General features: G+C 46.0%; 50 protein-coding genes and 1 riboswitch (1 of these 51 only partly in view). Of the genes, 26 read left to right on the top strand and 24 right to left on the bottom strand.

The features are described 5' to 3' along the window. A protein-coding gene (locus tag F0265_RS13595) for a porin (protein ID WP_171749289.1) crosses the window boundary here: on the bottom strand, window positions 1–474 show its beginning. Its footprint begins 498 nt before the window's first position; only the first 474 of its 972 coding nucleotides appear in the window; the start codon lies at window positions 472–474; its stop codon lies off the left edge, out of view. Window positions 475–826: 352 nt separating this feature from the next. On the opposite strand from F0265_RS13595, the gene F0265_RS13590 reads away from it, so the two are divergent. Beyond that, the gene (locus F0265_RS13590) at window positions 827–1,567 is read left to right on the top strand and encodes a transporter substrate-binding domain-containing protein (protein ID WP_171749288.1); all 741 of its coding nucleotides are present in this window, start codon (window positions 827–829) and stop codon (window positions 1,565–1,567) included. A 28-nt stretch (window positions 1,568–1,595) separates the two neighbouring features. On the opposite strand, the gene F0265_RS13585 is transcribed toward F0265_RS13590, so the two are convergent. Then, the gene (locus F0265_RS13585) at window positions 1,596–2,261 is read right to left on the bottom strand and encodes an SDR family NAD(P)-dependent oxidoreductase (RefSeq protein WP_171749287.1); all 666 of its coding nucleotides are present in this window, start codon (window positions 2,259–2,261) and stop codon (window positions 1,596–1,598) included. A 164-nt stretch (window positions 2,262–2,425) separates the two neighbouring features. Between F0265_RS13585 and F0265_RS13580 the strand changes: the two genes are divergently transcribed. Next, window positions 2,426–4,129, top strand: a complete 1,704-nt coding sequence (locus F0265_RS13580; protein WP_171749286.1) for a protein adenylyltransferase SelO family protein — start codon at window positions 2,426–2,428, stop codon at window positions 4,127–4,129. 106 nt (window positions 4,130–4,235) lie between these two features. Here the strand turns inward: F0265_RS13580 and torA are convergent, their stop codons facing one another. The 3 genes from torA to torE are packed head-to-tail and all read right to left on the bottom strand — an operon-like array spanning window position 4,236 to window position 8,137. Continuing rightward, window positions 4,236–6,698 carry a trimethylamine-N-oxide reductase TorA gene (torA, locus tag F0265_RS13575; protein WP_171749285.1) on the bottom strand — a complete coding sequence of 821 codons (2,463 nt, stop codon included), beginning with the start codon at window positions 6,696–6,698 and terminating at the stop codon, window positions 4,236–4,238. Window positions 6,699–6,722: 24 nt separating this feature from the next. Further along, a complete protein-coding gene (gene torC / locus F0265_RS13570; RefSeq protein ID WP_171749284.1) occupies window positions 6,723–7,907 on the bottom strand; it encodes a pentaheme c-type cytochrome TorC in 1,185 nt (394 codons plus the stop codon). 50 nt (window positions 7,908–7,957) lie between these two features. Continuing rightward, window positions 7,958–8,137 carry a trimethylamine N-oxide reductase system protein TorE gene (gene torE / locus F0265_RS13565; protein WP_006962866.1) on the bottom strand — a complete coding sequence of 60 codons (180 nt, stop codon included), beginning with the start codon at window positions 8,135–8,137 and terminating at the stop codon, window positions 7,958–7,960. A 484-nt stretch (window positions 8,138–8,621) separates the two neighbouring features. Here torE and F0265_RS13560 point away from each other — a divergent pair, with 484 nt between their 5' ends. After that, complete coding sequence (locus F0265_RS13560; protein ID WP_171749283.1) at window positions 8,622–9,419, top strand: ABC transporter permease; 798 nt, start codon at window positions 8,622–8,624, stop codon at window positions 9,417–9,419. A 215-nt stretch (window positions 9,420–9,634) separates the two neighbouring features. Further along, window positions 9,635–9,775, top strand: coding sequence for a hypothetical protein (locus F0265_RS13555; RefSeq protein WP_171749282.1), 141 nt, complete (start codon window positions 9,635–9,637; stop codon window positions 9,773–9,775). Window positions 9,776–9,833: 58 nt separating this feature from the next. Here the strand turns inward: F0265_RS13555 and focA are convergent, their stop codons facing one another. Next, the gene (gene focA / locus F0265_RS13550) at window positions 9,834–10,676 is read right to left on the bottom strand and encodes a formate transporter FocA (protein ID WP_171749482.1); all 843 of its coding nucleotides are present in this window, start codon (window positions 10,674–10,676) and stop codon (window positions 9,834–9,836) included. 457 nt (window positions 10,677–11,133) lie between these two features. Here focA and F0265_RS13545 point away from each other — a divergent pair, with 457 nt between their 5' ends. Further along, window positions 11,134–11,367 (top strand): TIGR02647 family protein, encoded by a 234-nt coding sequence (locus F0265_RS13545; protein WP_171749281.1) that lies wholly within the window; start codon window positions 11,134–11,136, stop codon window positions 11,365–11,367. Here F0265_RS13545 and F0265_RS13540 read toward each other — a convergent pair. Further along, window positions 11,360–12,136, bottom strand: coding sequence for a transporter substrate-binding domain-containing protein (locus F0265_RS13540; RefSeq protein ID WP_171749280.1), 777 nt, complete (start codon window positions 12,134–12,136; stop codon window positions 11,360–11,362). The two genes, F0265_RS13545 and F0265_RS13540, sit on opposite strands and share 8 nt — an antisense overlap. A gap of 182 nt (window positions 12,137–12,318) precedes the next feature. Here F0265_RS13540 and F0265_RS13535 point away from each other — a divergent pair, with 182 nt between their 5' ends. Both F0265_RS13535 and F0265_RS13530 read left to right on the top strand, forming a co-directional pair. Continuing rightward, window positions 12,319–13,140, top strand: coding sequence for an NAD-dependent epimerase/dehydratase family protein (locus F0265_RS13535; RefSeq protein ID WP_171749279.1), 822 nt, complete (start codon window positions 12,319–12,321; stop codon window positions 13,138–13,140). Window positions 13,141–13,155: 15 nt separating this feature from the next. Further along, window positions 13,156–13,788, top strand: a complete 633-nt coding sequence (locus tag F0265_RS13530; RefSeq protein ID WP_171749278.1) for a YdcF family protein — start codon at window positions 13,156–13,158, stop codon at window positions 13,786–13,788. A 52-nt stretch (window positions 13,789–13,840) separates the two neighbouring features. Here the strand turns inward: F0265_RS13530 and clpA are convergent, their stop codons facing one another. Then, window positions 13,841–16,114 (bottom strand): ATP-dependent Clp protease ATP-binding subunit ClpA, encoded by a 2,274-nt coding sequence (gene clpA / locus F0265_RS13525; protein ID WP_171749277.1) that lies wholly within the window; start codon window positions 16,112–16,114, stop codon window positions 13,841–13,843. A gap of 42 nt (window positions 16,115–16,156) precedes the next feature. Next, the gene (gene clpS / locus F0265_RS13520) at window positions 16,157–16,477 is read right to left on the bottom strand and encodes an ATP-dependent Clp protease adapter ClpS (RefSeq protein ID WP_006962880.1); all 321 of its coding nucleotides are present in this window, start codon (window positions 16,475–16,477) and stop codon (window positions 16,157–16,159) included. A gap of 464 nt (window positions 16,478–16,941) precedes the next feature. Here clpS and cspD point away from each other — a divergent pair, with 464 nt between their 5' ends. Next, window positions 16,942–17,163, top strand: a complete 222-nt coding sequence (cspD, locus tag F0265_RS13515) for a cold shock domain-containing protein CspD (protein WP_006962882.1) — start codon at window positions 16,942–16,944, stop codon at window positions 17,161–17,163. Window positions 17,164–17,256: 93 nt separating this feature from the next. On the opposite strand, the gene F0265_RS13510 is transcribed toward cspD, so the two are convergent. Beyond that, window positions 17,257–19,482, bottom strand: a complete 2,226-nt coding sequence (locus F0265_RS13510) for an NADP-dependent isocitrate dehydrogenase (protein ID WP_095665091.1) — start codon at window positions 19,480–19,482, stop codon at window positions 17,257–17,259. A 302-nt stretch (window positions 19,483–19,784) separates the two neighbouring features. Between F0265_RS13510 and F0265_RS13505 the strand changes: the two genes are divergently transcribed. After that, window positions 19,785–20,477: a pseudouridine synthase gene (locus F0265_RS13505; RefSeq protein WP_171749276.1), complete on the top strand. Its 693-nt coding sequence runs from the start codon at window positions 19,785–19,787 to the stop codon at window positions 20,475–20,477. Between the two features lie 79 nt (window positions 20,478–20,556). On the opposite strand, the gene aspS is transcribed toward F0265_RS13505, so the two are convergent. After that, window positions 20,557–22,335 (bottom strand): aspartate--tRNA ligase, encoded by a 1,779-nt coding sequence (gene aspS, locus F0265_RS13500; protein ID WP_171749275.1) that lies wholly within the window; start codon window positions 22,333–22,335, stop codon window positions 20,557–20,559. A 275-nt stretch (window positions 22,336–22,610) separates the two neighbouring features. Between aspS and F0265_RS13495 the strand changes: the two genes are divergently transcribed. The 6 genes from F0265_RS13495 (at window position 22,611) to F0265_RS13470 (ending at window position 28,824) form a co-directional block, all read left to right on the top strand. Further along, window positions 22,611–23,477 (top strand): DUF72 domain-containing protein, encoded by an 867-nt coding sequence (locus F0265_RS13495; protein ID WP_171749274.1) that lies wholly within the window; start codon window positions 22,611–22,613, stop codon window positions 23,475–23,477. A 93-nt stretch (window positions 23,478–23,570) separates the two neighbouring features. Continuing rightward, a complete protein-coding gene (cmoA, locus tag F0265_RS13490; protein ID WP_019275892.1) occupies window positions 23,571–24,308 on the top strand; it encodes a carboxy-S-adenosyl-L-methionine synthase CmoA in 738 nt (245 codons plus the stop codon). Between the two features lie 65 nt (window positions 24,309–24,373). Continuing rightward, the gene (cmoB, locus tag F0265_RS13485) at window positions 24,374–25,354 is read left to right on the top strand and encodes a tRNA 5-methoxyuridine(34)/uridine 5-oxyacetic acid(34) synthase CmoB (protein ID WP_171749273.1); all 981 of its coding nucleotides are present in this window, start codon (window positions 24,374–24,376) and stop codon (window positions 25,352–25,354) included. Window positions 25,355–25,570: 216 nt separating this feature from the next. After that, window positions 25,571–26,317 (top strand): ATP-dependent zinc protease, encoded by a 747-nt coding sequence (locus F0265_RS13480; RefSeq protein WP_171749272.1) that lies wholly within the window; start codon window positions 25,571–25,573, stop codon window positions 26,315–26,317. Between the two features lie 8 nt (window positions 26,318–26,325). Beyond that, a complete protein-coding gene (locus F0265_RS13475; RefSeq protein ID WP_171749271.1) occupies window positions 26,326–27,831 on the top strand; it encodes an inactive transglutaminase family protein in 1,506 nt (501 codons plus the stop codon). 3 nt (window positions 27,832–27,834) lie between these two features. Continuing rightward, the gene (locus tag F0265_RS13470) at window positions 27,835–28,824 is read left to right on the top strand and encodes an alpha-L-glutamate ligase-like protein (protein WP_006962898.1); all 990 of its coding nucleotides are present in this window, start codon (window positions 27,835–27,837) and stop codon (window positions 28,822–28,824) included. A gap of 61 nt (window positions 28,825–28,885) precedes the next feature. On the opposite strand, the gene F0265_RS13465 is transcribed toward F0265_RS13470, so the two are convergent. Together F0265_RS13465 and F0265_RS13460 are read right to left on the bottom strand one after the other, a co-directional pair. Then, window positions 28,886–30,520, bottom strand: coding sequence for a GMC family oxidoreductase N-terminal domain-containing protein (locus F0265_RS13465; RefSeq protein WP_171749270.1), 1,635 nt, complete (start codon window positions 30,518–30,520; stop codon window positions 28,886–28,888). A gap of 98 nt (window positions 30,521–30,618) precedes the next feature. Continuing rightward, a complete protein-coding gene (locus tag F0265_RS13460) occupies window positions 30,619–32,097 on the bottom strand; it encodes a coniferyl aldehyde dehydrogenase (protein ID WP_171749269.1) in 1,479 nt (492 codons plus the stop codon). 169 nt (window positions 32,098–32,266) lie between these two features. On the opposite strand from F0265_RS13460, the gene F0265_RS13455 reads away from it, so the two are divergent. After that, on the top strand, window positions 32,267–33,316 hold the full coding sequence (locus F0265_RS13455) for an AraC family transcriptional regulator (protein WP_171749268.1): 1,050 nt from the start codon (window positions 32,267–32,269) through the stop codon (window positions 33,314–33,316). A 29-nt stretch (window positions 33,317–33,345) separates the two neighbouring features. On the opposite strand, the gene mukB is transcribed toward F0265_RS13455, so the two are convergent. The 4 genes from mukB to cmoM are packed head-to-tail and all read right to left on the bottom strand — an operon-like array spanning window position 33,346 to window position 40,643. After that, a complete protein-coding gene (gene mukB, locus F0265_RS13450) occupies window positions 33,346–37,806 on the bottom strand; it encodes a chromosome partition protein MukB (RefSeq protein ID WP_171749267.1) in 4,461 nt (1,486 codons plus the stop codon). Then, complete coding sequence (mukE, locus tag F0265_RS13445) at window positions 37,803–38,531, bottom strand: chromosome partition protein MukE (protein ID WP_171749266.1); 729 nt, start codon at window positions 38,529–38,531, stop codon at window positions 37,803–37,805. The genes mukB and mukE overlap by 4 nt, the downstream gene beginning before the upstream one ends. After that, entirely contained in the window at window positions 38,512–39,849 is a 1,338-nt protein-coding gene (gene mukF, locus F0265_RS13440) for a chromosome partition protein MukF (RefSeq protein WP_171749265.1), read from the bottom strand. Before mukF ends, mukE begins: the two co-directional genes overlap by 20 nt. A gap of 2 nt (window positions 39,850–39,851) precedes the next feature. Then, window positions 39,852–40,643 (bottom strand): tRNA uridine 5-oxyacetic acid(34) methyltransferase CmoM, encoded by a 792-nt coding sequence (cmoM, locus tag F0265_RS13435; RefSeq protein ID WP_171749264.1) that lies wholly within the window; start codon window positions 40,641–40,643, stop codon window positions 39,852–39,854. A 114-nt stretch (window positions 40,644–40,757) separates the two neighbouring features. Here cmoM and elyC point away from each other — a divergent pair, with 114 nt between their 5' ends. After that, a complete protein-coding gene (elyC, locus tag F0265_RS13430) occupies window positions 40,758–41,561 on the top strand; it encodes an envelope biogenesis factor ElyC (protein WP_019277755.1) in 804 nt (267 codons plus the stop codon). A gap of 52 nt (window positions 41,562–41,613) precedes the next feature. On the opposite strand, the gene torR is transcribed toward elyC, so the two are convergent. Further along, window positions 41,614–42,327: a two-component system response regulator TorR gene (torR, locus tag F0265_RS13425; RefSeq protein ID WP_082314200.1), complete on the bottom strand. Its 714-nt coding sequence runs from the start codon at window positions 42,325–42,327 to the stop codon at window positions 41,614–41,616. Between the two features lie 237 nt (window positions 42,328–42,564). Here torR and torD point away from each other — a divergent pair, with 237 nt between their 5' ends. The 5 genes from torD (at window position 42,565) to F0265_RS13400 (ending at window position 46,591) form a co-directional block, all read left to right on the top strand. Then, window positions 42,565–43,212, top strand: coding sequence for a molecular chaperone TorD (gene torD, locus F0265_RS13420; protein ID WP_171749263.1), 648 nt, complete (start codon window positions 42,565–42,567; stop codon window positions 43,210–43,212). A gap of 216 nt (window positions 43,213–43,428) precedes the next feature. Continuing rightward, the gene (purR, locus tag F0265_RS13415; protein ID WP_082314202.1) at window positions 43,429–44,436 is read left to right on the top strand and encodes an HTH-type transcriptional repressor PurR; all 1,008 of its coding nucleotides are present in this window, start codon (window positions 43,429–43,431) and stop codon (window positions 44,434–44,436) included. 145 nt (window positions 44,437–44,581) lie between these two features. Further along, window positions 44,582–44,668: riboswitch (cyclic di-GMP riboswitch) on the top strand. A gap of 186 nt (window positions 44,669–44,854) precedes the next feature. Continuing rightward, the gene (locus F0265_RS13410; protein ID WP_082314203.1) at window positions 44,855–45,448 is read left to right on the top strand and encodes a TfoX/Sxy family DNA transformation protein; all 594 of its coding nucleotides are present in this window, start codon (window positions 44,855–44,857) and stop codon (window positions 45,446–45,448) included. 139 nt (window positions 45,449–45,587) lie between these two features. After that, window positions 45,588–46,283, top strand: coding sequence for a TVP38/TMEM64 family protein (locus tag F0265_RS13405; protein ID WP_171749262.1), 696 nt, complete (start codon window positions 45,588–45,590; stop codon window positions 46,281–46,283). Then, on the top strand, window positions 46,280–46,591 hold the full coding sequence (locus F0265_RS13400; protein ID WP_171749261.1) for a DUF2007 domain-containing protein: 312 nt from the start codon (window positions 46,280–46,282) through the stop codon (window positions 46,589–46,591). The genes F0265_RS13405 and F0265_RS13400 overlap by 4 nt, the downstream gene beginning before the upstream one ends. Here the strand turns inward: F0265_RS13400 and F0265_RS13395 are convergent. The 4 genes from F0265_RS13395 to topA form a co-directional block, all read right to left on the bottom strand. Then, entirely contained in the window at window positions 46,588–47,391 is an 804-nt protein-coding gene (locus F0265_RS13395; protein WP_082314206.1) for an alpha/beta hydrolase, read from the bottom strand. The two genes, F0265_RS13400 and F0265_RS13395, sit on opposite strands and share 4 nt — an antisense overlap. A 166-nt stretch (window positions 47,392–47,557) precedes the next feature. Further along, a complete protein-coding gene (glgA, locus tag F0265_RS13390; RefSeq protein ID WP_171749260.1) occupies window positions 47,558–49,015 on the bottom strand; it encodes a glycogen synthase GlgA in 1,458 nt (485 codons plus the stop codon). Then, window positions 49,005–50,222, bottom strand: coding sequence for a glucose-1-phosphate adenylyltransferase (gene glgC / locus F0265_RS13385; protein ID WP_038156046.1), 1,218 nt, complete (start codon window positions 50,220–50,222; stop codon window positions 49,005–49,007). Before glgC ends, glgA begins: the two co-directional genes overlap by 11 nt. 506 nt (window positions 50,223–50,728) lie before the next feature. Further along, window positions 50,729–53,356, bottom strand: coding sequence for a type I DNA topoisomerase (gene topA / locus F0265_RS13380; protein ID WP_038156048.1), 2,628 nt, complete (start codon window positions 53,354–53,356; stop codon window positions 50,729–50,731). Between the two features lie 365 nt (window positions 53,357–53,721). Between topA and F0265_RS13375 the strand changes: the two genes are divergently transcribed. After that, window positions 53,722–53,970, top strand: a complete 249-nt coding sequence (locus F0265_RS13375; protein WP_171749259.1) for a YciN family protein — start codon at window positions 53,722–53,724, stop codon at window positions 53,968–53,970. Window positions 53,971–54,014: 44 nt separating this feature from the next. Here the strand turns inward: F0265_RS13375 and aroA are convergent, their stop codons facing one another. After that, a complete protein-coding gene (gene aroA / locus F0265_RS13370) occupies window positions 54,015–55,295 on the bottom strand; it encodes a 3-phosphoshikimate 1-carboxyvinyltransferase (protein WP_171749258.1) in 1,281 nt (426 codons plus the stop codon). Window positions 55,296–55,454: 159 nt separating this feature from the next. Further along, a complete protein-coding gene (locus F0265_RS13365; RefSeq protein ID WP_019277764.1) occupies window positions 55,455–55,910 on the bottom strand; it encodes a glycine zipper 2TM domain-containing protein in 456 nt (151 codons plus the stop codon). Between the two features lie 17 nt (window positions 55,911–55,927). On the opposite strand from F0265_RS13365, the gene aat reads away from it, so the two are divergent. From aat to infA, 3 genes are all read left to right on the top strand, one after another. Beyond that, window positions 55,928–56,650: a leucyl/phenylalanyl-tRNA--protein transferase gene (gene aat, locus F0265_RS13360; RefSeq protein WP_171346908.1), complete on the top strand. Its 723-nt coding sequence runs from the start codon at window positions 55,928–55,930 to the stop codon at window positions 56,648–56,650. Next, window positions 56,647–57,345, top strand: a complete 699-nt coding sequence (locus F0265_RS13355) for an arginyltransferase (protein ID WP_171749257.1) — start codon at window positions 56,647–56,649, stop codon at window positions 57,343–57,345. Before aat ends, F0265_RS13355 begins: the two co-directional genes overlap by 4 nt. An 80-nt stretch (window positions 57,346–57,425) precedes the next feature. Beyond that, window positions 57,426–57,644, top strand: coding sequence for a translation initiation factor IF-1 (gene infA, locus F0265_RS13350; protein ID WP_001040192.1), 219 nt, complete (start codon window positions 57,426–57,428; stop codon window positions 57,642–57,644). Window positions 57,645–57,671 lie beyond the last annotated feature (27 nt).

Genomic DNA, 57,671 nt, shown 5'->3' with positions numbered 1-57,671 from the left:
GCCTTCAAATTTAACTACCTGACGTGCGTCAGATGCGTCATTTGGTGACCATAGGAACTCGATCGTTTGGTCCGCTGCACCGTCAACCGCGTCTAGAGCTGTGTCGTTAGCGTAACCAGCAGAAACAACGCCAGCACCAGTTTTGTAACCAACCCAAGTGTCAGTAATGTTGAACGTTGAATCTGATGTGCCGTAGTCGTTTTCTACGTCAAACTCACCGCCAAATTTACCAACGATGTTACCGTTTTCGTAATCAGCGAAGATATCAAAACCCGTTACACCACCGTTGTAAAACTCTTCGTCTTTTTGATTTTCGAAGTTGTTTACTTTCTCGTTTTCTTTACGGTCTGTTTGGTAGTAACCACCGACTGCGACTTCACCAGATACTGTGAATTGGTCGCCTGAAAGTGCGTCTGCTGCTACGGCTGAACCTGCAACAAGAGATAGGGCTGCTGCTAATGCTGTCTTTTTCATTTTCTATGTTCCTATAGATTTTTATTTATGAGCGTCAAATACCATCTGCTCGCTCTGGCTATAGAAACTATTGGTGCCAATCATTATTAACAAATAAATCAATAAAAAATAAACGTAGTCACCTAATTAAGATTAAAGCAAAAGATCAAGCATCCTTAATCACTAGTGATAAGCAACTCAATACAAAGAGAAAATTTCAATCCGAACGTAAAGCCCTAACGCCACACTCGAATACGCGTAAGAAAATACTCGTGGCGAAATGAGCACAAAATTAACTCCGATGATAAAAATATTTTTAGCTTTCCCAACCTCAACTAAACTTAATTACTAAGAGGTTTGATGGAACAGACTGGTGTACAGATACCAAATTGGAAAATTGATTTTCCTTACTCTCAGCCTATGGAGTGGCCCAGGATGGGCTGCACCATTGCGGCTCGCGCAAGACTTGTGGCCTCCTTACGTTATGAATTCCGCATTGGGCAGCGGAATCGCCCATGATTTGGTGACGGAAGCGTTAGTCTCTGCAGGTTTTGAAATAGAATATTCTGTCAAACCTTGGTCTAGGGTGCTTAAAGAAACCATTAACGGCAAAAACGACGTCATCATTGCTATCTGGAAAACGGAACAACGTAGCAAAGATTACTTGTTCACAGAGCAATACATGTACAACCAGATGGCCTTTATTTCTCGCACCGACACCAACTTTGAATACGCTTCAATGAGCAGTTTGAAAGGCATGCGCGTTGCGTTGATCAATGACTACGCCTATGGCGCTGGCTTACGCGATTACAAGGAAATGATTCCAGCCGACTCGATTGACTTACCCAATAGCATCCGCTTGGTGCTCACTGATCGGGCAGATGTTCTCGTCACAGACGAAGCGGTGGGAAGATGGACGGTGAAAGAGATGCGGATCAAAAAGGAAAGGCTTCATTTTAGCGAAGCCTATCTTGACTCAACCCCATTGCACGCCGCAGTGAGGAAAGATCACCCTCAAGCGGAGCAAATCGTTGCTGCTCTCAACCTGTATTTCAAACATCACGCTGAGCAGAAACTTCATGACCTGAGAATAAAGTACGGCTTGATTGACTAGTACTTTAAATTTAGGGGATGAGAGACATTTAAGCCCGATTGATTGTAATGTCAGAAACGAAGCCATTACCGAGGCTAGACAACGACGAATGAATCATCTCAGCAACATCCGCTGCTGCCATAAATCCGGTTGTGTTCAAATCCTTGCCGCTTGACGGCCAGAATTCAGTATCCATACCACCCGGGTATACCGCAATCAACTTGATTGGTTTGCCTTTCAGTTCTAGGCGCACCGATTCCAACAAACCTCGAACCGCCCACTTGACCGCACAATAAGTCGATTCCTGAGCTTTTGGTTGTTGAGCTGCTGTCGACATCACCATAACCACATTGACCGGTTTATCTTGATATCGCTTGACCGCTTCTTGCAGCACATTAATTGCTGATTTCAGGTTATTGTCAATTAACGCTTGAATAGCATCAGGCTCTTGCTGCTCAAACAAACCAAAGTAACCGGAGCCCGCACAGTGAATCAAAGTAGTTGGCTGGTCCTGAAAACCATCAAACAAATCAGAGACCGAGTCGTGATTAGCCAAATCACATGTTTGGTAACTTGATTGGCCCGATAACTGCGCGTCGACTGCTGCAAGCTTCTCTCGACTGCGACCAGTTAACAAAACCGTTTGCCCATCCGCATCAAGTCGTTTTGCTAACGCCGCGCCCAATCCGCTGCTGGCACCTGTAATTACAATCATAATATTCCTTTCATGTTGGACCTAACCATGCTGAACCTAACAAAGCGTGCGAATGTCGCTCAAGAGGTCTGCCAAGATTTAATCGCCGGCTATTGATGCCTTTTACCCATTACCGACGTATCATTGCTGATAGATTCTACTTGCCGCCAGGAATTATAAAAAGCATGAATAAACAGGAAGGGATGAAACGCCCAGTAGATATTGATACCTTGACCGATCTTGCTCAGGCCTCTGACTATTCTTTGCTCGATACGCTGATTTGCGACCCGGATGCAACGGAAGATGGTGAAGATCACTTCCCAAGGCAAGTGTTTTCAGGCCACTACGTGCCAGTGAAGCCTACTGCCATTTCTGACCCCATCTATGTCAGCCACAGTCGCCCGTTTTTTAAACAGCTGGGCTTGCATGACAACATTGCACTCACCGAGGAGTTCAAACAGCTATTTTCTGGCGATATGAGTCAGGTACCCGCTCCCATGCGCAGCATCGGCTGGGCGACAGGTTACGCCTTGTCTATCTTTGGCAATGAATACACCAAGCAGTGCCCATTTAGAACCGGCAATGGCTACGGTGATGGACGTGCTATCTCAGTCTTTGAAGGTATTCTCAACCACCAGCGTTGGGAAATGCAGTTAAAAGGCGGCGGCCCAACACCATACTGCCGCGGTGCAGATGGCAGAGCCGTTCTACGTTCAAGCGTCCGCGAATTCCTTGCCCAAGAACATATGCATGCACTTGGGGTTTCTTCGTCACGATCTTTAAGCTTGTTTGTATCCCAATCTGAAACGGTTGATCGCCCTTGGTATCGTGAAGGCTCTCGCTCTCAAGATCCTGATGTCATGGTCTCAAACCCTGTGGCAATCTCGACTCGCGTTGCGCCGTCTTTCTTGCGTGTTGGTCAACTTGAACTCTTTGGACGTCGCGCTCGTTGTCAGGAACATCCCAACGCGTTAGTCGAGCTGGAGATGATGGTTTTACACATGATTGAGCGAGAGTATAGCGATAAAATAGATGTTCACCTTCCTTTGGCTGACAAGGCGATCCGATTAGCCGTCGAGTTTCGCGAACGGCTCACGACATTAGTCACACACTGGCTACGCGTCGGTTACTGTCAGGGCAACTTTAACAGTGACAACTGTGCGGTAGGTGGCTTCACCTTAGATTATGGTCCTTTCGGGTTTTGTGAACGTTTCGAACCCTATTTTCAGCCTTGGACAGGTGGTGGCCGCCATTTTGCCTTCTTTAACCAGCCCTTGGCTGCCGAAAAAAACTTTGAATCTTTCTGCACCGCGATAGAGCCTTTATTGCAGTCTACCCCAGAACTCATCGAACAATTGGATGAGATTCGCGATGGCTTCTCTTCACTCATGCAAGAAAAAATCACTCAGATGTGGGCAGACAAATTGGGGCTAGACACCTTTGATGCTCCGCTGTTTAACTCGCTACTCGCTCTGATGATGAAGACCCATGTCGATTACACGATGTTCTTCCGCGAGCTTTGTAACATTCCAGAGGATGTCTCTGAAATTGCCAAGAGCTTTTACGCTGAGCCTGATGAGTCATTAGAAAATGAGTGGAGTGAGTGGTTAACATCATGGCATGAATCACTGAATGTTGAAAAAGGTATCGAGGTTATCTCTCGTAACATGAAGCAAGTGAACCCTAAATACACTTGGCGCGAGTGGCTTATTGTCCCCGCTTATGAGCTAGCTAGGCAGGGAGATTTTTCGCTTATCCATGAGTTAGAAGAGATATTAGCTGACCCGTATGGCGAACAATCCAAAGAGGTCGAAGAGAAATACTATAAGCTAAGACCGTTAGAGTATTTCGCAGCAGGCGGTGTCTCTCATTACAGCTGCTCTTCATAGAGCCTGCACCTACAAATTTAACAGCACTGAACCTTACTTAAGTAAGCAAAGCCAAGTTATAAAAAAACCAGCCAGAGGCTGGTTTTTTTATTCTCTACTTCGAAGTTTAAGCCACTTCGATTGGGCCACCGAATGAGGTTACAGGTGGAACCTTACCAGTGAACTTCTCGAAATCAACGATACAGGTGTTGGCAGAGGTCGCCTGAGCAAGCTCTGAAGAACCGATATCCATGGTTAGTGTGTTCGGGTCACCGTAGGTACAGATCGCACCTTCTTTCTCGTTTAGAGGACCATACCATGCGCCTTCTTCGATACGGATAACGCCACGAGAGTAGCTATCCATGAGAACAGCGCCTGCCAGCAATTGACCGCGGTCGTTAAACACACGAACCAAATCACCGTCTTTGATGCCTTTCTCTTTGGCATCCTGAGGGTTGATGTAAACCGGCTCACGACCTTGCACCGCGTAGGTTGCACGGAATTCTTCCGACTCACACATCTGCGAGTGCAGGCGTTTGTCAGGGTGACACGATTGTAGCCAGAATGGGAACTTGTCTGAACCCGGTCCACCGTGTGAACGTTCTGTCTTTTCAAACCACATTGGGTGTTCCTGACAGTGCTCATAGCCGTAACGGCCAATTTTACGAGACGTAATTTCAATGAAACCAGAAGGTGTGCCCAGCGCGTTGATTTCTGGATCTTCACGGAAATCAGCGTGGCGAACCCAAGGTTTACCTTCACCAAAATCTAGAACGCTCTGTTCCCAGAAATCATCGAACGATGGCATGTCGAACTTACCTTTGTTAGCCGCACGACAGTCATCATACAATGAACGAACCCATTGCATTTCATCCATACCACGCGTGTACTCGTTATGGCGACCAAATCGACGGCTGAGCTCGGTGAAGATCTCGAAGTCTGTCTTAGACTGGAACAATGGATCCACTAGACGGTGCATCGCAATCAGACCTTTACCTGAATATGAGCCGTAAACGTCGATGTCGTTACGTTCAAACTGGGTACAAGCTGGTAGCACAATGTCAGAGAATCGACACGTTGCCGTCCAAGCAAACTCGACGGTCACCACGGTCTGAAGCTGCTTGAAGGCTTTCTTCATGCGGTTACGATCTTGGTGGTGATGCCATGGGTTGTTACCCGAAATCACCATCATTTTGTAACCCGGTAACTTCACTTTACTGCCGTTGTAACGAATTTCTTTACCTGGCTCCAGTAGACAGTCAATCCAACGGGCAACAGGAATAGTTTTGCTGTAACCGTTGTAGTCGTTGTTGTCCCATTTTGGCTTCATACCTTGGTCAAGGTTACGTGGGAAACCACCCGGTGCTGCGAAACCAGTTGAAGGTACGCCGATACCAGAATAGTGGTGACCATAAGAAATACCGCCACCCGGAAGACCAATTTGACCGACCATCGCCGCCACAACTGCCGCCGCCCAATAAGGTTGCTCACCGTGCTCCTGACGCTGAATACACCATCCCATCAGGATCTGTGTGCGACCGTTAACCAGCATGCGGGCGAATTCACGGATCTTATCCGCGCTTACGCCACAGATTTCCGCCGCCCATTCAGGTGTTTTTTCAAGTTTGTCTTTCGTCTCACCTTGAACGTACTTAATGAACTCGTCGAAACCAAGACAGTAGGTATCAATGAATTTCTGATCGTGAAGCTCTTCGTTGTACAACACATGAGCGACTGCCAACATAAACGCGACATCAGTCATTGGGTTAATGTACAAGTGATCATTTTGTAGGAAACGCTGCGTCTTGTTCTTCACCGGATCAACAGAAAGCACGTTGATTTCGCCTTTAGCGACTTTCTCTTTCAATTGCTCCAAGTAAGGGAACGACTGGTGAGTTTCACAGTTCCAACCAACCTGAAGGTTCTTCACCGGATCATTAGCCCATAGGATGATGTTGTCTGAGTTTTCCAGAATCTCAGACCACGACGTACCTTGTGCGTAAACTTCCGTTGAGCCTAAAACGTAAGGCAGAATCGTCTGACCCGCACCTGTTGAGTAGTCACCAACTTTAGTAATGAAGTTACCATGCATACCTACCGCACGTTGCATGTGGCTGGTACAGCTATGGAATTGACCTGTCTGACGCCAACCAGTTTGGCCTGCGTGCAATGCCCAAGGTCCGTAGTCTTTCTGAATGCGCTCTAACTCACGGTAGAACAGATCCAAAGCTTCATCCCAAGTGACACGAATAAAACGGTTATCGCCGCGAGTTTCGGCGCTGTATTTGTGCTTTTTCAGCCAGTCTAGGCGCACCATTGGGTAGCGGACACGAGACGGGTTATAAATAACACCCTTGATACCGTTGATCATATCAGTTGGGTTGGTATCGGTTTCTAGCGGTTTGATCTCTTGAACTTTACCCGCGTAGATATGGGCGCGGAATGCGCCCCAGTGAGAACCGGAAACTTTCCAAGTTCCTGTTGTTTCAGCTGCGCTTGCAGAAGCAGATGCCAATAAGCTTGGACCGATTACTGACGCTGCACTGGTCGTTGCTACACCTTTAAGAAAACTTCTTCGTGTAATAGCCATTTCAATTACTCCATCCGACGCTTATTAGTGGTGACCTTCAGCAAAATCTGAAGAGTGCTTCTGTAGGTACTTCAATACTAGGGCTTCGCTGTCTGTGTCGAAGTTAACGAATGCAAGCATACCGTTGAACATACCTGGCCAAGTGTTCGCATCGAAGTGCGCTTCATCAGGCTGAGTGTGACAAACTGAACAGTTGGTCTTGTACGCTTCGCTCGCTTTTTCCCAGATTGGAGTAACGTCGTTCAGCATTGCTTCTTTTTTCATCCAAACCGTTGCAGCCACTTTCTCCCATGGAAGACCAGTTAGCTCATCCACCTTTTTCTCGCCTTTCGTCACAACATCGTCACTGGTTGCAGCTTCTTTAAGTAGTGAACCAACTGCGATGTTCATACCAAAGTCTTCCTGAATGACTCGACCAAAGCCTTTCGCTTTTCGCCAACCATCAATCTCAACTTTCATCATTTCGCCCTTGTCTTCTAGGACCGTAACTGTGGACGCAGGGTTAAGCAGACCCGCTTCTTCAGCACCCGTTTCATCAAAGTAGACAGGTAGGTGACGCACACTCACCAAAGCATTACCCACAGAGTAATCTGTGCTGGAAGTCAGCTGTTCAAGTTCACCGACGATACCGCCAATGTTTTCCATACCAGCAGGCAGTTTGTGTGCGATGCCTTTGTGACAATCAACACAGCTTTGATCTTTTTCCGCCGCTTGCTTCATTTGGATACGAGCCGTTGGTGACATCTGTTCGAAGTCCATCGACTCATAGTTGTGACAGTTTTTGCACTCTAAGGATTTGTTGGCAGAAAAACGATCCCATTCGTGTTTAGCAAGTTCGATACGACGCTCTTCAAATACACCGGGTTCGTCGTAGTTACCAAACACTTGGGCAAACACTTCTTTAGAGGCCTGCATCTTACGAGCGATTTTGTCTGTCCAATTGTGAGGAACATGACAATCAGGACAAGTTGCACGAACACCAGAGTGGTTTTTCCAGTGAACGGTTTCCTGAAGTTCAACGTATACGTTGTCACGCATGGTGTGACAGCTGATACAGAATTCTTCAGTGTTGGTGGCTTCTAGTGCTGTGTTGAAACCGCCCCAGAAGATAACACCTGCGATAAAGCCGCCCATAGTCAGCACGCCAAGGCTGATATGCACTGCAGGGCGCGTCATGGTGCGCCACAGTTTAACGATCAATGATTTCATGGTTTGCTCTCTTAAAATCTTTTCAAAAATGTGGAAATGAGCTCACTGGCTTACATGCCATGGGCGCCAGGTGGTCCGAAGAAGAACACTTGCAACATCCAAACAATGAATCCGTAGCCACCTACGAAAGCCACACTTAGAACTGGGAAGAGAACAACCGCAATGAAGAGAAAAGACTTCCACTCCAGCGAGCGTTTTTCGCCACTCTCAATTTTGTTAACATCACTCATACATTTGCCTATTTTGTATTTAGTGTTATTGGATAGCTCTTGTAACCGAGCTAACGTTTTTACAATCTCTAGGTAAAAATGTTAGACCATACTATTCGTAGGGTTCAATCAAATCCGCCCCACCACACCTTGTTATTCAACACTTTTTTGAGCTCATCCAGAGATGTGTTTGATTAATAATTCATATATCAATATGCATAAGGTTGTGAAAATTTATTAACAGCAGGATATTGTTAAAAACACAACCAACCGATAACAATCAAGCAACGTTTTACGTGGTTTTTCAGGGATGTAGCACGTCATTCACCCTCACAGGAACACGAAAATGTTAAACAGTTGTATCAGAATATGTATCAAGATCAGGCAACTTAAGTAGTGTAAAAATCGAGTTCTCTTGAATCAAAACGAGCAGTTTTTCGCGGAATTCGACCCTTGATAAAGTTTTTAGGTATACAATGCGCAATGAAATTTGGGAGGAGAAATCATGAGCGGCGTTGTAGATATTTCGTGGCCACTGCTGGCATTATTTTTTTGTACGCTAACGATCCCAATACTCATCAGTCGCTATTACCGACTCAATATCGAAAGAGAAGCGCTCATTAGCGTTGCGAGAATGACCATACAGCTATTGCTGGTCGGGGTGTACCTTCAGTACTTATTCACGATCAACAGCCTGCTTATCAACATTCTGTGGTTGCTGGTCATGACCTTAATCGGTGCGAGCTCCATCATCAGTAAGGCTAAACTGCCTAGGCGGCCTTTAATGTATCCGGTTACCACTGGGTTGCTGGTCGGCCTTTTACCTATGCTACTGCTCATCTGCGTCGTGATCGTCCAGCCACAACCACTCTTTAATGCACAGTACCTGATCCCTTTGGCGGGAATGCTGCTAGGGAATTCACTGAGCGGCAATATCGTCGCATTGCAGAGTATGTTTACCTCAATCGACACTCGACGCAGCGAATATGAGGCTGCGATTGCCTTAGGCGCTTCCCCACAATTCGCCACATTGCCGTTTGTCAGGGAGTCAATAAAAAAGTCCCTAGCTCCCACTTTGGCCTCAATGACCACCAGCGGCCTAGTGACCCTGCCGGGCATGATGACAGGCCAAATTTTGGGAGGAGCAAGCCCACTTATCGCGATCAAATATCAGCTAATGATCATGGTCGCGATCTTTGTCATGCTGTCCGTCTCTATCAGTTTGACCCTCAGCTTATCTGTTCGAAGCTGTATTTCTAAAGAAGGAAGAGTCTTAGTAGATCTCGATAACACGCCGTCTTGATGGTGAGGATCCACGAGTAGAAAAGATCTTATCCACAGAATCTGTGGATAACCATGTCATCCTATTCAGGATAACTTCGATTGTTCCTCACCTACGTATTCCAGCCAGTAAAAATTGTTAGTATTCATATGCATATAAACTAGTTCAAACGACGTCATAAAACCGTCAAATCCCGAGATTATGCTTCAGATATTCGATCTTGTGAGGATAAAAACATGCAACTTGGCGCTTGCTATCGCTCTAACGACGCAGTCCAACTGGAAGACGAAGATACTCGTGATTGGTTGGTCTCACTACCAGAAGAGATATTGGAAATGGATGACATCATTGAAGAGCCGTGGGGGCAGCTTCACTGAGATCCACAAGATCAAAAAAGGCTCGTGTTTCTACGAGCCTTCATTCAATCAGTCCGAGTTAGTCTCTCAGGTAAATCATCCAATACCACATCCCAACAAAGACACCACCCCCAATGATGTTACCGAGAGTCACAGGTATAAGGTTGTTGGTAATAAAATTGAGCAAATTCAGATCCGCGTAGTCAGCAATGTTTGCTCCTGTCATCTGCCAAAACTCGGCAGGTGCAAAGAACTTAATACCAATAGCCATCGGCACCTGAAACATGTTTGCGATGCAGTGCTCAAACCCAGCGGAAACGAACATCGCGACAGGTAAAATCATCACGGCAATTTTATCTGTCAGTGTCCGGCCACTGAATGTCATCCAAACCGCAATACAGACTAAGACATTACACATAATGCCCAGCGCGACCGCAGAGATAAAACTGTGATGCAGTTTATGCTGAGAGATGGCCATGGCGTTGAGACCGACTTGACCGTTATCGAACATATACTGCTTGGTTAGCAGCATACACACCACGAGCAACAGCGCGCCGATAAGGTTTCCACCGTACACGACGGCCCAGTTTTTCATCAGCATTTTCCACGTAATCTTGCCACTTGCACGAGCAACTAGGGTGAGAACTGAACTGGTAAACAATTCACCGCCAGTCACAACAACGAGGATCAAACCTAAGCTGAATGCTAATCCACCTAACAAGCGCGTAAGACCCCAAGGTAGGTCCCCAGCGCCTGTCGTCACTATGGTGTAGAAGACAAACGCGATACCAATATGAATACCTGCCGAAATGGCCAGAAGAAACGACTTCATCGGGTCTTTCGTCACTTTACCTACACCGATTTCAGCGGCACGTTCCGCCATCTGTGGCGGTAATAGAGAATCAAACTGGTTTAAGTTCATCATGGAAAAACATTTAAATTAATGTGGATTTGTGGGCGCGGATAATTACTCTTATTGTGATCAATTTCAAGCGTTAATTCCCTGCGCGCAATGAAGCTGCTTTAAAACAATAAAAACTTCGCGTGATTAACTGGTTTAAGATGATAAAAGAAGGTAAACCAAGAACATGACAAATCAATAATACTCAATATTATCAATCAGTTAAACATCATAGAAAGTCAGTAATATTTTCATCAAAGGCATTTAGTCAATTTCTTCATATCAACCTTCATCGTTATGAAGTTTAAGCATTAAGAAAAACACCTTAAACACAGTTAAACAGTTGGTCAATAACTAATCGAATTAACGTCTATTTTTATGCAAATTAAGGGGTAGATAACATTTCTCTCAGCCCATAATTGATGAATACCAATACGAGGATTATGGTTGTTTTAGTACTTTCTCTAAGGAAATCATTATGAAATATAACGCTGATAAGATCGCCGAGTTAAACCTTTTACTTCAATTCGACATTAGCAGCGCCGCGACTGGCATTAAAGTTCATCATGATGCATCAGAAGATATGCAATCGGCAGTGCAACGACTATTTGATAAGGGGCTGTGTACTTTACCTGACGGTGGTTACCTCACCGATGAAGGCATCGAAGTTGCCGAGCATGCAGACAAAATTTTACGTGTTTTATCTAGTTAGGTTTCTCTATTGTAGGAACACTGCTTAATGCGCGCTCATTGTCAGCCGGTTTTTTCAGCCGACTGACAATTGCGTCTATATCTATTTTTTCCAATCCTTGATTAAATATTTCTCTGATCGCCTCACCTTCAGGTTGGTTTTTAAACGCAATATAAAGCTGCTTGTTTTCAAGCAATCTTGCATTCATTCTCAGGCGTTTCCTCAACAGCTCCTCTCTCAGGTCAACACTGATGAGGTATTCCAAAACGTTTGGGTCAATCACAGCCGCATCCAGCCTTCCTTTAGCCACTTTATGAATGTTTCTGGTGTCATTAGCCGAGGCCTCAACCTGCAGGTGGCCTTCTGCAACCATTTGATCAAACTCTTTGGTATTCACATATCCTTGTACAACACCAATACGAAGGAATCGAAGATCCGACAGACTTTGCCACTCAATCGGAAAGCGAGTATTTTCAACAAAGCCCAATGGGCCACTGCCTATAGAGTCAGAGAAAACAAAGTCAGAAGTTTCAAAAAAATATTCGGGGAAATACCCCATATACTTGTCAGATTTAGTCGCTAACGCCACGGCTCTGACCCAAGGTTGGAAATCAACAACCAGTTCGTACCCCATTGCTGAAAAGGCCTCGCGAGCAACGGCAACAGAGTAGCCATTCTCAGGCAAGTCTGCGCCCGAATAAGGTGGCCACTCCAGAGATGTCATATAAACTTTTTGTTCAGCCGTTACACTTGAACAAAACAAGACGGCCAATAACAAACACCACTTCATACACTTACCTAAAAAGTCGGGTGTCAAAACGCACCCAATACTTAATAATAGACTCAATAATAAGAGATGGAACTGGTTGGTATTGGCGAAATAAAGGGGATGAAATCCTAAAACTCACTGTTGATTATTCTCAACGTCTTTAAGATAGTTAAATGGAAACTCACTTTGGACAAGGACTTAGTGTGAAAAACATATTGATCATTGGTGGTGGATGGCTAGGTAAGCCTCTCGCCCATTACCTAGAAACCATCGGACACAAAGTGTATGTGAGCCGCACTACTGACGCTGGTGTAGTAGAACTCGAAGCTCAACATCTCACAGGGCTCAAAATCGACTTACAGAGTGGCCCAGATACTATTGCTCAAGTCATCAGCGACACTCAAGCAGACATTGTGATTGGCTGTTTTCCCCCGGGGTTTAGAAAAGGGATGGGACAACAGTACGCTCAACACTGGAATATGCTCTGCCAGGCTTGTCTGCACGCTCAAGTTAAGAAAATCATCATGGTCAGCTCGACCACTGTGTACCCCAACCTAGCCGACGCCTTAGATGAAGATGCAGCCTCTCTCAATAGAGCGCACAACAGCAGCTTATTTTCAGAAAAAGCAACCATGATGCTGCAAGCCGAGCAGTACGTGATTGATTCAGAACTTGATTACGGCATTGTACGTTGTAGTGGGCTCGTTGGGCCTGATCGCCACCCTTCTCGCTTTGTCGACAAGTTGAAACAAGTCAGTGAACTTGCTCCAGCCAATATGCTGCATCTGACCGATGCAATAGGAGCAACCAGCTTCGTTGCGCTCAACTGTAAGAACGTTGTCATCAATGCGACGACACCCAACACGGTTAGCAAGGCTGAGTTTTATCAAGCGGCACTCAACAGTGCCGGCTCCGATGTGCGCCTACCACCCGTTGTACAGCAAGCAGACAAACGAATTCTGGCTGATCGCTTGCAAAGATTAGGTTATCGCTTTCATTACCAGCACACTTTAGAACTTGTATAACACTGGGAATCCGATATGAGTACCAAGCTTTTCCAACACATCGAAAACCTTTGGGATTACATGCAGCTCGCTCAGCCATTGCGTAAAGCTGACTGTCTATTTGTGCTTGGCAGCAACGACGTTAGGGTTGCAGAACATGCAGCAAAACTTTATCACGATGGTTGGGCAACCAAGATTGTATTCTCTGGTGGCGTCGGACGACTGACAGACGGTATTTTTGATCAAACCGAGGCGCATACTTTTGCAGCCATCGCTAAAGATCTTGGTGTACCCTCAGCCGATATCATCCTCGAAGATCAAGCGACCAATACCGGTGAAAATGTTCAGTTAACGGCCAAACTTCTCACCAAGCTTCGCTGCAATTTTCGTTCATTCATCTTGGTCCAAAAGCCCTACATGGAGAGGCGAACTTACGCCACTTTCATGAAACAATGGCCAAATGAAGTCGACCATGTCTGCGTAACGTCCCCTAAAACCACCTTCATTGATTACTTTAGTGAAGAAATATCTCTAGATGTTACCGTCGAAGCTATGCTGGGTGATTTTGAACGAATCAAAGAATACCCCAAAAAAGGTTTCCAGATAGAACAAGAAATCCCACCACACGTTGAAACGTCCTATCTCGCACTAAAATCCGTTTTCAATTGATACAAAAAAGCCAGAGCTTCAAACGCTCTGGCTTTTTCATTAAACACACGACTTAGTGTACAGCCGCCTCTTTTTCACTTAAGTATTTAAACTTAAGCTCATCTTTCTTCAGGTTGACTTTCACGGTGCCGCCGTCGACCAACGTACCGAACAGCAGCTCATTGGCAAGAGGTTTCTTAAGTTGTTCTTGAATAACACGTCCCATAGGACGCGCACCCATCGCCTTGTCGTAACCTTTTATTGCTAACCAATGGCGAGCATCATCCGATACTTCCAGTGATACACCACGCGCATCCAGTTGCGCCTGAAGTTCGACAATAAACTTATCAACCACCTGGTGGATAACATGTTCATCAAGGCTGTTAAACCAGATGATGTTGTCCAGACGGTTACGGAATTCTGGTGTAAACACCTTCTTGATCTCTGATATCGCATCATGGCTGTGATCCTGCTGGATCAGACCGATGGATTTCTTGACCGTTTCCTGAACACCTGCGTTGGTTGTCATCACAAGAATGACGTTACGGAAGTCCGCTTTGCGACCGTTATTATCCGTCAAGGTACCATTATCCATAACCTGAAGAAGCAGGTTAAAGATATCTGGGTGCGCTTTTTCAATCTCATCCAGAAGAACAACAGAGTGTGGGTGTTTGATTACCGCATCGGTTAACAAACCACCTTGATCGTAACCTACATATCCAGGTGGAGCACCTATCAAACGGCTCACAGAGTGACGTTCACCGTATTCAGACATATCGAAACGAAGTAGCTCAATGCCCATCAATTTAGACAGCTGAACCGTGACTTCCGTTTTACCCACCCCAGTTGGGCCTGCAAACAAGAATGAACCCACAGGTTTGTTATCGGCACCAAGACCAGCACGCGTTAGCTTGATGGCTTCGCTCAGAACGTCGATGGCATCATCCTGCCCAAATACCAGCATCTTCATCTTCTCATCCAGATTCTGAAGAATCTCTTTATCGGAAGAAGACACAGACTTTTCAGGAATACGAGCCATTTTCGCTACCATAGCCTCAATGTCGGCCACACCAACAGTTTTCTTACGACGGCTCGCAGGCGCTAGACGATGTCGAGCACCAGCCTCATCAATCACGTCGATCGCTTTATCTGGCAAGTGACGCTCGTTGATGTATTTCGCCGAAAGTTCTACCGCAGCACGCAGTGCTTTATTGGTGTAACGCACTTCATGGTGAGCTTCATACTTAGGCTTGAGACCCATCAGGATTTTTGTTGTGTCATCAAGTGATGGTTCAACAATATCAATCTTCTGGAAACGGCGAGACAGAGCTCGTTCTTTTTCAAAGATATTGCTGTATTCCTGATACGTGGTTGATCCGATACAACGTAATTTACCACTACTTAGCAGAGGCTTAATCAGGTTAGCTGCATCGACCTGGCCACCAGATGCTGCACCAGCACCGATAATGGTATGGATTTCATCAATGAAAAGAATCGCGTCGTCTTCTTTCTCTAGCTGCTTAAGAATGGCTTTGAAACGTTTTTCAAAATCGCCACGATACTTGGTGCCAGCCAGTAACGAACCAATATCCAGAGAATAAATTACACTATTCTTAATAATTTCAGGCACTTGCCCTTCAACAATTCTCCACGCTAAGCCTTCTGCAATGGCTGTTTTACCAACGCCCGCTTCACCCACTAGAAGTGGGTTGTTTTTACGGCGGCGACACAATACTTGAATGGTTCTTTCTAGCTCTTTATCACGACCAATGAGTGGATCAATCTGGCCTTGCTTAGCAAGCTGATTCAAGTTGGAAGCAAAACTCTCTAGGCGCTCTTCCGAACTGGCTTCTTCAGTACTGTCACTGCTACTGAAAGAATCCGATGAAGAGGAATCATCACCAGAGCTTGATGCTTTAGTAATACCGTGGGAAATAAAGTTAACGATATCCAGACGACTAATATCATTCTTCTTCAGAAGGTAAGCCGCATGAGATTCTTGTTCACTAAAGATAGCGACCAACACGTTGGCGCCTGTTACTTCACTGCGTCCTGAGGATTGCACGTGGAACACCGCGCGCTGCAGAACACGTTGGAAACTTAATGTAGGTTGGGTTTCGCGAGTTTCGTCATTTTCAGGGATAAGAGGAGTTGTCTGATCAATGAAGATATCTAACTCGCTTCTTAGTGCATCGATATCTGCCTGACAGGCAAGAAGGGCTTCCCTTGCAGCATCGTTTTCTAACAATGCTAGCAGGAGGTGCTCGACAGTCATGAACTCATGTCGTTTGTCTCTAGCGCGGGAGAATGCGCCGTTTAGACTCGACTCTAACTCTTTATTCAGCATAAGTACCTCCTTTGGCAGCAACTTGGGTTGCTTGATTCAGCTTTACGCTTGCTCCATTGTACAAAGCAAAGGATGCTCGTTTTCTTGAGAATACATAGTGACTTGCGCTACTTTGGTTTCCGCGACTTCGGCAGTGAACGTGCCACATATCGCTTTGCCTTCGTAATGCACTTTGAGCATCACTTGTGTTGCCTTGTCTATATCCATAGAGAAAAAACGCTCTAGGATTTCAATCACAAAGTCCATTGGTGTGTAATCATCGTTATTCAAAACAACGTTATACATGGACGGCGGCTTTACTTTTGTTTTTTCTAGCTCCAGTAAATCAGAGTCTGGAGTGACCCATTCAAATTGCTTGCTCATGACTAATCGTGTTTAGAAAGTTGCTTAAGATAATTTTACCACTTCACTGTGCGGAAGTTATCGATTTAGCTCTTATAAGTAAGAACAAATTGAGCCAAGCAAATTTGTGCCCTTACTTAGAGACTAATGCAGCAATTGTATCGCTGCAAATAAAAGATTTCTATCAAACAGCATTCTCTATCTAATTGATTAAAAAGACACCAAAAACCATTCAGAGCATAAATACAACAGACCGGATTACGCTGAAATTCGTTGCAAAAATGTAAATCTTAAAAGTGATTTGTTTGCAAATATGTTGAGTGTGATACGTTTTTCCTATTGACTGAACTCAATCATTGGCTACATTGGTCAAATAGTGACTCAAAATTTGGCAGCGGCTGAATGGATATTCACTTTTTGTTTACACACGGAATCATCGTGTAATCACACAACTTCAGTAACAATATGCATGAGGGATGTATAGCATGGCTACAGGTACAGTAAAATGGTTTAACAACGCCAAAGGATTTGGTTTTATCTGTCCGGAGGGTGAAGACGGTGATGTTTTCGCGCATTACTCCACAATCAAAATGGATGGGTATCGTACTCTGAAAGCAGGCCAACAAGTCACATTTGAAGTGGAAGAAGGTCCTAAAGGGTATCACGCAAGTTCTGTGGTACCAGTAGAAGCTCAAGCCATTAAATAATACGCTGCCAAACAACGTTCGACACCTAAGGTGTCGCAATGGAGAAATAAAAAACCCGCCACTTGGCGGGTTTTTCAATTTCAAAATGACTAATTAGTCATTGATGATAGCGTTTAATGTTGCGCTTGGACGCATCAGCGGTGCAGCTTTATCAAACTCAGGTGCGTAGTAACCACCCAGTTCACCTGCCACGCCCTGCGCGCCGTTAAGCTCAGCAACGATAGCGTCTTCTTTTGAAGATAGCGCTTCAGCAACAGGAGCAAACTCTGCTGCTAGGTCTGCATCAGCAGTTTGAGCTGCTAGTGCTTGTGCCCAGTATGTAGCTAGGTAGTAATGGCTTCCACGGTTGTCCAACTCACCGACTTTACGCGAAGGTGACTTGTTGTTATCCAAGAATTCACCCGTTGCTTTGTCTAGTGCATCAGCCAGTACCTGAGCTTTAGCATTGCCAGTCACTGTGCTTAGGTGCTCTAGAGACGCCGCTAGTGCAAGGAATTCACCCAGAGAGTCCCAACGTAGGTGGTTCTCTTTCTCAACCTGTTGAACGTGCTTAGGTGCCGAACCACCCGCTCCAGTTTCAAACAGACCACCACCATTCATTAGTGGCACGATTGAAAGCATTTTAGCTGACGTACCAAGCTCTAGAATCGGGAATAAGTCCGTTAGGTAATCACGCAGTACGTTACCTGTTACAGAAATAGTATCCTGACCTTCTTTGATGCGCTCTAGAGAGAACTTACATGCATCCAGTGGTGCTAGGATCTTGATTTCTAGACCTGCTGTATCGTGGTTAGGTAGGTAAGCATTCACCTTCTTGATTAGCTGAGCGTCGTGTGCACGATTTTCATCTAACCAGAACACTGCTGGTACACCTGTTGCGCGAGCACGTGTTACCGCCAGTTTCACCCAGTCTTGAATCGGAGCGTCTTTCACCTGACACATACGGAAGATATCGCCTTCCTCAACCGCTTGCTCTAGTAGTACTGCACCAGCAGCGTCAACAACACGGATTGTACCGGCTTGGTCAAGAATGAAAGTCTTGTCGTGAGAACCGTACTCTTCCGCTTTCTGAGCCATTAGACCTACGTTTGGCACGCTACCCATTGTCGTTGGATCAAACGCACCGTTTTCTTTGCAGAAATCGATAACCGCTTGATAGATGCTTGCGTAGCTACGATCAGGAATCATCGCTTTAGTGTCTTTCTGCTTACCATCTGGACCCCACATTTGGCCAGAAGAACGTAGCATTGCAGGCATAGAAGCATCAACGATGATGTCGCTTGGCACGTGGAGGTTAGTGATACCACGATCTGAATCAACCATAGCTAGTGGAGGCTGAGTTTCGTATACGGCTTGCAGCGCAGCTTCGATTTCTTCTTTTTGAGCAGCTGGTAGGGAGGCAATTTTAGCGTAAACATCGCCAATACCGTTGTTCACGTCTACGCCTAGCTGATCAAATACGTCACCGTATTTAGCGAACACATCTTTGTAGTAAACTTTAACCGCGTGGCCGAAGATCACTGGGTCAGACACTTTCATCATGGTCGCTTTCATATGAAGCGATAGCAGAACATCTTGCTGTTTCGCATCAGCAATTTCTTTTTCAAAGAATTCTACTAATGCTTTTTTGTTCATTACTGAACAATCAATGATTTCTTGGTCTTGCAGAGCGAAAGGCGCTTTAAGCTCTTTAACCGCACCGTCAGCGGCAGTGAATTCGATTTTAACTTCCGTCGCACCTTCTACCGTGTGAGACTTTTCGCTACCAAAGAAATCGTTACCAGACATGCTTGATACATGGGATTTAGAATCTTTAGACCACGCACCCATTGAATGAGGGTTTTTCTTCGCGTAGTTCTTAACCGACAGTGGCGCACGACGGTCTGAGTTACCTTCACGTAGTACAGGGTTTACTGCGCTACCTTTGATTTTGTCGTAAGTCGCTTTGATGGCTTCTTCTTCATACGTGCTTGGCTCTTCAGGGTAGTTAGGCAGATTGTAGCCTTTGTCCTGAAGCTCTTTGATTGCCGCTTTAAGCTGTGGGATAGAAGCAGAAATGTTTGGAAGTTTGATGATGTTAGCTTCAGGCGTTTTCGCTAGCTCACCCAGCTCAGCCAGTGCGTCACCAATGCGTTGTTCTTCAGTCAAATGCTCTGGGAAGTTTGCAATAATACGCCCAGCTAGAGAGATATCACGAGTATCAACATCAATACCAGATGAAGCCGTGAAAGACTGAATGATTGGTAGCAGTGAATACGTTGCTAGTGCAGGAGCTTCATCAGTGATGGTGTAAATAATTGTAGGTTTTTCTGTAGGCATGAAATTTCCCTATTGTTCTTACAAAGCCCGTCGGATGAACGGCTTTGGGTTGTGTGTCCGCCAACAAGTTGAATTGTCATCCCCTCACTTGTTTGCGATTTATTGTCTCTTTTGTTTTTTCCTTACGTTTGCTTAAGCGTAAGATCCGTGAGAACTGTACTTTTATAATTAAACAAAATCGGAAGAATAGTCTATTATCTTGTGCACCAATCCTGTTTTCGGGCGCGCACATCATAGCCTAAAACGGATGGTTTTGAAAATTTTCGCCCACACTTCGTTTACATTTTTGCAAGGTAGTTAACATGTCACCACGCTCACGCAGTGAGTCCTCCTCGCCCTCTTCTCGTTCGCGTAAACCCGGTTTTAAACGCCCAGCTTCGACCAATAAAACCAAGCATCATTCATCAAAGAACCGTAAAAAACCGGTGAGCAGTAAGCCTAAAATCTCGCCCAAAGATCGCAAGGTGATCGTGTTTAATAAACCATTTGATACTTTGAGCCAATTTACTGATGGCGAAGGCCGAAAAACACTCGCTGACTTTATCCCAGTAAAAGATGTCTATGCCGCTGGACGCTTAGATAGAGATAGCGAAGGCCTATTGGTACTGACTAATGATGGCATATTGCAGGCAAAGCTGACTCAACCAAAATCTAAGTCACCGAAAACGTATTGGGTGCAAGTTGACGGTGCACCGTCAGAGTCTGACCTCGATAAATTAAGGAAAGGGGTTGAGCTTAAAGATGGCATGACTCTCCCCGCAAAAGTTGAAGTGATGGCAGAGCCCAGTGTATGGGAACGCACCCCTCCCGTTCGCTTTAGAGCTAACATTCCGACTACTTGGCTGGCTATCACTATTATCGAAGGACGAAACCGTCAGGTTCGCCGCATGACGGCCAATATTGGCTTCCCTACCCTACGTCTAATTCGATACTCAATGGGCGATATTGAGCTAGGTGAATTGCAGCCAGGTGAATGGAAAGAAATCCTGATCTAAATGCAGGCACGATGACTCCGCACATACAAAAACGGCGCTTCAATTGAAGCGCCGTTTACTTTTTCTATGAACGAAAAGCTTATTCTGCGTCTTTCTCTTTTGCAGCCGTTACTGCAATCGCAAGCTCTTCCAGTGCAGCTGGGTTTGCAACACTTGGTGCATCAGTAAGTAGACACGCCGCGGCTGTTGTTTTAGGGAACGCGATAACATCACGGATGTTCTCTGTACCACATAGCAGCATAACCAGACGGTCTAGGCCGAATGCAAGACCAGCGTGTGGAGGCGTACCAAATTTCAGAGCGTCAAGCAGGAAACCAAACTTAAGCTGCTGTTCTTCTGCGTCGATACCAAGAATATCAAACACGGCTGCCTGCATTTCTGCGTTGTGAATACGAACAGAACCACCACCAACTTCGTAGCCGTTGATAACCATATCGTAAGCATTTGAGTTCGCTGCTGCTGGGTTTGCTTTCAATTCTTCAGCATTCACACCTAATGGAGAAGTGAATGGGTGGTGCATTGCGTGCAGGTTGCCTTCGTCGTCTTCTTCGAACATTGGGAAGTCAACAACCCATAGCGGTGCCCAAGCGTTCTCGTCTGTTAGTTCAAGGTCTTTACCCAGTTTCAGACGAAGTGCACCCATTGCTTCTGCAACTGTGTTCGCTTTATCTGCACCGAATAGAATGATGTCGCCTGATTCAGCTTGAGTGCGATCCAGAATGCCGTTGATCACATCTTCATTTAGGAACTTAGCCACTGGAGATTGGATACCTTCCATACCTGCAGCGCGGTCGTTAACCTTCATCCATGCCAGACCTTTCGCGCCGTAGATGCCAACGAACTCACCGTAGCCATCAATCTGCTTACGAGTCAGAGAAGCCCCACCCGGTACGCGAATTACTGCAACTCGACCTTTCTCATCGTTTGCAGGGCCTGAGAATACTTTGAACTCAACGTCTTTCACTAGATCAGCAACGTCGACTAGCTCTAGTGGGTTACGTAGATCTGGTTTATCGCTACCGAAACGACGAATCGCTTCAGAGAAAGGCATCACTGGGAATTGCCCTAGGTCTACGTTTAGTAGCTCTTGCCACATATCGCGAACCATTTTCTCAGTGGTTGCACGAACTTCATCAGCCGTCATGAAAGACGTTTCGATATCGATCTGAGTGAACTCTGGTTGACGGTCAGCACGTAAGTCTTCATCACGGAAACACTTAACGATTTGGTAGTAACGGTCAAAACCAGACATCATTAGCAGCTGTTTGAATAGCTGTGGAGACTGAGGAAGCGCGTAGAAGCTGCCTTTGTGAACGCGGCTAGGTACTAAGTAGTCACGTGCGCCTTCAGGGGTCGCTTTAGTTAGTACTGGAGTTTCAATGTCTAGGAAGCCATTGTCATCTAGGAAACGACGAACAAAGCTAGAAGCTTTAGCACGTAGCTTAATGCGGTCACTCATTTCAGGGCGACGAAGATCTAGATAACGGTACTTTAGACGCTGCTCTTCCGAGTTCTTCTGGTTGAAGTCTAGAGGCAGAACGTCTGCACGGTTGATGATTTCAAGACCTTTTGCGATGATCTCAACTTCACCCGTCGCCATGTCTTTGTTGACCTGACTTTCTGGACGAACACGGACTTCACCTGTCAGCTTGATACAGAATTCATTACGAAGTGTGTTAGCTACTTCATACGCATCTGCCATATCTGGATCAACAACTACCTGAACGACGCCTTCACGATCTCGCATATCGATAAAAATAAGACCGCCTAAATCACGACGACGGTTAACCCAGCCGCAAAGTTCTACAGTTTGTCCTGCAAGGGACTTGTTCAGGTGACCACAGTAATGGGTACGCATAATGAATTTCCCAATCTCTTTAAATTTGTTAATTACTCGATATCAGCGTTTCCTAGCTGATAGCGCAAAGATCCATTTATACGCTGAAAGTCATTCAAAATCGACTACTCAGAATACAATTTATTGCTATTTATCCGGTTTTGATGCTTTTTAGCGCAATAAAAGAGCAAAACCACATCAATCAGAAAAAATTGGCGCTGATTATAGCTTGAAAGTACCGTTCTCTTCAAAACTCTCGTAAAGTGGTTAAGCGTTAAAGGTAGAGATGGCTCGATATGGATGGATTACCCCTTAGACTTGGCTTGACCATGTGGTCGCACAACAACTGGCAACAAAGCTTCTACGGCAGTGGCACTAAGCCCGCAGAAAGGTTAGAAAAGTACGCTCAGGTTTTCCATACTGTCGAAGGGAACACGACATTTTACGCCACACCAAGTATTTCAACCGTGCAGAACTGGCGAGCTGCGACGCATGATGATTTCAAGTTCACTTTTAAGCTGCCTAAAGCGATCACTCACCAACAAATGCTACGAGGCAGCCAAGGGCCACTCAACGAGTTCATGCAAATCATGGCACCTTTGCATGACCGTATCGGACAGTGGACCATTCAGTTGCCAGCGGCTTTTGGCCCAGAGCATCTAAACGATCTGCAAAGATTCTGCGATTTTTTCCCGCCAAACTTCGCTATTGGCGTTGAAGTTCGACACCCCGCTTTTTTCGCTAAAGGTGAGGAAGAGCGTCAATTGAACCAGTGGCTGCACGAGAAAGGCTACGACCGGATAATCATGGATAGCCGGCCTGTGTTTGCAGCAAAGCCGGACAATGAAGCCATCATTGATGCACAGCAAAAGAAACCTAAAGTCCCAGTGCACGCTATCGCCACAGCCTCACACCCTATGATTCGCTTTATCGGTCATCCAACGGAGTCTGAAAACTATGCTTTTTTCACCCCTTGGCTGAAAAAGCTGCCACAGTGGATAGCCGAAGGTAAGCAACCTTATGTAATGATTCATACCGCCGACAATATTATTGCGCCAGAACTTGCGAGTAATTTGTACAAAATGCTGCAAAACGATACTCAATTGCCTGACTTATCAGCATTCCCGGCAAATGATGGCAATTCGCAGTTACAGATGTTCTGAGTAGAATTGTCTCAACACATGACACGGGCGCGATTTTCTCATAAAATACGCGCCTTTTTTGATGCCACTGCGAAACTTGTCAGAGAATCGATTATGAACCCTAAGAGCAATCCAGATACGATGTTTTCCGCTCCTATCGATAAAATAGGAGACTTCACGTTTGATGAGCGTGTTGCAGAAGTCTTTCCTGATATGATTCAGCGTTCTGTTCCTGGGTACAGCAATATCATCTCTGCCATTGGCATGCTGGCCGAAAGGTTCGTTAAACCGCATTCAAACATTTACGATCTTGGCTGCTCACTCGGCGCCGCGACGTTGTCCATGCGTCGTCATATTCAACAGGAAGGTTGCCAAATCATTGCAGTCGATAACTCGTCCGCCATGGTTGAGCGTTGTAAACTGCACGTCAATGCTTACCGCAGCGATACACCTGTGGATGTGGTAGAAGCAGACATTCGCAATATTGAAATCCAAAACGCTTCTGTCGTGGTACTCAATTTCACGCTTCAGTTTCTGTCACCTCAGGATAGATATACATTGCTAGAGAAAATCTATGCTGGTCTTCGTCCGGGGGGCATTTTGATCTTGTCAGAAAAGTATGTGTTCGAAGATCAAGTGTCTAATGAACTGCTCATCGACCTTCATCATGACTTTAAGCGCGCCAACGGGTACAGCGAATTAGAAATCAGCCAGAAGCGCAGTGCGATTGAAAACGTCATGCGCCCTGATTCGAAAAAGGAACACAAAGAGCGTTTTGCCGAAATCGGCTTTAGTAGCTTCGATGTCTGGTTCCAATGTTTCAACTTTGGTTCAATGTTCGCGATAAAGTAGCGAAAAATGAGTCGTTCGCTCAGTATGTTGGGCTAAATTGTTTAATTTATTATCAGTGAAAAACTATGTTTAACTTTGCCAATTTTTATCAGTTAATTGCCACGGATACGCGCCTCCAGCCATGGCTTAATGTTTTACCTCAGCAGCTAACCGATTGGCAAAACGCAGAGCATGGTGATTTTGGTCGCTGGCTAAAAGCACTCAACAAAATCCCTGAAGGTTCACCTGATCAGGTTGATCTGAAGCACTCTGTCACTATTGCGAACGATACTCCATTCCATACTGGTGAGCTGAAAAAGCTAGAAAACCTACTCCGTACGTTCCACCCTTGGCGTAAAGGCCCATATCATCTGCACGGCATTCACATTGATACAGAGTGGCGCAGCGATTGGAAATGGGATCGCGTGCTACCACATATCTCACCACTTAAGAACCGCAGTGTCCTCGATGTTGGCTGTGGCAACGGCTACCACATGTGGCGAATGCTGGGAGAAGGTGCGCGCTTGTGTGTCGGTATCGACCCATCACATTTGTTCCTGATTCAGTTTGAAGCAGTACGCAAGCTAATGGGCGATAACCAACGTGCGCATTTGCTGCCACTAGGTATCGAACAGCTACCGAAACTTGAAGCATTTGATACCGTATTCAGCATGGGCGTTCTTTACCACCGCCGCTCCCCACTCGACCACTTGATTCAGCTTAAAGATCAGCTTGTACCGGGTGGTGAGTTGATTTTGGAAACGTTAGTCATTGAAGGTGATGAGACTTCCGTACTTGTACCAGTTGATCGCTATGCTCAAATGCGTAATGTCTACTTCTTCCCTTCTTCAAAAGCACTCAAAGTGTGGCTAGAGCAAGTCGGATTTGAGGATGTACGCATCGTTGATGAAAACGTCACTTCTGTCGATGAGCAGCGCACAACCGACTGGATGACACACAATTCCCTGCCAGACTATCTTGATGCCAACGACCCAAGTAAAACAGTGGAAGGTCATCCAGCACCTCGTCGAGCGGTACTCGTCGCTAAAAAACCTAATTATGATTAATTATTGACAGACTCCTAACTTTTTAGGTCCTTCAAATACTTAATCTAAACACTAAAAGACTCTAAAATTTAGGATGCTGACTGCGTCCTATTTTTTTGCAGTGCATCACTAATCAATACTCAATCCAATCTATCAGGGCAATGTGCCTTGTGAGACCAATGAGTAATGATCTAAACTCCTAATTTATAAACAACTTAATCTAATTCAGGATTTTCAATGTTTACCAAATTGACTCCGGTCATTGCGATTGCCTTACTTTCAGGCTGCACGCTCACCAACAGTGAGCAATACCATCAGGAAACCCTTGCAGCGATTCAATCTTCAGAAACAAATCTCACACAAAAATTTACTCGTTTAGAGAGTCAGGTAAGCGATCAAGCTGAACACATTGAAAGTCTACAATCTAAGGTCGACATGCTGGATAAAGAACTGATGAAGTTCAAATACGAAGCCATGGCCGAAGTTAAGAAAAAACGTGAGCCTGTGCTAGTACCGACTCAAGTCCAAGTTCAAGCTGCTCCGACCCAAGAAGTCGTGTTAGGTGAGATTGAAAAGGTCACCATAGATTCCATCAAGCAAACTTTTGACACTCGCATCGATACCGGTGCAGCCACGTCTTCACTCAATGCCGTCGACATCGAAGAATTCGAACGTAACGGCAAGAATTGGGTTCGCTTTCACTTATCAGACGGTGAAACCGCGCTAGATGACACGAACTGGATTGAAGCCCCTATTATCCGTTTTGTGAAAATACGACAAGCAACAAGCGATCAAATGGAACGCCGCGCAGTCGTGGAATTGTGGGTAAGATTGGGCAAGATTCACGAAAAAACACAGTTCACTTTGGCAGATCGTTCTCAGATGACCCATCCTGTGTTATTGGGTCGTGAATTTATCCGAGATATTGCAGTGGTGGATGTCAGCAAACAATACATCCAAACGAAAAACGAACAAATACAATAAGGTAGCTTATGACGTCTAAAGTCCCTTTTTATATATCGGTCGTCCTGCTTATTATTGCAGGCATCGCTTTAAGTATGTTCAGGCATCAGACTTATGGCGTTCCTTGGACACCGGGAGAAACCCGTCAGGTTTGGGATATTGAAGCTCGTGTCGAGTTCAATGCTCAGGCCAAACCCGTCAAGGCGTCATTAGCCGCACCACACACTCAGAACGGATTCACGCTAATCAGTGAATCCTCTTCGTCACCAGGTTACGGCGTTTCATACGTTAATACGGAAACAGGCCGCCGTGCAGAGTGGTCAATTCGCCACGCGGTTGGGGCACAGACTATCTACTACAAGGCACAGTTCCTTGTTGACCCTCAGGCGAAAGTAGAGCCACTCAAGCCAGATCAAGATATCACCCCACCAACCTTTGATGGCCCGACAGAAGCAGCAGCGGTCTCATTAATTGAACGTGCCAACAAACGTTCTGCTGATGACATCACGTTCACTCGCGAGCTGATAAAAATCCTTAACGATTCAGATAGCCAAAATGCCGCTCTATTGCTAAACAAGATGTCCAAAGTGGAAGCGGTCGATAAAATCCTTGCTCACGCTCAAATACCAAGCAAAGTGGTTGGTGTCATAGAACTAGAAGATGGCCGTCGACGCCAGACTATTCAGCAGATGAACCAAGTATGGGATGGTAAAGAGTGGATTCTGTTTAACCCTCAGAACGCTAATCAAGTCATTGCTGAGAACATCCTTGTCTGGGATGAGTCCAACGTATCACTGCTTGATATCATCGGCGGCCAAAACAGCCAAGTTCACTTCTCGATGATCGCTCAAGAAGTTTCACCAAAACAGGCGACTCTGGACAAAGTTGAGGCAGACGGTCTGCTTAACTTCTCTATCCATAGTTTGCCACTTGAAGAGCAGGCGATGTTTAAAACCATCATGCTGATTCCGATTGGTGCACTTATTGTGGTGTTCCTACGTGTCATCATTGGCCTGAAAACCTCCGGTACCTTCATGCCAGTCCTGATTGCGGTTGCCTTCGTTCAGACTCAGCTTGTCACTGGTATTGTCGGCTTCCTGCTGATTGTCGGTACTGGTCTGGTAATACGAAGTTATCTCTCAAGGCTAAACTTGCTGTTAGTCGCTCGGATTTCTGCCGTGATTATCACGGTCATCATGATCATCTCAGTCTTCACGGTAGTCGCGTTTAAGATTGGTTTGACCGAAGGTCTGTCGATTACCTTCTTCCCGATGATCATCCTTTCTTGGACCATCGAACGTATGTCGATTCTATGGGAAGAAGAAGGCGCTAAAGAGGTTATGCTGCAAGGCGGTGGTTCATTAGCAACAGCCGTACTGGTTTACCTAGCAATGACCAGTACTTACATTCAGCACCTGACTTTCAACTTTATTGGTCTTCAGCTGATTGTTCTGGCAGGCATTCTGCTACTTGGTACTTACACGGGTTACCGCCTAACTGAGCTACGTCGCTTTAAACCACTAGCGGAGGACTAAACGATGCTGACACGTTTAACTTCGCAGTTTACATCGCCAGATAAGCTTCGCCATAAAGGCATTATGGGCATGAATCAGCGTAACCACAGCTACATTGGTCGTTACAATGATCGCTCAAAATACCCGTTGGTGGATGACAAGCTTAAAACGAAAATCATTGCTCAGCAGCATGGTGCGACGACACCTGAGTTAATTGGCGTGATCAGTAGCCAAGTGGAAGTCAAAACCATTCATAAAATGGTCAAAGACTGGCCGGGTTTCGTTATTAAGCCTGCTCAAGGAAGTGGTGGTAAGGGCATCTTGGTTATCACCTCTCACAAGGACGGTATCTACACCAAACCGTCTGGCGCTACGATCAACCAAGAAGACGTTGAACGCCATATTAGTAACGCACTGGCGGGTCTTTTTTCGCTAGGTGGTAAAAACGATGTTGCTGTTGTTGAAAACCTGATTAAGTTTGATGACTGCTTCGACGGGTTCAGCTACGAAGGTGTACCCGATGTGCGAATCATTGTTTTTAAGGGCTACCCTGTCATGGCAATGATGCGCTGCTCCACTGCCGCCTCTGATGGTAAAGCAAATTTACACCAAGGTGCGGTCGGTGTGGGCATTGATATCGCAACAGGTCGCGCAGTAAGAGCCGTGCAGTTCGACCAACCCGTTACGCATCACCCCGACACGGGTAAAGAACTGGCTACGCTACAAGTACCTCATTGGGAACGCTTGCTAACTTTGGCCTCGAGTGCCTGGGAAATGACAGGCTTGGGCTACATGGGTACTGACATGGTTCTGGATAAAGAAGAAGGGCCTATGGTGCTTGAGCTAAACGCTCGTCCGGGCTTGGCCATTCAAATCGCCAATGGCGCAGGTCTACTGCCTAGACTGCATCATATAGAAAACCTTGGCTCACCAAGAGTCTATCCAAGCGCAGAAGAACGTGTCGCTTATGCGGCCAAGCAGTTTGGTATATTCGCCAATGAAGTGACAAGCTAAAAGCTTTCAATAACTCAAAAACCCGCGACATGCGGGTTTTTTAATCGCTGAAGTAAAACGTTCAAGCCAAATTCACACTAGCGTGTTCCTTGCACAAACCGTATTTTAACTTGATCTTATCAGCCACTTTTTCGGCAATCATGATCGTTGGTGCATTGGTATTGCCGCCTACCAAGGTGGGCATAATTGAGGCATCAACAACTCTTAAACCCTCAACCCCATACACGGAAAGATTACTGTCTACCACAGCCAATGCATCTTGTTCTGTTCCCATTTTGCAAGTTCCGACCGGATGATATTGAGTGTCAGCACGGTTTCGAATGTCTTGCTCAATCGCGCTATCATCACTCGCATCAACGGGATAAAAGCTGTCTCCTCGCACATCATCAAACGCCTCACTTTCTAGCATCCGATGCTGCTTTTTCCACGCCTTGATCATCACCGACATATCATCGGGGTGGCTGAAGAAAGCAGGGTCAATGCTTGGTGAATCATACGGGTCTGCACTTCTAAGCTTGACTGTTCCTTTGCTCTTGGGCCTGAGCAAGGTGACGTGGCTACTAAAGCCATGACTCAGGTGGATTTTCCTCGCGTGGTCATCAACGACAGCGACAACAAAGACAAATTCAAGATCAGGAACTTGTACTTCATCATCAGAACAAAAGAACCCAATTCCCTCTGCATAGTTACTGGTTAACTTCCCGCTCCGATGGCGTCGCCATTGGGGGATCGCTTTACCTATATCTGCGGCCATTTGTAATGAAATACCAAAAGTCGAGCGCTTGGCATTACATTTATAGGAATGGATAAGATCAATATGATCTTGCAGATTCTCACCCACACCTGCGAGTTCATGGACCTGGAAAATACCGTGCTTATCCAACTCTTTTTTCGGTCCAACACCGGATAGCAGCAAAATTTGTGGCGAGCCAAATGCCCCAGCTGAAAGAATGACTTCTTTTCGACACTTAATCTGAAAGCGCTTTCCTGCTATGCCATACTCCACGCCAATAGCTTGCTTATCACGAAACAGGACTTTATGAGTTGTAGCTTTAGTCACGACGGTAAGATTAGGACGAGACAAATTGGGAGTCAGGTACGCTTTAGCCGCACTACAACGCTCACCATTGAGCTGAGTCACTTGAGTTGCCATCGCGCCGAGTTGCTCAACGCCATTGATGTCCTTGTTTCGCGGTATACCAATAGATTCACATGCCTGAAGGTAGCTCTCAAGCATCTCACTTGGGCTACGGAGGTCAGTGACATTCAGCGGCCCACCCTGGCCGTGAAATTCATCCTGGTGGACTTCGTTATTCTCAGCCTTTTTGAAGTAAGGCAAACACTCATCATAGCTCCAGCCGACATTGCCTAAACTTGACCACAAATCATAGTCATAGCGATGCCCGCGTGCGTACATCATGGCGTTGATCGAACTTGAACCACCCAGTGTTTTACCACGTGGCTGATAGCCTTTGCGCCCGTTGAGGCCTTTCTGTGAAACCGTCTCAAAACCCCAGTTATTGTGCTTAGTCGGCATCATTGCGACCATTCCGACAGGAGTATGAATAAAGGGACTGGTATCTTTACCGCCAGCTTCTAATAGGCATACGCTGATGCTGGGATCTTCAGATAAGCGAGCCGCTAACACGCACCCGGCAGAGCCTCCGCCTACAATAATAAAATCATAACTGCCCATCAGTTAACTCCTCAGCACAAATTCAGGGGAATATAGAAGTGGGGAAACGCCTCTACTCGCCCAAGTACGCACTTGGATATGCAGACTGATCTGCGAATCTATTTGGCTTGCTCTTTGAGTGCAGGATCGGGCTTTCCAACAAACCATCGAACCGCCAGTTTCTGAATCGGATTTCCATAGGGCGGCGTGAACAAAGCGATTGGAAACCACCGACGCACCTGCAACACACTGCGCGCATGGCTAAGCTCACGAAAGCCTTCTTCCCCGTGATAATTACCGATCCCAGAATTGCCAACCCCGCCGAATGGCACTGAATGATTCAGCACATGCCATCCCCAGTCATTGATCGTCACGCCACCACTGTGTGTTCGAGCCAGTAACGCTTCGCGCTGTTGCTGATCATGACTAAATAGATAACACGCGAGAGGTCTTGGACGCTGATTAATGTAATCAGTGACTTGCTCCAAATTCTGATAGCCGAGGACCGGAAGCAGTGGACCAAAAATCTCTTCCTGGCAGATACGCATCTCAGGCGTTAGTTGGGTGGCGATGAACAAGGGCGTCTTACGTCCCTCTCCATCCTCTGGACATTGCGTTATGACCGCTCCTTTGCGACGAGCATCCTCTAACAATTCTTGGAATCGTTTCGCCTGAGCGTCATCGATTAGAGAGGTATAGTCATGGTTACCTCGAATCGATTTGTACATTGCTTTGTGCGCATGGGACACGGCTGTGACAAACCGTTCCACTTTATCTTCGGGGACAAACGCATAATCTGGCGCAATACATATCTGCCCAGAGTTGAATCCTTTGCCATGAGCCACACGTTGAGCTGCAAGCTCAATATCAAAGTCATCAAAAACAATAACCGGAGACTTTCCTCCTAGCTCCAACGTCACCGGAGTAAGATTCTTCGCCGCATTAGCCATAATAACTTTGCCGCTCTTCGGTGAGCCAGTAAAAACAAGATGGTTAAATGGAAGACTCGAAATATCCATCGCTTGTGGATGGCTACCCTCTACGACGCGAACCAAGTCGGTTGAATAAATCTCGCTCAATAGCTTGGTCAGTACTCTCGTCACGGCAGGGCAGTTCGGTGGCATTTTTATCATGCAGCGATTGCCCGCGGCTAAAGCAGTAACGAGCGGACCAACAGAAAGGTAAATAGGGAAGTTCCATGGGCAGATAATACCAACCACTCCTTTGGGCTGATATCTCACCTCAAGCCTATTTCCTTTGAATAGCCACTCCGTTGGACGACGGCTTGGCTTCATCCATCGTTCGATGTGGCTCAAGACATGATTGATATCTAGTATCGGGGCTAGGACATCCGCCATAATCGACTCGGTATGACTACGGCCACCAAAGTCTTCACTCATCGCATCCGCGAGAACATCTTGATATCGAGATAACTGCTGCTTAAGTGCTCTTAAGCGTTGCTTCCTGACGCTCAAACTTGGCAGTGGTTCATTTTGGTATGCCAATTGAAGCTCATTGAACCAAGTTGTCAGCTCACTTACTGAAGCGTCAGACGCCAGTGTATCGCTGTCGGTAAGTTGTTTTGTCATCGTATTCATCTGAGTGACCTCGCATGTCCCAATACCTTATTACAACATTTCGCTAACATGACGCACAGGTGTTAGAGAGACAGAAAACGGTGAAATTCGGACACAAATAACAGACCTAATGGCGTCCTTAGGCTATAAAGAATCCTCGAGCTGGCAATGTGTAAGGGAAGAAAGGAAAATGGAGTATAGTGCGGTTTATGAACCCGATATGCAGGCTTTTGGTATCCTAGATGTACAGCTGTTAACAAGGTATCTGGAACATCAGATTCCAGTCGAAGATCTGCTTAAAGGCAGTGGAATATCGCTTGCGGAGCTCTACTCTCCAGACACACATATCACCCTCGCTCAGAAGCTAATCATTTTTAGTAATGCGACCAGCCTATCAAACGAGCCTGCTCTGGGCTTAAAAATAGGTCAACAAGCGCGTTTCAGTGACTTTGGTGTTCTTGGGTATGCGGCTTTTAGCAGCAGCACGCTACTCGATGCCTTGCTACTTGGCTTCAAATATCTGCGTCTTGCCGGCCCCGTACTTAGAAAGAAAATGTGGATTGAACAAAATCGCGGTTATTTTCGCGCAGAACAACTTATCGAGCTCGATTCTCTGCTTCCTTTTTGCTGCGAGTACTGGTTTGCAACCATTCAAAATCTGTGTGAAGAAGTAATGCAACAACCGTTTCCTTCTCATGTGCTCAAATTTCCTTACCAGAAGCCAGAGTATGGAGACTTGTATAACGAGCTGTTTCGCTGCCGAATTGAATTTGATAGCCAAGATCTGGAATGGGAGTTTGACGCAAGCCAATTACACAACCCTCTGCCGTCAGCGAACGCAATGACGCTACAGATGTGCTTAAAGTCCTGTGACGAGATGTTGGCTAAAGTTAGCAGCACGCCAAATTTGAAAGAAAAAATTACTCAGATATTCATTGAACGGCCTGGTCGCTACCCCTCGATTGAAGCACTCTCTTCTGAGCTAGGAATGTCATCTCGTACATTACGTCGCCACCTCAAGGCCGAACAAACAGGCTACCAACAAATATTGGATCACGTCCGCTTTCACCTCGCGAAACATTACCTTGTTTCAACAGGCTTAAATATCGAAGAAATTTCTGAGCGGGTAGGCTTCTCAGACAGTGCAAATTTCCGCCATGCGTTTCGCAAATGGAATGGCTGCTCACCGAAGGCGTTTCGTAACCAAGCCGCTGACGCTAAACAAAAAAATACCCGCTAACTCAGCGGGTATTCTCTATCAGCTTGTCTTTATAGCTCTTCAATCAGTTCTTGAGCTTCCGACTTGTCTTGCTCAGCTTGTCCAAAGCCTCTTAGACCAACTACATGAACATGCTCATGGTCTTTAAATACTTTACGTACTAGCTTGTAAGTGGTGCCCTTCTCTGGGCTGATGTTTTCTGGTGCCGCAATCAACAATTGCATATCCAGACGGTCACACAGTTCAAACAGAGTCGAAATCGACTTAGCATCCAAACGCGCAGCCTCATCTAGGAACAACAGTCGACAAGGAACAATGTCTTTACTGCGTAGACGACGAGACTCTTCTTCCCAGCTCTGAACAACCATCAGAAGAATCGACTGACCAGTACCGATCGCTTCACCCGTAGACAACGCACCAGATTCCGCTTGTAGCCAACCATCTGAACCACGGCAGACTTCAACACTCAGCTCAAGGTAGTTGCGGTAGTCCAGCAGCTCTTCACCCAGAACTTGAGGGCTGCGTTGCCCCATATCAATATGTGGGTTAACGCGCTGGAACAACTTCGCCATCGCCTCTGAGAAGGTATAGCGAGAGGTCTCAAACAAGTCTTTGTGCTGTTCTTGCTGTGAAGCTAGACCATGAAGCAAAATTTCGTGGCTTTCACGAATCTTCACATTCAAACGAACACTTCTTACCTGACCAAAGGCAATGTTCGACAAGCCTTGGTTTAGCATACGGATGCGGTTTTGCTCACGCTGAATCGTTTTCTTGATGATGCTAGCGACAGATTCAGAACTGATCGCGAGGCGATTTTCACGTTGCGTCAGTTCTTCGGTCAATCGCGCCAGCTCTACTTCCATCTCTTCAATGGCCTCAACCGGGTCATCGGTATGGATGATATCCTGACGAATGCGTTCACGCAGATGCTGGTACACTGCGATATAGAACAGTACCTTACGCTCAGGGCGTGCATTGTCTTCCGACAGACGTAGGGCATCACGTAAGTCATCGTTATCTGCCACCGCCAGACGCAACGCGCCCAATGATTTATCCGACATCGAGCGCAGCTCATCCGCTGACATATAGGCCAGCTCACGTTTATGCAGACGACGTTCGACGTCGTTTTCACGTGCTAAGCGCAGTACTGAGCACCAACCTGCTTTCGCTGCAACCACAAAGGTGCGCAGCTCAATGTACTCTTTCTGGACCTTCTTAAGACGTTTTGCCAGACCTTTCATTTCCAGCTCTGTCGACGTGATGGTACGCTCGTATTCACTCTTACGACTGCGTGACGTATGCAGACGTTCCTGCAACTCGTCTCGACGACGCATGGCGCGCTCTTGTGCGCCTTCGTCTGCAGTAACACCAAACTCTTGAAGCTCTTGCTTAAATTCTTGAACCGTTTCCTGCTTAGCCTGATGAGAACTCTTCAATGAAGCCAAGACCTGGTTGTACTGGTTCATCTGACCTTGAGATTGCTTCAGTTCGTCACGAGAACGTGTACGCTGCCTCTCCGCTTCAACAAGCTTAGCCTTGAGCTGTTCACTCAGTTCGCTGCTCTTGTTTAGCAAGTCCACAGAGTCAGAATAAGCAAAGTAATGGCGACGCTCCACCAAGTCAGACAACGCAAAGATCTGCTTCTTAAGTTCCTGTAACTGAGCATCCGCTGCCTGATATTCGGCTTCTAGCGCATCGAATTGCTCAGGGTCAGCTTCAAGCGCTGAGGCGATTTTTTCCAGTTCAGAGACTGTTTTCGCGTGGCTGCTCAAAAATGCTTTCGCTTCAGACAGCTGAGCGATTTTTTCTTCAAGCTCTTCAAAACGTAGATTCAGTGAATCATCTTCAATCAGCGCCATCATTGGTGCTAATTTATCAAGCGAGGACAACGCCTGCTTACTTGCTAACAATTGAGAGCGTTGCTGCTGCTCTTTAGCATCCAAATCTGCCAGCACTCGTGACACTTGATTACGCTTCTCACGAGCCACTGTCAGCGATTGCTCTGGATCCGCTTCAAAAGCAACCTGAATGTGCTTAGCAACAAAGTTGTTGAATACCTGATACAGACGCTGAAGTTTTTGCGAATCAAACGCGGCTTTCGCATGCTGCTCAACCACTTCTTCGCGCTCATTACGCAGCAGCTCTAAACGTTGTTCACGCGCAGCACGACCAAACAGAGGAATTTCTGGGAAACGTGAGTAACGCATCTGGCGATCGTTCATGCGAACACAAACCGCCCCTTCCAATTCTTCAGCATCGAATGAGCTGTCATCAAAAGCATCGATATCGCCTTCAATGATGTAAAGGTCTTCAGGACAATCGTCTAGCTCAACCAGCTTTTCTTCAATACCCGTTAAGTCAGACACCACAATCGCATGACGAGATGGACCGTACATCGCACTGAAATAAGGCGCATCACCAATGGTGATATCGTCATAAATCTCTGAAAGCAACACACCACCTAGTGTGTCAGCTAAGCCTTTCAGGCGAGGGTCATTAGAACCGCCCGGGGAAGCGAGTCGTTCAATTTCATTCTCTAAGTGAGTACGGCGCTCTGCGAGCTTTTCTTTTGCCAATGACTGCTGCTTTTCTTGCTCAAGTACCACTTGCATGTGGGACATAACAGCTTGGCTGTCATACAGATCAGCACCACTTTGCTCTTTGAGCGTTTCCAGTGCGTCGTGAGCTGCAATCCAAGTTGGCGCAATGGCTTCAAGCTTTTTGATTTCGCTAGCAGAATCCTGCTCTAAGCGACGCTGTTCGCTGCGCTGCTCGCGTACCTCTTCCTGAGCCATCTCAAGCGATTCAACCTGCATAGCGTGACGTTCACGCTCCTGCTCAAAGGTTAACTCATCAACGAGCTCAGCATGATGTTGCTTCTTATACGCGTCAACTAACTCACGGGCCTGACGTTGTTGATTGAGATTACGTTCTAGATCTCTGTGCTGCGCTCGCCATTGTTGTTCATTTTGTGCAATTTGCTCAGCATCTCGCGCTTGACGAATCGACTGCTTTGCAACTTCAGCGGCATTTTTACGCTCCACTGAGTTGCCAGCAATCTTACGAACCAAAGTAAGCGCCGTCTCAAACTGCTCAACGGCAGCTGAGGACATATCCAGTTTGTGTTTCACCGACAGCAAAGCGGCCGTGCTTTCTGATTCCTGATTTTTCAGCTCAGAGACCAATGAGTGTGCGCGCTCAGCAGTAAGGTCCTCATCCCCCAACAAGGTTTTCGCTTTCTCAAGCGCTTGAACCGCTTGTTGGTATTGAAGTGCGCGCGTTTGCTGAACGTCCAGCGCTTGCTGATAATCCGCCAACTGAGTCTTAAGGCTATCGACCTCTTCTTCCGCAACCGTCGCTTGCTCTTCCATCATCAGAACACGCTCTTGCGCTTCTTCAACGACCATCATCTGTTCTTCAAGTCGTTCACTCAGCTCTTCAAGATCTTCTTGGTAGCGTTCGATCTTTTCCTGCTGACGCAACGCATTCTGAACAAGCTGTAAGTGGTCGGAAGCCGCTTGATAGTCTTGCTCTAAAGCCGATTCAGACTCCACCAGCAGTTCAAGCTCTTCTTGAACGCGATTAAGTAAATTGTTTTGCTCAACCAGTGTTTCACGTGAGCCAAACAATTCAGAGCGCAGAGATAGAGTCTGCTCTAGCTTATTGCGACGATCGTTTGCATGGCGCATGTAGTCAGCCGCCACGTAATTCGTCGATTCGGTGATCAGGTGTTTAAATAGGTCTCGATCTGCTTGAGTCGTTTTAATCGCTTCAAGCGTCATGCGGTTTTCACGCAGCGCCGATTCCATGTCTTGGAAAGCTTTCTTTACTCCGCCATTCTGAGGCAGTAGGTAATCACGTAATGAGCGGGTAATCGCACTCGAAATACCACCGTACAGCGACGCCTCAATCAAGCGATAGAACTTAGAACGGTCACTGGAGTTACGCAACTTCTTAGGAATCACACCAAATTCAAACATTTGAGCGTGGTATTCGACAATCGAATTGAAAGTCTTAAGCTGAACACCTTCGTATTGCGCGACTGACTCTTTGATTTCGTTGATCTGACGAACACGCGCCTGAGTCGCAGAAACACTTTCAATCAGAATATCCGTCGGCTTCACGCTGCTTGGCAGCCCTTGAATCACGAACGGTTTAATATCCACTTTCTTATCACGACCCGCGACCTGCTGCAGCTTAACCGCAAACAGTAAGCGCTGATTACGTGAGTTCACAACATCCAATGCCGCATAACACGCACCTGGCTGCAATTTACCGTAGAGGCCTTTGTCACGTGAAGACTGGCTACTGCCCGCCTCGGTCGTATTTCGGAAATGCAGCAGCGTTTGGTCAGGTATCAAGGCTGTAATGAATGCCGCCATTGTGGTTGATTTACCTGCACCATTACCCCCGGATAACGTGGTAACTAAGCCATCAATGTCAAAGGTTCGCGCAAAGAAGCCGTTCCAGTTGACCATGGTCAGCGATTGATATTTACCTCTTTCAATCATGCTTCACCTTCTTCTAATTTTTCTGATTGAGATGACTCATCACCTTGTTCTGATTCTGCCAGTAAGCTGCCTTGGCTTGGCTCTTTGGTATGCACCACAGCTTCACCATCACGGATCAAGCGTAGCTGCGCTTCGCGCATGTCATCGCCCACACGGACATCAGCACCAAAGCGGAATACCGACTCACTGATACTGAATTTACCGGTTTCACCGATGTTGATGATCATGCCAAGGCGGCGTAAACGGCGCAGAGAAGTGCGGACTTTTTCAAACAGTTTTTCTTTATCTAAATCTGAACCAGTCGCGCGGTTGGTGACCAGCTTCATCAGCTTTTTCTCATCAGATAAAGCCAACAACTCTTCATACAGTTCCTGATTGGTAAAGATTCCCTCGTGCGCTAAACGCTCTGGACTTAGGTAGAGGAAACACAACACCTTACCCACCAGCATGTCAAGCTCAGACAATACACTGCGGCTAATCAGGGACGTTGAGCGCGGGCGAAGGTAGAAGAAACCTTCCGGCGCTTTCACCAGCTCAGTGTTGTAACGCTGGTAAAATGAAGACAGTTCAACTTCAAAGTCAGACAGCAGAGCGTGATTGTCGAGATCTTCGGTAGAAATATGACGTCCGGCACGAAGCATGCTGTCCAGCGCCGGGAAAAGTGGATTTGAAATCGCTTTTGCCAGATTTTCTGACATGTAATCATTAGTATCGGTCGATGACATTTGCTTGTACCTTTGCTCCGTATTCGTTAATTGCCTGCCAGTCTGGCTGAATCGCTTGATAATCCGATTCGGAGTAACCCAGACGTACTGCTTGATCAATGACGATACGAGCTAAATCGAAATGATGTGTGCGCGGATGCTGTGCTAGATAGTCGCGTAATACAGCTCCAAGATGGATAGCTGTACCCTGCTCTTTGTGTACTTTGAGCATGTCACCTATGCGCTCAGAAAGCTCATCATTCACTTGTTGGAATTCTTCATACTCCACTTCGAGAGGCACTTGTCCGGTTACTTCGTCATCTCGAAGAACCAGTGCTTCATCGCGGAGATCGACTAACCTTTCTGCATCGGCATAAGTCAGATACCAAGGTGTGTCGAAGTAGTCTTTGACTGACTGACGCAAACGCGTACTGAAGGCACGGTTTTTATCCATGTCAATTGCGGTGCGGATAAATTTATGCACGTGTCTGTCGTAACCAATCCATAAATCAATCGCTTGCTGGCCCCAGCTTGTGATGCGATCTAGTTTCATCTGTAAGCCAAACAAGGCCTCCTCAATAAATTCCAGTTCATCTCGTCCGTAAACAATTTCCTGAATATCAAGGATTTGGGTTTGTAGCTCATCACTGGCTGCTTGCAATGTATCTTGCAGCTCACGCAAGGTGCTAGACGTTTCAGATAACAACTCTTCACAGTTGTTGATCGCTTCACGCCAGTCTTTGTTCAGTAGCTCAGCAATCTGCACTTTGACAGTTTGTTGCTGCTCATCCATAACACGTTGGTTGAGATCGATTTGATCGAATATCTCACCCACGGAATATTTGAGCACGCCATAAACGTTCTTTTTCCAGTGCCCCGGCGTCCCGCCTTGCTGAGCAGATTCAATCGCTTTCGCCATTTCATCCGCCACCATCGACAACTGAATAGAGAGACGTAACTTAGAAAACTCACGATGGCGAACATAATAGTCCGTAATCCCAATCGCGAGCGGCGACAAGCGATAGATACTTGCGCCATCGTTCACTTCACTGGTAAAGCGGCTAATCAGCCTCTGCTTTACCATCTCATTAATTGCGTTGTTAGCCCGAAAAGCAGACGCTTCTCCGGTATCCTCAAATAATCGAGTGACGATAGTAAATGCGTCGTGCAATTCACCTTCACCCAATTCTTCATCAAACCTCTCATTGCTAAGCACTGCAATAGCGATGAGAAATGCGAGACGTTCAGTCGGCAGGTTTAATGAGAAATCGTGCTGCTTAACCCAGCCAACCAATTCATCAATAGGTTGCTCAGCAGCGTTGAGAGTCATCTCACTCATTATTATTCCTGTTCTTCTTTCTTTTTGGCCCATACATGTATGTATCGGCCTAGCGAGAGGTAGGGCTCTTGTCGACACAGCTGCCGCTCAAGTGCCACCACATCCTCTGTCTTGTAGTCGCCCATGTATTCTCTGTTTCCGATGTAATCACTAAAACAGCGAATACCAGCTTTGCCACAGATTTCAAAGCCAGCGTCTTCGATCCACTTGTAGACCTCTTCTGGTTTAAGCCCTTTCTGCGGCTGTAACTTAAATCGTTTTCGATGCGGCATGCCCTCTAATACATGAGGAATATTGCCACATACGACATTCTTGTAGACCAGACCATGATGGTTGTAGAACATGATGGAAGCTGCGCCTCCCGGTTTCACCTGCTCAAGCACCGTTTCTAAAGCGGGTTTAGGGTCTGCCAACCACTCCATCACAGCATGGAACATGACCACATCAACGGGCTGATCCAGATGCTCTGCAATGTTCTGAACTGGCGAATGAATCAAGCGATACTGCTCAAGCAAGCCATTTTTTTCAATATCCTGCTTGGCTAGTTGCAGCATTTCCAAAGATAGATCACATAAAGAGACGCGATGTCCGAGTTTAGCCAGCTTTTGCGACATTTGTGCTAAACCACCGCCAGCATCCAGCACATTGAGGCTTTTCCTGCTACCATTAACCGCACAAAGTAGTTGTTCAAGTTCTTCCCAAACAATGACTTGGCGTATCTCTCCTTTATCGGAGCCGTAGATGTTTTTTGCAAATTTGTGGGCAATATCGTCGAAATTGCGGTCTTCAGTCACGGCGGCTTAGGTTATTATGTCGAATCGTGCTGCTATTCTGTCATAAGAAAGGCAGATATAAAGAGGGATTCTCTTAAATTAAAATCAATTGGTGTTTTTTCGGACTATTTAAGTATGTTTGAGCTGAAAAAAGTGGTGTCATCCCTTTTAATGCCTTTGCCAGCAATGCTGATCATCGGTTTTTTAGGTCTGATGCTGATTATGTTTACAAGGAAGCAAAAAACAGGCTGTTTTGTTGTTCTATTCTCTTTCATTGGCATTTTTCTCATTGCATTCCAGCCAGTTTCATCTCGTCTCCTGATGCCGCTTGAGCGTCAGTATTCTGCATTTTTCCCTGTCGATGAGACGATCGACTACGTTATGGTCTTAGGCAGTGGTCATGTGGTGGATGATAAAATTCCACCCACTTCTGAGCTTAGTCGCACCGGCCTGATGCGATTGGCAGAAGGTATTCGAATTATGCGCATCTATCCGGGTTCTAAACTGATCCTGTCTGGATACGCCGGAGGGTCTGAAGTCAGTAACGCACGGATGATGGCGAAAGTGGCTCTAGCACTGGGGGTTTCAAAATCCGATATTATTTTGTTGGAAACCGCAAAAGATACGTGGGAAGAGGCAAGGCAAGCGGCGGCGTTTGTTAAACGCAAGAAGCTGGTTGTGGTGACATCAGCCAGCCATATGAAGCGCGCGCTGAATGAATTCCATTCTGCGGGCCTTAAACCTTACCCGGCTCCGACCAACTATTTAGCGCATGACAAGGTGACTCAGGCTTGGGCAAAATACGCACCTAAGGCAGTCTACCTAGAACAAACAGAGCGCTATTGGCACGAGACATTAGGCCGTATCTGGCAATCTCTGCGTGACTGGGCATCCGATTACGAAGAGAAAGCAATACAAGCTTCCGATAGTAATGTTTAATTAAAAAAATACCGAGGACATGCCTCGGTATTTTTTTGCTTATCTGTTTAGGTCAATCACCGGCAAACATGTACCCTTCGCCATGGACGGTAACAAAGATTTGTGGGTTCTTGGGGTCAAATTCCATCTTAGCGCGCATACGTCGAATTAACACATCGATGGTGCGATCATTAGGCGCATCAACTCTGTGGCTGATCATATTCAGGATACGTTCACGGCTCAGTACTTGATTCGGGTATGAGGAAAGGGCCACCAACAGCTCGTATTCTGCTTTGGTCAGTTTCACGGGCTCGCCATTTTTACTCAGAGCGCGGCGCTGAACATCGAAAGTCCATTCAGCAAAACGTACCACGTTACCTTCGTTTTTATTCTGCTCATTGACGTCGATGGCATTGCGAGCAGCGGCAATTCGCCACAATAGGTTTTTAACACGAACAAGCAGTTCACGAAGTTCGAACGGCTTGGTTACATAATCGTCTGCGCCCATTTCTAGGCCTACGATTTTATCAATGCTATCCGTGCGCCCTGTTACCAGGATAATTCCAATATCCGACTGACTGCGAAGTTCGCGAGTGAGCATTAACCCATCTTCACCAGGAAGATTGATATCCAGCATCACCAAGTCAATCTCATGATTTTGTAGCGTGTCGCGCATTTGCTCGCCACTTTCGGCTTCGCTGACCTGATAACCCTCATTTTGAAAGTACCCTACCAGCTTGCTGCGAGTCACTGCGTCATCTTCAACTACTAATACGTGATAGCTCATTTACACCACTTAATTACACTTGGAATTGTCTTCACTTGTATTCTATTCATAATCAGTAACAATTCTAGTCTTTGTCTGCTTACGATCCAGAAACCTGAGTGTTTATTGATTCAAAACAAACCTAGTCTCAGGCATTCATAACTTTCCATTTTCGCACTCAACCTGAAACAACCGCCATTACCGCTATTCATTTTTATTCGTTAAACTAATAGGTAGAATTTTCAGGAGTCTGAACCAATGCAAGAAATCAAAGCATTCAACGAAAAACGTGCCGAAATATACTGGTGGCTATCGAGCCTTTATGCCAAAGAGCTCACAGAAGAAAACCTTCAGCAATATCACTCAGCAGAGATCCGATCTTTCTTGACTGGGCTTGGTGAAAACCCACATCTCAAACCAGCAATAGACCGCATGATTGACGCACTAAACCGACTGATGGATCGCGACGATGCACAATTGGAACTCGCCGCTGACTTCTGCGATTTGTTTCTAAAATCAGATAAGGATTCCGCACTGCCTTACGCGTCAATGTACATCGGCAAATCCGGCCTGCTCAATGACCAGCCAGCGACTGATATGGAAAAGCTGATGGCAGAGCATGGTATCGAAGTCGAAAAAGGGCTTAACGAACCAGCAGACCATATCGCTATTGAGCTCGATTTTCTGGGCAACCTGATTATCCGTTCTAATGAGTTAGAACAAGATCGTCATATGGAAGAAGCGTTTGCAGAGCAAGAACAATTTATCCAACTGCACCTTCTGAGTTGGATTCCACAATTTAGTCAAAAGTGTCAGGCGTTGGATGAATTTGGGTTTTATTCTGCCATTTCATTGCTGTTGATCGCCTTCCTCGAGCTGGATTGCGCATATCTGAAAGGCGAGTAACCACATAGTAATTGTGTGATACGTAACTTATCACTGTTACGTTTTTTATTTGCTCTTCTGTGGTTTGCGGTCTAAAATCGTGACCGCAAACGATAAAAACGAATGAACTAGAGACAAACCGCTGAATACAGCGGTTTTTGTGTTTCTGATACTTTCTGCCGAACTATTCTACAATCTGAATATACTTCCTGGCAGTCATCGACAGGACAGAACCTTATGGCCACTATAAAAGACGTGGCACGCTTAGCTGGCGTGTCTACTACAACCGTTTCTCACGTAATTAACAAAACTCGCTTTGTTGCTGAAGCGACGCAGGAAAAGGTAATGGAAGCCGTTACCGAGCTGAATTACGCCCCCAGTGCCGTTGCCCGTAGCTTGAAGTGCAACAGTACGCGCACCATTGGTATGCTTGTGACTCAGTCTACCAACCTATTCTTTTCTGAAGTCATCGATGGTGTTGAGAGCTACTGTTATCGTCAAGGCTACACATTGATTTTGTGTAATACCGGTGGTATTTACGAGAAGCAACGCGATTACATTCGTATGCTGGCAGAGAAGCGTGTCGATGGCATTTTGGTTATGTGTTCTGACCTGACGGAAGAACTGAGCGAGATGTTGGATCGCCATAAAGACATTCCTAAAGTCGTTATGGACTGGGGCCCTGAGAGCTCACAAGCCGACAAGATCATTGATAACTCAGAAGAAGGTGGCTACCTAGCGACGAAATACCTGATTGATAACGGCCATAAAGACATCGCTTGCTTAAGCGGACACTTTGAAAAGGCAGCGTGTCAGGAGCGCATCCTAGGATTCCGTCGCGCAATGGGCGAAGCAAATCTAGCCGTGAAAGAAGACTGGATTCTTGAAGGTAACTTCGAGTGTGACACGGCCGTGCTAGCGGCAGACAAAATTGTCGCCATGGACAACAAACCAACCGCAGTCTTCTGTTTCAACGATACGATGGCGCTTGGTTTAATGAGTCGTTTACAGCAGAAAGGCATTCGCGTACCTGAAGATATTTCCGTGATCGGTTATGACAACATTGAGCTTGCCGAGTACTTCTCACCACCATTAACAACGGTTCACCAACCTAAACGTCGTGTTGGTAAAAATGCGTTTGAAATCCTTCTTGAGCGTATCAAGGACAAAGAACACGAAAAACGCGTGTTCGAAATGCATCCTGAAATTGTTGTGCGTGATACGGTGTTCAACTTAAACAAATAGCATGGTCAGTAGTCCGACTAATAACTCAATCTATTAGTCGGACATATCATTTTGACGCAATTTCCTTGAACCAAGATCACATTTGATCAATCGAGATGTGATACTTACCTCAAATTTTATTTATCCTTAAAATGTTCGACTAATGCCACGAACAGGGCAAACCACTTCGAAAGAGTGGGACGCAAAGCTTCCGGCCTGACTCAGGAGACTGAAAGGTAGCGGGGTTGCCGATGGGCAAATATGCAAACGATCCGTATCGTTTAAAACAGTACACTGTAATTACTATCTAGAGTTAAGTGACTAACGTGTGAGTTTTATTTCGGTATGACACCTTACTGACACTTTATCTGCATTATTTTGCTAATCTCTCGGACCTGAATTTGGTGGCGTATAATAATATACACCGAGATAACACAGCATGGATAAACCAATACTTAAAGACTCGATGCGGCTTTTTGATCAGCTTGGTCGTATAAAATCGCGTTCGATGTTCGGCGGATTCGGAATCTTCGCAGACGACACAATGTTCGCATTGGTGGTCAACGATAAACTTCACATCCGCGCCGACGACAAACTGGCTAGTCAATTCAAATCTGAAGGCTTAGAACCCTACGTTTATAAAAAACGAGGCTTTCCGGTCGTTACCAAATACTTCGCTTTAACTGACGACGTGGCTTCTTGCCCGACTCGTGCGCTCGCTCTGGCACAAAGTGCATTGGCGATCGCTAAGAAAGAGAAAACGTCGCAGGCTAAAACACGACCAAACCGCCTCAAAGACCTACCGAACCTTCGTCTGGCGACAGAGCGTATGCTAAAGAAAGCAGGTATCGATAGCGTTGAAAACCTTGAGGAGGCAGGATCGGTTGAAGCGTTTAAGGCCATTCAAGCAACGCATTCTGCAGAAGTTTCTCTTGAACTGCTATGGGCGCTTGAAGGTGCGATTAACGGCAAACACTGGTCAGTGATTCCACCAGAACGTCGACAAGAGCTGGTCAACAAACTGAACACCTGATCGACAAAATTGATGAAAAGCCAACCACTCAGGTTGGCTTTTTTATTGTTTGTGAAATTTAATCTTTGCCAAACGGTTCTTATTTGTTAACAATTTTTATTGAGTCGTAAGCCTGAGACTCGAAACAGAGGAAGTCGTTATGAATAAGAAACTTGTGCTGGGTGTGCTGTTAGTTGGCCTGATCGTTTTTCTCGGTATTAACTTTGGTCAGTACCTCACGTTAGAAAACGCGAAAGCCCAGCAAATCGCGCTTTCTGAATACATCAACAACAACTTTGTACTCGCAGCCGTTACTTATTTCTTAGCTTATGTCGCTATTACCGCCTTTTCGATCCCCGGTGCAGCGGTAGTTACTCTCCTCGGCGCGGCTTTGTTTGGTTTCTGGACTAGTCTACTACTTGTTTCTTTTGCCAGTACCATAGGTGCGACGCTGGCCTTCTTGAGCAGCCGTTTCCTATTGCGTGACTGGGTGCAGAGCAAGTTTGGCGACAAACTGAATGCCATCAACCAAGGCGTTGAAAGAGATGGTGCCTTTTACTTGTTTTCATTACGCCTGATTCCTGTATTCCCGTTTTTCCTGATCAACCTTCTAATGGGTTTGACACCACTTTCGACAGCGAGATTTTATCTTGTTAGCCAATTAGGTATGCTGCCAGGCACTGCGGTGTATTTGAATGCAGGTACACAATTGGCACAAATTGACAGCCTATCAGGAATCGTATCTCCTTCCGTGTTGGCCTCATTCGCGCTACTTGGGCTTTTCCCAGTTATTGCTAAATGGGTGATGACAAAAATTAAAGGTGCGCCTCAGGCACAAAATGGGAGCCCTTCTTGAAGATATTCACCGCCAATAACCCACCAGAAGCTCACATAGTCTGTGAGCTTCTCAAATCAAACCAGATTCAGTGTGAAGTACGAGGCGAAGGCATGTTCGGTTTACAGGGAGAAGTTCCTTTTGGTGAGAACTCCCAACCCTATGTATGGCTCCTCGATAACAAGATGCAAAATCATGCCAGCGCTATCATTGAGCAATATATGCAGCAAGCACCGTTTGGCTCTGAGTGGCAATGTGAGCAATGCGGAGAAACTAACGAAGCACAATTCGCTATCTGCTGGCAGTGTGGCGCCGCTGGCCCGGCTTAATTGATAACGGCTTGTTGTTTAATGAAGGCAATAGAGTGTTGATTAAACTCTTCTGGACGCTCGACATTGCACACGTGACCACAGTCGGGAATTTCCAGTAGCGTACTCTTCTGGTGCGCTGCAACCATTTCTTTGACCGGGCGAATAAACATGTAGTCCCTTTCCCCCATTAGATACAATGTAGGAATTGGCAGTTCACGCTCTTTGAAGTATCGCATCATCGGATTTACATCAGCCGTCAGGATAAACCAGCGTTTAAACTCTTTCTGGCATAGCTTCTTCGCTTCGCGGATAAATAGATGGCGAGATTCTTTTTGTGTACGCTGTGGCATGACGATATAAGCAAATAAGCTGTACAACCACATATAAGGCACTATGTGCTTACACAAGTTACCCAACTTCACCAATACTTGTGAACGCGTGTTCAGACGCGTTACAGCGCCTCCCAGAACCATAGATTTAACCCGACCTGTCGACATTTCTGCCAGATTTCTTACGATAATGGTTCCTAAAGACATACCAACGAAATGCGCTGATGTGATCTTCAAATGGTCCAAAACCTTAAGAATATCCGCCGTCACCGCTTTGAATGTATAGCGATTTGAGATCAACTCTTTGATGAACGGGTTCGACTTGCCATGTCCACGAAGGTCCACCAACAATAAGTTAAAATGCTGTCGATAAGCCTTGATCTGCTTGAACCAGATAGATGAGCTGCCGCCTGCACCATGCACAAAAACCACCCACTCATTACTGGTTGGGTGCAAATATGTTTTATGGAAGAGAAGCGTTTCGCTCATATTCTCGCAGTCAGTTAGGTCAATAATTTTGTGTCGGGCAGAGTACCACAAACTCTCAATATTTTAAGTCAGCTTATGCCAATTAAGCCCACAATTACCACAAATTAACCCTAAATTTAACTCAAAAAAGGCGCCATATAGGCGCCTTTTTTCATAGCAATTGTTATTAATCTAATGCACTGTGGTACAAACTCAAATACTCATCCGCTGCTTTATTCCAGCAAAAATCTTGTTGCATTGCGTACAGCTGAACACGCTTGAGTTCACTGGGCTGCTGAGCGTACAGCAGCAATGAGCGTTGCAGCGTTAAAAGCAGTTCTTTTGGCTCTGGTAGTTCAAACACAAAGCCAGTTGCTGTCTCTGGGTCAGAGTCGTAATCGTTAACACTGTCTTTTAACCCTCCAACACCACGAACAATCGGCAATGTTCCATAAGCCATGCTGTAGATCTGATTTAAGCCACAAGGTTCAAACTCTGATGGCATTAAGAAGAAATCAGCTCCAGCTTCCACCAGATGAGCTAATTCGTTGTCGTAGGCCTCTATGAACTTGAATTTATCACTGTGCAAAGCTTCGATATCTTTAAGCTTAGATGCCAGCACAGGGTCACCTGTACCGACAATGACCAGCTGAACCTCATAACGCAAAAACTGGTCGAGTATCGGCAGTAAGTAATGAACGCCTTTCTGGTTGGTCAGGCGACATACCATGCCATACACTGCTCCGTCATTTTCCACTAAGCCAACACGCTCCTGAAGGGCTCGTTTACAGGCTTTTTTGCCTCGCACCATACTTTGACGATTCGCCTTATAATTGGCAGGCAAGTAACGGTCAGTTTCCGGGTTCCAAGCGGAATAGTCACAGCCGTTCAATATACCAACTAAGTCACCCTCTCGCTGTTTGAACTCAGCAGCCATACCATGGCTACCTAGCTCTGTTTTAAGCTCTTCTGCATAAGTTGGGCTGACAGCATTGATCTTATCTGCATTCATTACACCCGCTTTCAGCATGGTCACGTGAGTTGAACTTACTGCCGCATCCGGAGCATAACGAGTATGCATTTCAGGCAAAACCTGAAGCTCCTCGTAGCTGAATACACCTTTAAATACGGCATTGTGCACAGACAGAATACTTTTGGTTTGGGCAAAAAAGTCTGCGCGGCCATATCGGTGTTTGAGCAGATAAGGAACAAATCCCGTATGCCAGTCATTGGCGTGAATGATATCCGGTTGGAAACCCAGCTTAGGCAACATATCCAGACAGGCAGCACTAAAGAAAGCAAAGCGCTCACCATTGTCGCTGTATGCCTGATTGTTTTCGGCATACATCTCTGGGCGGTCAAAGTACTTAGGACAATCAATCGCGTAGACTTTTAAGCCAGCAACGTGCAGCTCTCGAACCAGATACTCTGTATGAGGCCAGTGATCGAGTGTCGCTTCCAACACCACTGGGGCTGACGTGACTTGAGGTATTTTTTGATAAGCAGGTAATGTTACTCGTACATCTTGATTAAGTTTGAGGAGAGCTTCGGGTAGCGCCTTGGCCACATCGGCCAAGCCACCACTCTTGATGAGTCCTTCAACTTCCGATGCTACAAACAGAATAGATAAATTCTTAGTAGCCAATTCGTGCTCCTTTAGGAATGACAACAATGCCATCGTCAGAGACGTGGAAGTGCTTTTTGTCTTCCATGAGGTTCACACCAATTTGCGTTCCTGGTGCAATATCTGCGTCTTTGTCGATGATGACGCGACGTAGTACACAACCCTCGCCTACTTTCACGTCGCCCAAAAGGATACTTTCGCTAATATCACACGCAGATGCAATATTACTGCGGAAACCTAGTACAGATTTTTCGATTCGTGAGCCACGAACATAACTGCCGTTACATACTAGGCTGTCAATGATCTGCACTCGACCGTTATCAGAATCAGTAAATGTTGCAGGAGGCAGTGCTGGGTAGAATGTATGAAGTGGCCACTTTCGGTTGTAGAGGGAGAATGGAGCATCTTTCTCAAGCAAATCCATGTGTGCTTGCCAGTAAGCATCAATCGTACCGACATCGCGCCAATAAACTTCTTCTTTCTCGCCAGTAATTCGGTTGGTACTGAAATCATAGACAAACACATCACCACGCGGGAACATTTTCGGAATGATGTCTTTGCCGAAATCGTGAGAAGAGTCTGGGTTATCCGCGTCTTCAATCAGTTCAGCAAACAGAGGTTGGGCTTCAAATACATAGTTACCCATTGAAACCAACGCATGTTGAGGATCACCAGGAATCGGCTTAGGCTGCGCAGGCTTCTCTTCAAAGCCGATCATTCGGCCATCTTCATCTACTTCAATAACACCGAACTGAGAAGCCTCAGACAGCGGCATACGCAATGCCGAAACCGTCAGTGATGCTTGTTTTTCTTTATGAAAATCGAGCATCTGTTTGATGTCCATTTTATAGATATGGTCAGAACCAAAGATGCACACTTGATCGGGCTCAGCCAGCTCCATAAAACGTAAGTTCTGATAGATCGCATCCGCTGTGCCTTCATACCAACGTTTACCAGTGCGCATCTGCGCAGGGATTGGGTCGATGAATCGATCAGTGATACCGCTGATATTCCAGCCTTTCTTAAGGTGATGGAACAGGGATTGGGATTTAAACTGAGTCAACACATAGATGCGCATCAAATCAGCATTAACGAAGTTGTTTAAAGCGAAATCAATAAGACGGTAACTACCGCCAAAAGGAACCGAGGGCTTGCTGCGAGACTCTGTCAACGGACGAAGGCGTGAACCTTCACCACCAGCAAGGATCATTCCTAAAACACCAGCCATTATTTATTCTCCATAATAATTTTTTAATTGCAGATAAGTTTCTATTTCGGGGGCTTATCTTTGTCTTCCTAGTTGCTAGTCTGATTTCACGCAGACATACGATATGGAATGCTTAGCCTGTTTTTCGAACATAAATCCATTTTATGTTTCGTCTAATAGTTATAATTCTTTGTGCACAGGGTTTACTATAAATTACCGTATTTCGTTAAATTTACAATTTAAAAGATGCTATACCTTGAACGTGACGAAGTTTACTTTGCGCTGCCCTGAAGCAGCTCACAGAATCACGGACTTTTAACACAAGTCGTTAACACGACACCTACAAAGTGGTGACTTTGGTCGCAGTTCGAAACTTATTGCCAAGATGATATGACGACCAGATGGCAGTTTCATGAATTGTTCAATCCCAATGCCAGCCCATTAAACTGAACATCGTCCTTCAATTGTCAACGGATAATAAAAAAGCAGCCTAAAATGGCTGCTTTTTTCAACGTGGAGCAATGGCTTTATTTCGCGGACTTCTTACGCTTATCGGTAATTTCCCACTTTCCATCGATGTACAGCGCCGTGTAGCCTGATGGCTTACCATCAACCTCTGAGCGAACATAGTTCTCTTTCGATTTACGGCTGAAACGCACTACCATAGGAAGGCCGTCTGGATCTTTTTCAGGTGCCGTTGCCAGATAATGGAATTTCGGAGAAATACGATCTTTGAATCGAACCAACTCTTCCACAAGAGGAGCACGAGTTTCACGCGATTTAGGGAAAGTGCTTGCTGCCAAGAACAAACCAGAAGCACCATCACGCAATACAAAGTATGCATCTGAGTTTTCACACGGTAACTCAGGAAGATGAACTGGGTCTTCTTTAGGCGGTGCAACTTCGCCGTTTTTAAGGATTTTGCGCGTGTTCTTACATGTCTCGCTAGTACAGTCCATGTATTTACCAAAGCGACCGTTCTTTAGAACCATGTCACTGCCACACTTATCACACTCAACGACAGGGCCATCGTACCCTTTCACCTTGTATTCGCCATGCTCAACAATGTAGCCATCACAGTTAGGGTTGTTACCACACACGTGTAGCTTACGCTTATCGTCGATCAGGTAGGCGTCCATTGCAGTTTCACAAATCGGACAACGCTTCTTCGCACGAAGTGCTGCTGTTTCGACGTCTTCTTCTAAAACGTTAATGATGCCTTCTTCGTCACCCAAGTTGATAGTGGTCTTACAGCGCTCTTTTGGTGGCAGTGCGTAACCTGAACAGCCAAGGAATACACCTGTCGATGCCGTTCGGATACCCATTTCGCGAGAACAAGTTGGACACTCGATATCGGTGTAGACGATATGGTTTGGCTTCATGCCACCATGATCTTCGTCCTGCTCCGCTTTTTCCAGATCTCCGGTAAAGTCACCAAAGAAGTTATCCAGAACCTTCTTCCAGTTCGCTTCGCCTTCAGCGATTTGGTCAAGCTTTTCTTCCATGCGAGACGTAAACTCATAGTTCATCAACTCATGGAAACTATCATCTAAGCGATCCGTTACGATTTCACCCATTTTTTCAGCGTAGAATCGACGTTGTTCAACTTTAACGTAACCACGATCCTGAATGGTCGAAATGATAGACGCATACGTTGACGGACGGCCAATGCCTCGCTTCTCAAGCTCTTTAACCAAAGCCGCTTCAGTGAAACGCGCAGGTGGCTTGGTAAAGTGCTGTTTAGGATCTAATTGAATCAAATCAACCTTGTCACCAACCTGAACGGCAGGCAGGATCTGGTCTTCATTCTTACCTAATGGACGCTGAACACGAGTCCAACCATCAAACTTAAGAATGCGACCTTTCGCTTTCAGCGTGTACTCAGCAGCTTTGACGCTCACTGTTGTAGAGTCGTACTTTGCAGGTGTCATCTGACACGCGACAAACTGATTCCAGATCAGTGAATACAGTTTATGCGCATCCGCTTCCATGCCTTTCAGGTCGTCAGCTTTAACCGCCACATCTGAAGGTCGGATCGCTTCGTGCGCTTCCTGTGCACCTTCTTTGCTGCCATACACATTCGGCTTAGCCGGAAGATAAGCGTCACCGTACTCATCGCCAATGAATCCACGAACCGTTTCTACGGCTTCAGCACTCAGGTTTGTTGAGTCGGTACGCATATACGTGATGTAACCCGCTTCATACAGACGCTGAGCTAACATCATTGTTTTCTTAACGCCGTAGCCTAAACGAGTACTGGCTGCCTGCTGAAGCGTTGACGTAATGAACGGAGCAGACGGTTTGCTCGACGTTGGGCGGTCTTCACGTTTGCACACTTCGTACGCTGCTTTTTCCAGTACAGCAATCGCTGACTGCGTTTCAGCTTCGTTGGATGGCTTGAATGCCACACCATCTTTCTGTGCAACCTGAAGACGGAAATCAGTTTTGTTGGCCGTTTTGGTATCCGCGTGAATATCCCAGAACTCTTCTGGAACGAACGCTTTGATTTCACGCTCGCGCTCTACCAATAGTTTTACCGCGACCGATTGTACACGGCCGGCAGACAAGCCACGCGCGACCTTTTTCCACAATAGTGGAGAGACCATAAAGCCCACAACACGGTCCATAAAACGGCGCGCCTGTTGGGCGTTAACGCCATCCATACTGAGCTCACCCGGTTTTTGGAAAGCCTGTTGAATCGCGTTCTTAGTAATTTCGTTAAAGACAACTCGTTTGTATCGCTCTTCATCGCCACCGATGATCTCACGAAGGTGCCAAGCGATAGCCTCTCCCTCGCGATCCAAATCGGTTGCGAGGTAGACGCTGTCCGCGTCTTTCGCGAGCTTCTGCAGCTCAGCAACCACTTTTTCTTTACCAGGCAAGACCTGATAATTCGCTTCCCAGCCGTTAAATGGGTCGATGCCCATTTTTTTGATCAGTGCTTTGCGGTCTTTTTCTTTTTTGATTCGAGCTTTTTCTTCAACACTCAAACCTTTCGTAGAGACAGCCGCTGCCTTCTGGCCGGTACTCTGACCTGCGGTAGGTAGATCGCGTACGTGACCCACACTGGACTTAACAATGAAGTCCTTACCTAAATACTTATTGATGGTTTTAGCCTTAGCCGGCGACTCCACAATAACGAGTGACTTACCCATATTGACTCAAGTGTCCTTAATATGATTTCGGCGATTTAACGCACGACATACTTAATATATTGCTTCTTTTTTTACTATTGAGCGAGAAACCAAGAAGATCAATATCTTTTTTTAAATTCAACATTGACTGGTCGACAATTCGACGAATGGTAATTGTCTCGATGCTTAGAAAGTGCCACATACTAAACGTGGCAAAGACGCTTTCGCTAGTACAACAAAAAAATTTTTGCCTCCGGTCACAAAACCCGTCGCGTTGCCCGTTCAACATTGGCTCAAGCTAGATTGATCTGACGCAATTGCTTTCGCTGCTAACCCTTCTACAATCCCCTCTATTATATATACGCGTTGATAAGCGAGTGATAAATATGAGCGAGAAGAAAGTCATTTCCAAATTCGAATTGTTGCTGATAGCCAACCACATCATTCAGGAGCATGAAGACTACCTTGAAGGAATGCGCGCAGACAGTGTCGAAGAAAAAGATGAAGTTTTAGTATTCAAAGGGAATTACTTTTTGGATGACGCCGGTCTGCCAACAGCAAACACTACCGCTGTATTTAATATGTTCAAATACTTAGCGCATCACTTGTCGAAAGAATTTACCTTAGAAGATTAGAACGTTGAATAAAACCCTGATGACGAGCATCAGGGTTAATTACATTAGCAGCTCAGTGAAGCCAGCTTGTCAAAGTAATCCGGGAAGGTTTTTGACGTACATTTCGGGTCATTGATCGTTACAGGTGTATCACTCAATGCAACCAGAGAAAAACACATCGCCATACGATGATCATCATAAGTATCAATAGCCGCATGAATCAGCTGTTGAGGTGGCGTCACGACGATGTAGTCTTCGCCTTCTTCCACTTCTGCGCCTACTTTGCGCAACTCTGTTGCCATCGCCGCCAAACGATCGGTTTCTTTCACTCGCCAGTTGTAGACATTACGGATCGCTGTTGTACCTTTAGCGAACAATGCAGCTGTCGCAATTGTCATTGCGGCATCAGGGATATGGTTGAAATCCATATCAACGGCATTCAGTTCACCAACGCGAGAGATAACGTAGTCGTCACCCCATTCAATTTCAGCGCCCATCTTTTCTAACGCATCAGCAAATTGGATATCACCTTGGATGCTCTTTTTGCCAATCCCTGTCACTTTAATTTCGCCGCCCTTAATGGCAGCAGCAGCAAGGAAATAAGAAGCAGAAGAAGCGTCGCCTTCGACTAGAAACTCACCCGGGGCAACGTAAGACTGGCCTTTACGGATGACAAACTCCTGATAATCATTGTTCTCTACCTCAACACCAAACTGCGACATGATGTGCAGCGTAATGTCGATATAAGGCTTCGACACCAACTCACCGACGATTCTAATAGTCACATCGTCTTGTGCCAGCGGTGCAGACATCAAGAATGCCGTTAGGAATTGACTTGAGATTGAGCCGTCAATTTCAACTGTACCGCCCTTGAGGCCTGTTCCTTTAATTTTCAGAGGAGGAAAGTCTTCATTTTCTAAGTATTCAACATCAGCGCCAGCTTGACGAAGTGCTTCAACTAGGTGACCTATTGGGCGCTCTTTCATACGAGGCTCGCCCGTCAGCACATACTCTCCGCTACCCAGACATAAAGCAGCAGCGAGAGGGCGCATTGCCGTGCCCGCATTACCTAAGAAGAGCTCTAGCGCTTCCGGAGCATCAAAGGCTTTACCTAGCCCTTCCACTTCGCAAACCGTTTTGTCTTGCGACAACGTATAATTCACACCAAGTTGAGTCAGTGCATTCAGCATATGGCGAATGTCGTCACTGTCTAGAAGGTTAGTTAGACGAGTCGTCCCTTTAGCGAGTGCTGCTAGCAATAACGCACGGTTAGAAACGCTCTTAGAACCGGGTAAGTTGACCTCACCATTGACTTTGTTGATAGGTTGTAACGTAAGGCTTTCCATTAAATTCAGTTATTCCTTGATCGCTTTGCCTTCCTAAGCAAGCGATGAAAAATTCTTCGTAGTTGCAGCCTATCTAAAATCGACATCTAAAACTAGACCAAAATCACAATTAGTCGCGATCTTTTATTTGGTTTATGCAATAGCAATACACAGGGCGAATCAATACTCTTTATCAACCCTAACACCGTTATCGAAATACAGGATTCGTATCTTGTCGCCCCGCTCAAACAGCATGGTGTTGTCGACATCCTGAATGACATCGATCAGCTTATCGTCGTCCGTTTTTATCAACAGTTCGACCAGCTTGTACTCCACCTTATATTCCTGATTAGCGCGATTGTGTGCGATACCCGCTCCTGCTACAGCGCCAACACCAGTGGCGACTTGTTTACCCGTACCACCACCAAATTGATTGCCAATAACACCACCGACAACAGCGCCAAGCAGCGTTTCCCAACCTGAGGATTCAGCTTTAACAATATCTTGTTGAGTGAGATAACGAACGGAATCAACTTCACCAAACACGACTTGATTCACAGGTCTGGCCTGATTTCTCTCGTATGCCGCATTGGCAACGAGCGGAAAAATGAATAAGATCCAAAGCCATTTTTTCATCATAGTTCTCCTGCGTCATGGCGATTTATTTAACTGAACTCGACGAAGACAAACTTTGGTTTCCATCTCCATACGAAGCCCTAAATGACCCTAATGGGTTGCTTGCATTCGGTGGCGACCTGTCTCCTGACCGTCTATTGCTCGCTTACCAGAATGGAATTTTCCCTTGGTATGGACCAGGTGAACCTCTCCTTTGGTGGAGCCCATCACCGAGAGCAGTATTTGATCCTAAGACATTCAAACCCGCTAAAAGTCTTAAAAAGTTTCAGAAAAAGCATCAATATCAGATCAGCATCAACCTCGCGACCGAGGCCGTTATCGATCATTGCGCATCAATGAGGCCAGAACATGAAACCTGGCTCAATGAAGAAATGCGCGCCTCATACAAGAAACTGGCAACGCTAGGGCACTGCCACTCAGTGGAAGTGTGGAAAGATGAAGCGCTTATTGGGGGCTTGTACGGCCTCTCCATTGGACAGGTTTTCTGTGGCGAGTCGATGTTCAGCCGAGAAACCAACGCATCCAAGATTGCACTATGGTATTTCTGCGAACATTTTAAGTCGATGAAGGGGCAATTAATCGATTGTCAGGTGATGAATCCACATTTGAAATCCCTTGGTGCCAAGGAACTCGATAGAGATGACTTCATGCAAAGCCTGCTATCCTTAAGACAGGAAAAGGTTGTTGAGAACAGCTTTAAAGCTCAGTGGCTTGAGCTGTCTTCAGAGGAGAATCAATGAGTTCTGATCTGCAACAAATCCGTATAGGGTTAACAGATAGCCACCCTTGTAGTTATCTTCAAGACAAGCAAGAACGTGTTGCTGTGGCTCTGGATCCAACTATGCACACAGCATCAAGCTATGAAGTTCTGCTAGCGAATGGATTTCGTCGAAGCGGCGATACGATATACAAACCCCATTGCGACCAGTGCCAATCTTGTCAAGCTCTCAGAGTCTCTATACCTGACATCCAGCTTTCAAAAAGTCAAAAACGCTTAAGGAATAAGGCCAAACACCTAAAATGGGAATTACGCGATGAAATGATTCCAGGTTGGTTTGAACTTTATTCTACGTATATTGAAGCACGTCATCGCAATGGCACCATGTACCCACCTAAACAAAATGAGTTTGCCCAGTTTTCACAATGCCACTGGCTCAATACACAATATCTGCATGTTTATGACCAAGATCGACTCATTGCGATAGCGGTAACCGATATTTTGTCCAACTCTGCCAGCGCTTTTTACACCTTTTTTGACCCGGATTACGAATTATCTTTAGGGACACTCGGCGTGCTATTTCAGCTTGAATACTGCCAGCAGCAAGGAAAACAGTGGCTCTATTTGGGTTATCAGATTGACGAATGCCCTGCAATGAATTACAAAGTCCGCTTTCAGCGCCATCAAAGGCTAGTAAATCAGCGTTGGCAAGGGTAGAATACGCCCCAACTTTACTTATTTCATTTTTATCGGCGAAATTGGCCGGTTGAAATTATCCATTTTTAAAAGAGGATTAAATGGCTAAAGAAGACGTAATTGAGATGCAAGGCACTGTCCTTGATACTCTTCCAAACACAATGTTCCGTGTTGAGCTAGAAAACGGTCACGTAGTTACTGCTCACATCTCTGGTAAAATGCGTAAGAACTACATCCGTATTCTTACTGGTGACAAAGTAACTGTAGAGATGACTCCATACGATCTATCTAAAGGTCGCATCGTCTTCCGTGCTCGTTAATCTCTGATTGCTTTGCGCAATCCGAAT

The organism is Vibrio sp. RE88, assembly GCF_013113835.1.
Taxonomy (GTDB): domain Bacteria; phylum Pseudomonadota; class Gammaproteobacteria; order Enterobacterales; family Vibrionaceae; genus Vibrio.
The sequence above is the reverse complement of the archived record's forward strand: the minus strand, read 5'-3'. Positions and strand labels throughout refer to the sequence as shown.

Bases quoted from the DNA above. Each gene is read 5' to 3' on its own strand.
- F0265_RS13585 (WP_171749287.1), bottom strand. From the start codon at position 2,261: ATGATTGTAATTACAGGTGCCAGCAGCGGATTGGGCGCGGCGTTAGCA.
- F0265_RS13580 (WP_171749286.1), top strand. From the start codon at position 2,426: ATGAATAAACAGGAAGGGATGAAACGCCCAGTAGATATTGATACCTTG.
- torA (WP_171749285.1), bottom strand. From the start codon at position 6,698: ATGGCTATTACACGAAGAAGTTTTCTTAAAGGTGTAGCAACGACCAGT.
- torC (WP_171749284.1), bottom strand. From the start codon at position 7,907: ATGAAATCATTGATCGTTAAACTGTGGCGCACCATGACGCGCCCTGCA.
- torE (WP_006962866.1), bottom strand. From the start codon at position 8,137: ATGAGTGATGTTAACAAAATTGAGAGTGGCGAAAAACGCTCGCTGGAG.
- F0265_RS13560 (WP_171749283.1), top strand. From the start codon at position 8,622: ATGAGCGGCGTTGTAGATATTTCGTGGCCACTGCTGGCATTATTTTTT.
- F0265_RS13555 (WP_171749282.1), top strand. From the start codon at position 9,635: ATGCAACTTGGCGCTTGCTATCGCTCTAACGACGCAGTCCAACTGGAA.
- focA (WP_171749482.1), bottom strand. From the start codon at position 10,676: ATGAACTTAAACCAGTTTGATTCTCTATTACCGCCACAGATGGCGGAA.
- F0265_RS13545 (WP_171749281.1), top strand. From the start codon at position 11,134: ATGAAATATAACGCTGATAAGATCGCCGAGTTAAACCTTTTACTTCAA.
- F0265_RS13540 (WP_171749280.1), bottom strand. From the start codon at position 12,136: ATGAAGTGGTGTTTGTTATTGGCCGTCTTGTTTTGTTCAAGTGTAACG.
- F0265_RS13530 (WP_171749278.1), top strand. From the start codon at position 13,156: ATGAGTACCAAGCTTTTCCAACACATCGAAAACCTTTGGGATTACATG.
- clpA (WP_171749277.1), bottom strand. From the start codon at position 16,114: ATGCTGAATAAAGAGTTAGAGTCGAGTCTAAACGGCGCATTCTCCCGC.
- clpS (WP_006962880.1), bottom strand. From the start codon at position 16,477: ATGAGCAAGCAATTTGAATGGGTCACTCCAGACTCTGATTTACTGGAG.
- cspD (WP_006962882.1), top strand. From the start codon at position 16,942: ATGGCTACAGGTACAGTAAAATGGTTTAACAACGCCAAAGGATTTGGT.
- F0265_RS13510 (WP_095665091.1), bottom strand. From the start codon at position 19,482: ATGCCTACAGAAAAACCTACAATTATTTACACCATCACTGATGAAGCT.
- F0265_RS13505 (WP_171749276.1), top strand. From the start codon at position 19,785: ATGTCACCACGCTCACGCAGTGAGTCCTCCTCGCCCTCTTCTCGTTCG.
- aspS (WP_171749275.1), bottom strand. From the start codon at position 22,335: ATGCGTACCCATTACTGTGGTCACCTGAACAAGTCCCTTGCAGGACAA.
- F0265_RS13495 (WP_171749274.1), top strand. From the start codon at position 22,611: ATGGATGGATTACCCCTTAGACTTGGCTTGACCATGTGGTCGCACAAC.
- cmoA (WP_019275892.1), top strand. From the start codon at position 23,571: ATGAACCCTAAGAGCAATCCAGATACGATGTTTTCCGCTCCTATCGAT.
- cmoB (WP_171749273.1), top strand. From the start codon at position 24,374: ATGTTTAACTTTGCCAATTTTTATCAGTTAATTGCCACGGATACGCGC.
- F0265_RS13480 (WP_171749272.1), top strand. From the start codon at position 25,571: ATGTTTACCAAATTGACTCCGGTCATTGCGATTGCCTTACTTTCAGGC.
- F0265_RS13475 (WP_171749271.1), top strand. From the start codon at position 26,326: ATGACGTCTAAAGTCCCTTTTTATATATCGGTCGTCCTGCTTATTATT.
- F0265_RS13470 (WP_006962898.1), top strand. From the start codon at position 27,835: ATGCTGACACGTTTAACTTCGCAGTTTACATCGCCAGATAAGCTTCGC.
- F0265_RS13465 (WP_171749270.1), bottom strand. From the start codon at position 30,520: ATGGGCAGTTATGATTTTATTATTGTAGGCGGAGGCTCTGCCGGGTGC.
- F0265_RS13460 (WP_171749269.1), bottom strand. From the start codon at position 32,097: ATGAATACGATGACAAAACAACTTACCGACAGCGATACACTGGCGTCT.
- F0265_RS13455 (WP_171749268.1), top strand. From the start codon at position 32,267: ATGGAGTATAGTGCGGTTTATGAACCCGATATGCAGGCTTTTGGTATC.
- mukB (WP_171749267.1), bottom strand. From the start codon at position 37,806: ATGATTGAAAGAGGTAAATATCAATCGCTGACCATGGTCAACTGGAAC.
- mukE (WP_171749266.1), bottom strand. From the start codon at position 38,531: ATGTCATCGACCGATACTAATGATTACATGTCAGAAAATCTGGCAAAA.
- mukF (WP_171749265.1), bottom strand. From the start codon at position 39,849: ATGAGTGAGATGACTCTCAACGCTGCTGAGCAACCTATTGATGAATTG.
- elyC (WP_019277755.1), top strand. From the start codon at position 40,758: ATGTTTGAGCTGAAAAAAGTGGTGTCATCCCTTTTAATGCCTTTGCCA.
- torR (WP_082314200.1), bottom strand. From the start codon at position 42,327: ATGAGCTATCACGTATTAGTAGTTGAAGATGACGCAGTGACTCGCAGC.
- torD (WP_171749263.1), top strand. From the start codon at position 42,565: ATGCAAGAAATCAAAGCATTCAACGAAAAACGTGCCGAAATATACTGG.
- purR (WP_082314202.1), top strand. From the start codon at position 43,429: ATGGCCACTATAAAAGACGTGGCACGCTTAGCTGGCGTGTCTACTACA.
- F0265_RS13410 (WP_082314203.1), top strand. From the start codon at position 44,855: ATGGATAAACCAATACTTAAAGACTCGATGCGGCTTTTTGATCAGCTT.
- F0265_RS13405 (WP_171749262.1), top strand. From the start codon at position 45,588: ATGAATAAGAAACTTGTGCTGGGTGTGCTGTTAGTTGGCCTGATCGTT.
- F0265_RS13395 (WP_082314206.1), bottom strand. From the start codon at position 47,391: ATGAGCGAAACGCTTCTCTTCCATAAAACATATTTGCACCCAACCAGT.
- glgC (WP_038156046.1), bottom strand. From the start codon at position 50,222: ATGGCTGGTGTTTTAGGAATGATCCTTGCTGGTGGTGAAGGTTCACGC.
- topA (WP_038156048.1), bottom strand. From the start codon at position 53,356: ATGGGTAAGTCACTCGTTATTGTGGAGTCGCCGGCTAAGGCTAAAACC.
- F0265_RS13375 (WP_171749259.1), top strand. From the start codon at position 53,722: ATGAGCGAGAAGAAAGTCATTTCCAAATTCGAATTGTTGCTGATAGCC.
- aroA (WP_171749258.1), bottom strand. From the start codon at position 55,295: ATGGAAAGCCTTACGTTACAACCTATCAACAAAGTCAATGGTGAGGTC.
- F0265_RS13365 (WP_019277764.1), bottom strand. From the start codon at position 55,910: ATGAAAAAATGGCTTTGGATCTTATTCATTTTTCCGCTCGTTGCCAAT.
- aat (WP_171346908.1), top strand. From the start codon at position 55,928: ATGGCGATTTATTTAACTGAACTCGACGAAGACAAACTTTGGTTTCCA.
- F0265_RS13355 (WP_171749257.1), top strand. From the start codon at position 56,647: ATGAGTTCTGATCTGCAACAAATCCGTATAGGGTTAACAGATAGCCAC.
- infA (WP_001040192.1), top strand. From the start codon at position 57,426: ATGGCTAAAGAAGACGTAATTGAGATGCAAGGCACTGTCCTTGATACT.